The organism is Chryseobacterium sp. CP-77, from assembly GCF_036362765.1.
GTDB classification, from domain to species: Bacteria; Bacteroidota; Bacteroidia; order Flavobacteriales; family Weeksellaceae; genus Chryseobacterium; species Chryseobacterium cupriresistens.
The window spans coordinates 3,979,328-4,035,111 of sequence record NZ_CP143637.1; the positions used below are offsets into that span (position 1 = coordinate 3,979,328).

A 55,784-nucleotide genomic window follows, 5' to 3' on the forward strand; every position below is an offset into this window, starting at 1 on the left:
ACCGAGATTGTAGTTGAAATGGATTATATGCATAACAATACAACACCGGATAGGGGAACTGTAAACCTTGCCAAAGGAGATACAGAAGCAATATACAGAATGCCGGGAAGAAAATTCCTTGGATTTTCTACAGATAAGGCAAAAACTGAAACATTCAACTTTTCAACAACTGTTACACGAAAACTGACTGAAAAATTGAAGGTAAGAGCTGCATATATGAGTTCATCTTATCAGACTGAAATTGTAGGTGCTGCCCTGGCACCGTTAAAAAGAGATAATCCAACAGAATTCCGTAATAGAACACTGACAAGATCTGATAGAGAAGATTTAAATAAAGTATTTCAATTTGACTTTATCGGAGCTGATGTAATGACAGGGTTTATGAAACATACTTTTCAGGTAGGTTTTGACTGGAAGGAATCTAATGTTACAACGACTTCGTATAAAGCTAAAGATGTAGATCAGATCAATGTTCTGAATGAAATCAACAATATCCTGCCTGCTGGAGTTAATATAGACTTGTCAACAGCTAATGCTATTAATACGGTAGCACCTACTATGGGATTAATGGCACAGGATGTTATTACGTTCAATAAATACATTAAAGCTCATTTAGGAGTTCGTTATAGCAGGTTAATTGGTTCAGACAAAGAAAAAGATTATGCCTGGAATCCCTCTTTGGGAATTATGATCTCTCCTATTGAAAATATGAACATATTTGGTTCTTACACAAGCACTACCTCGCTGAGAAGTTCCAATAATGTATTGTTTAGCGGAGGGACTGTAGGAGCATCAACTACAAAACAATGGGAGGCAGGAATTAAGTCTGACTGGCTGAATGAAAGATTAAGATTTAATGTAACCCTTTTTGACATCAATACAGATAATTTATCATATGAACTCCTTGATGATGGAAATCCTACAGGAAAATATGCACTTGCCGGAAACTTAAAAAGACAAGGTGTTGAAGTTGAATTGATTGGTAAAATTCTTCCAAATCTGCAAGTGATGACAGGATGGGCGTATGTGGATGCACAGTATAAAGACAGCCCTTCATTTGTGAATGGTTCAGCACCGATTAATACACCTAAACATTCTGCTAATGCATGGTTGAATTATAAATTCGACACAGGAATACTGACAGGTCTTGACGTAGGGGCCGGAATTTATTTTGTGGGAGAAAGACCAGTGGACGACTATAAGCAAAAATATACTAATACGGAAAATGGACATGTAAACGGAACCCAACCGGGGGAAAAACCTTTCTTTATGCCCCAATATACTACAGTAGATGCCCAGATAGGATATTCTTTCAAAAATGGATTGGGATTAAGAGGTTTCTTCAATAACATCTTTGATTCAGTAGGATACAATTCCTACTTCAGAGGAGGATATATCGATCAGATCCAGCCAAGAAACTTTGCTGTACAGGTAAACTATAAATTCTAACACAAAAAAAAATTATTATGAAAATTGCCAGAACATTATTTTTAGTATGTATTGCCATTGCCGGTTTAAGTTCATGTTCCGAAGAACATCTGTCTGAAGAGGAACTGAAAACAGCAAGAGAAAATATAGAAAGACATTACACAAATCCCAGAAGTATATATTCATGGGGTAATATTTCTCCCTGGAAAGATCATTGGAATAATACCTCTTATCCAAAAACTTTTTCACCTGGACAGGTCGGAAGGAGCATCATAGCAGAAGAAAAGCTAAATGTTGAAAACCGTTTTTCAGGAAAAGTCAAGTAACATACTCTCAATCATTCATATCAATTTTAATTCAAAGAACATTAAGGCAGAACTTCTGTTTTAATGTTTTTTTTGTCAGTAATTGTAGTCATGATTCCTGTTAATTTTATACATTTAATTAATCATTTAAAATGACAGTCATGGGAAAAAAGAGCCATAGCTTTTTTGAAAAATTTTCAAACAGGGCTGTAAAATTTACAGGAAGTCCATATGCTTTTATAGGAGCTTTTATTATCGTAGTGCTATGGGCGGTAACAGGACCTTTTTTTGATTATTCCGAAACCTGGCAGCTGGTGATCAATACCGGAACTACAATCATAACCTTTCTGATGGTATTTTTGATTCAGAAAGCGCAGAATAAAGACTCCAAAGCGATACAGATTAAACTGAATGAACTTATAGCTGCTCATGAAAAAGCAAGCAATCGTATTGTGGATATTGAAGACCTTACAGAAGAAGAACTTGATCAGCTACATGTTTATTATGAAAGACTAGGACATCTGGCCAAAAAGGAGGCGGATATTCATACTTCTCATTCTATTGATGCTGCGGAAAGAAACCATGACTATAAATATGAATTCTTCAAAAGAAAACATGAAGAATGGATACAGAAACAAAAAAAGGATTAATTAAAAATTTTCAGAATATGTGAAATAATGTGATATATTCTTAATTTTTCTATTCATATTATGGTGTTTTTAATGGTTATTTTTAATTTTCCGCCATGCTTTTAGTGTTTTTTTTGATAAATATCTACTTTTATTAAAAAAAACGTATGAAAATAAAATTATTTTGTTTCTCGGTATTTCTGTTCGCAATATCAGCAAATGCCCAGTGGAGCAGAGGGCTGCCTCAACAAAAAATAACAAAAAAGAGTGATCATTCTGTTTACTACCAACTTGATATTGATCAGATAAGGACACAGCTGCTAAGAGCTTCTAAAATAGGCGAAGGTTCTCCCATCACCATTACTATTCCTACTCTTAATGGAAAAATAGAGAAATTTTCAGTCAGCAGTTTTCCGGTAATGGATGAAACTCTGGCTAACAAATACCAGTTGGGTTCCTATGTTGGAATTGGCGTTGATGATCCTACTAAATATATCAGGTTCAGTGTTGCTCCCCATGATTTTCAGTCTATGATTATTGGTGCCGACGGCCAATATGAATTTATAGAACCGGCAACATCTGATAAGTCTTATTATTCCGTACATGGAAAGACTAATAAAAGCGGACATGCATTTGCCTGCTCTACCAAAGAAGATAAAGAAGCTGTGGCTAATCTTGAAAAGCTTAAGAATTCTGGAGCAGCAGCAAAATCAAATAATAAAATCTTCCATACCTTGAGATTAGCCATGTCTGTTACAGGTGAGTATACTGCCTATTTTGGTGGTGTTGCTGGCGCACTGACACAGATCAATGCTACTTTATCAAGAGTAAACGGTGTATTTGAAAAAGAATTTAATGTACACGTTAATGCAATTAATGCTCCGGGGCTGATCTTTACCGATATAGCTAATGATCCTTACAGTGATTCCAGTCAGATGTGTAAATGGAATTATGAACTGATGAATACATTGCATGGAGGAGTTTATGGGGTTACAGATGACGATTTTGATATAGGACACTTGTTCGGCGCTACAGGTGGTGGTGGAAATGCAGGCTGTATTGGCTGTATAGGAAATAATGATACATCTACCACTATTGATCCTGATTGTGATAACTCACCTTCTCCAAATAACTACAAAGGAAGCGGTTTTACTTCTCCTGCAGACGGTATACCACTGGGAGATAACTTCGATATAGATTATGTAGCGCATGAAATAGGGCATCAGTTGGGAGATAATCACACCTTCAGTTTTAATGAAGGAACAGGTGTCTGTGTGGAACCTGGTTCCGGATCTACCATTATGGGCTACGCCGGAATTACAGGAACCAATACAGATGTTCAGCAACATTCTGACGCCTATTTTCATAGTGTAAGTATTGACCAGGTACAGGCTAATCTTGCTGCAGTAACTGCTGATGTGGAAACTCCTATTGTTAATAATCCACCGGTTGTAACCGCAATGAATACAATCTATACCATTCCTAAATCTACAGCATTTGTACTGACAGCATCAGCAACAGATCCTGATGGAGATGCTTTAACTTATTGCTGGGAACAGGTGAATTCAAGTAGTTTGAGTAATGGAATTTCCAAAACGAACATCGGAAATACAACCTCCGGTGCAAGCTTCAGATCCTGGGCGCCTACCACCAATCCTACCAGATATTTCCCTAAGCTGGTAACCGTATTGGGAGGAGCTGTAAAAAATACAACTGACTTTGAAGCAGCAAGTACAATGGCAAGAACTACGAACTTCCGCGTGACGGTAAGAGATAACAAACCAGGAGGGCAGGCCCAGACAGCTTATGCCACACAAACTATTGTAGTAGGTTCTGCAGCCGCATTTACTGTAAATACAACATCATTGACACCCAATGCCAATTCTGCAATTGCATGGACTGTTTCCGGAACAACTGCTGCTCCATATAATGTAGCTAACGTAAAAATTGATTATACAGCAGATGGCGGAGCAACCTGGAATGACCTTGCTGCATCAGTTCCCAATAACGGATCAGCGAATGTTTTTATCCCGGCATCTTTAGCTGGAAAAACGATTCACCTGAGAGTTTCTGCTATTGGAAATGTTTTCTACGCTGTGAAGCAGGCTACGGTGTCCAGTCTATTGGCAGTTTCTGAAGCTGGAAACGTGAAGTCTGTTAAGATCTATCCAAACCCTGCAGAAGATGTATTGAACATTACAAATGTTTCTTCAAACGCTTCTTATGAAATTTTCAGTGCTCCGGGGCAGATCATTGCCAGGGGAACTATAGGCGACGGCAAAATTAATGTAAAAGCTCTTGTGAAAGGAATCTACTTTATCACGATTAACAATAAAGAAGAAAAGAGTACAATTAAGTTTGTTAAAAAATAATCAGGTTAACAATCAAAATAAAAAACCTCTGAGTCATCAGAGGTTTTTTTATGGTTTTTATTATCGCATAAAATAGTTGAAATAACTACAGCTTCCCATTAAGTTCTTCGTTGTTTCAGTATCAGAATACTGAGCTTTTAACTGAGCAAAATAGGTTCTGTATTTCTGGTTTTTAAGATTGTCCATTTCTTTTTGTCGGGCATCTTCTTTTTCAGACCATTTCGGATCAGAATAATCAAAATCCTTGGGTGCCTTGGCTTCATATTGATAATATTTGCCTTGTTCAGCACTTGCCATCTGGAATAGGATTCTTGCTTTTTCTTCTTTATTATTGGAAAGCTTAAGTGCTTTTTGATAATAATTGATGGAAAGGTCAAAATTATCAGGTTCAATATAAGAAGTATCAAGGAAGTTTTTATAATAATACTTATAAGGATTCTTTCTGTCTGTATTCCAGAAATCATATTTACCTCCGTTGCTGTTGTCGATATCCATAACAAACAATTCGCGGTAATATCCTAAAATAGAAGTATTATACAATAAGTTTCCGATCAGCTGATTGGCTTTTGCCGCTTTTTCACCTGTACCGTTTCCGATCTTTTTCAACTGAATCAAAGCGTCTGCCAGCTCAAGTTTATTCATACTTGTTTTGATGAATGGGAAATCAGCGTAATTTTCCGCTTTCATACTTTCGGTATCAGGGCTTCCGAAACTTTCCCATACATTATGTCCGAATACAAGATTTGAAATATTTTTAAATCCGTCGTATTCTGCAGGAGCGTATTGTTTTGGAGTGATGGTTTGCCCATTCTTTTCTGTCCATTCATAATTTTGTCTGGGGATACCCGCAAAGCTTTTTGCTTTTTCATAATAAGCTTTTGCTTTTTCAAAATCGGCAAGTCTCATGGCTCTGTCTCCATAAATGGTATTGAAGAAGGCATCAATATTACCCACGCTGTCCATGTTTTTGGCGATGATCTGCTGTTCAAACTGTGTTTTATTTGGTTTCCTGTAAAACTCTTCCACACTTTTTACCAGACTTGAGTTCGGGTTGTACTGCAAATCCGAAAGCTTATTATTCATCAGGAATGATTTTCCATCCTCTCCCTGAAGGAAGTAACGGTTGGCAATAACATCCTTCAGGAAATCAGCCGTTGAAGGTACTTCACCATAATAATCGAAATTATCTGTAGTGGCTGTATCTTTTTCTACCTTTTTTTCTACGAAGTATTCTGCATACTCTTTCATCAGATGGTCTTCATAGTCTGCATCAATTTTCGGCTGGGAAACAATATCGTTCAGAACTTTCATTCTTTTGATCTCTTCCAGATATTCCGGATTGGTCGTTTTGATGTCATTCAGAATTTCAGAACTTTCTTTATAGTCTTTCTTTAAAAACTTAAGATAAGCATCTGCAATCTGCCAGTACTCATCCTTAGACTTTTCCTTTGTTTTATCAGTGAATTTTTCAAGACTGTCAAGGAAATCCTGTGTTTTTTCATCGTAATAATAAGCCGTTCTGTTATAAAAAGGGATTCTATCCGGATTACTGAACAGCTCATCGTCACTTTGATCAGCTTTAACATTATTACCTGTTTTATCAGATTTGGAACCTCCGAAAAGATTTTTGAAGAACCTTACAATTTTCTGCCAGAAAGAAAGCTTTTGTTCTTTCACCTCACTTTTGGTTGAATCTGCAGATGTATCTTTTGAGGTGTTATCCGTTGAATTTTCCTTCGTCGTTGCTTTTTGAGCATCTGAAGTGTAATAATAGGTAGGCAGATAGCTTCTTTCAAGCTCGTTGATACTTCTGGCAGCCATTACCTTCAGAATCTCGGAATCTGGATCAATTTCATACATCTTTTCCATCATGGGAATTGGATTGTTGAAATCTTCATAACCCAAAAGAAAGTAAGCCATATTCTTTTCTTCATTCGTATTGGCTCTTTTCATGATATTGCTGAAAGAGGCAGTGTCTGAAAGTTTCATGGAAACAAAAGCAGACTCCTTACGGTCTTTACTGTTCATGAATACCTGAAAAAAGTTCCAGTTGGCATCACTGTTCATTTCCAGTCCTCTTTGAGCTCCTGCCAATTGGTCCAGAGACATGAAGTAGACTGTTCCTTTCAGTTTGATGGGAGCAACATATGTTTTGAAAGCCTGCAAAGCAGAATCGTAGTTTCTGGTATAATGATTAAGACGTACCAGCTGATATCCGTACCGCTGCTTGATTTCAGGATTTCTCGCTGCGTTGTACAAAGAGGTTAAAGCAGAGATGGTTTTATGGTAATCAAGAGCCGTAGCATTTTTTCTGTTGGCATCCCTGTCGTAATAGAATGAGTTTTCACTTTCTATATAATTGATGCTCATATAAGGCTCAAGATACTTGGCTTCAATCAAATAATCAATACCTTCCTTATATTTCTGGTAAAATCCGGTGCCTAGCTTTTGTAAAAGAGGGTTGGTTGGATTTCCGTTCTTTAAAGCATTCAGGTCGTTCATACTGATCTTATACACCAGATTATGGGTTTCAGAATAACTGAGCTGATTGTTAAAAAACTTTTTCCATGTTTCAACATTATCATCAGGAATCAATGCAGAATTATATCCTCCATAAAATCTGCTTGAATAATTATGCAGGAAGGGAAGATAAGCCTTGTCTTTGATGATGGTTTGCGTAAAAAGGTTGAAGTAATCATAATCAGGATCCGACCACGCACAGGCGTCAGATTGGGTATAGAAAAGTGATACAACCGCAAGTGAAAGAATATACTTTTTCATAGGGTGTGCAGTGTTTTTTTAGTTTTAATATTGTATGATGGTAGTGTTCTGGCAAGTGTGCCTCTATCTCCAGGAGATTAAAATTTCCGGTCTGACACAAATTTACTATCTAATTGATAATAAATGATATTAAAATGCGGGATTTTTTTCTGTAAAAACCCAATAACATCATTAAGCTGTTCTTCAGATATTTCCTCTGCCTTTATTTTGAAACCTTTATTCAAATAACTTCCAAAGTAGAATCCGTCTTTCATGACTTCAACTTCGTGATCTGAAATCTTTTTGAAACTGGAGTTTTCCAGATCTCTTTTCGATAAGGCATTAATAAGTCTGTGTTTTCCTAAATGATTGGTAACAATTCCCCATGAATATATGGGAAGTGCCACTTCAACATTTTTGATAGGGTAATCTTCCATTTTTGAAAGATAGCTTTTCAGAATATTTACATCCAGGATAGAATTCTTGTCAGAGTTTTCAAGAGGCGATGAAGTAGAGTAGCACATCAGATATACTTTTCCTACGGGAGGAATTCCGGTCTGCTTTTTATCTTTCACCTGATGAAGGCGAAGGGTACAGGTAATTTCTTTTCCGGAAATTCTTTTGAGTTCTTTCAGAAATTTAAAATAATCATTCCGTGTTCCCGCAGTCCAGTCACAGTCAATTTGAATTTCATTGCTGGTTTTCAGTTGATATTCTATTGCTTTCTTCTGAATTAAAAGATGAATGCTTTCTGCCAGAAATCTGATCTCTTCTGCAGAAATGCCCAGCAAGGTCTGATTGGTAATGAAAACCGTAGGAACAATCTGTTTGTCTGTCTGAAAACTTGGGTCTTTGGTGATTACTGCAACAGGTTGAAATTTCCCATTCACCTTATCTACATCAAAAAATCTGGTGTACAAATAAGGAATCGTAGCTTTATCCAATGCTTTCTTTTCTGCATTATCAAGCTTCAGTTTGGTTTTCCAGTAATAAAACGTGTAAGGATGATTCTCTTTCCTGCTGCATGATGCAATAAGGAAAAGAAGAAATAGAAATAAAATTTTTAAATGTTTCATTGGTGTAAATCACCCTTCAAAATTAAAGATATTTTGGCAGAATATAAACCGTAAAATCCCGGTGATTGAATAAATGAAAGCCAATGATATGAAGGTGAGGCGTTACAAATGTATAAAGTTTTTGCTCACGGAAAACTACAGTGTTACCTTTTTACAATTACGGGGTGGTTTCCCAACAACAAGAAAACCACCCCTGATGGAGTGGCTTTCTCTCTATATTATTGTACTACTTAAAAAATTCGCTTTCGCAGGTACAGGTTTCTTTTTTGATGCTGTCAGAAGATGAGCAGCAGCCTTCAAGGTTTTTAACATTTCCCTTTTCATCGGTAAGGTAGATTTTATCTTTATCAAATTTCAGGAAAAACGTTTCCTCATATTTTTTAAAGACCACTTTCATGACCTTATTAGGAGCATATTTCCCTGCATTGATTTCTTCCGTGGTTTCTTCTCCGCTAGCCTGATTGATCTGGACATACCCAAAATATACATCACCATTATTTTTCACATCCAGATAATAATGAGGAGTACCGGTGCCGCTATATCCTTTCAGGATGTCAAAAGCTCTGTATCCGATAAAAGGAAGCTCTGTCTGCTGTGCCCACGTAAAAATACTGATACACAGAATCATTACACTGAAAAACTTTTTCATAGATATTTTTTTCAAATGTAAAAATTTTTATGCAAAAACATTCACCGTAAAAACACGGTTGTTTAAATGATACGTTGTGTAAAATCTCTTTCACTGAAAGCAGTATGAATTTTGATTTGATAGGTAGCTTTTTATAACAATAAAACCACTCCTGAAAAGAAGTGGCTTTCTATAATTGAATTAAAATCAGATTAAAAAACTGTTGCCGCAAGCTGAATCCTTGCAAACTTATTCGATGGATTCCACATCGCCATCATGGTTACAGGAAGACTGTAATGATCAGTAATCTTTACTACCTTTCCGGCCTTTAGGCCTACATTTACGATGTCAAAGCTGTTTTGGCCATTGCCATATAAAAAGGTTTTGTCGTTGAGAGCGAATCCTGCTCCTACGAATGCATCGAGATTGACTTTCTGTCCTTTGATGACAGGATAGCTTGCCTGTACATAGGTAGAATATCTGTTCTTTTTATAACTTCCATCAGCTTCCAGAATTACTTCTCCTGCATTGGCTCCTCCATACAGCATGATATCAGCCTCAATATTGATCGGGAATGATGGCCCGAAAGTATAGTTGGTTCTTAAATCAATAATATGGGCAGTTCTTCTCTGTGAATAACTGAAAATATCGTCCGCAGCCACTGCAGTATTGATGTTTCGGGAATTGTAAAGATCCCATAGCCCAATATAAAAACGTCCGTCAGAATATTGAATATAATAATTGATCTCTTTATAATGGGTGTTGTCTTTATCATCCGCCAGTGCAGATGCTCCCCAGATTCCTACCTTCCATTTTTTCTCTGCATCCAGGGCATACGACAGGTTTCCCATTACAACAGGCTTATCAGTAATAATAAGGCCTCTCCATAAATGATTGTTCTGAATGTTGGCCGTAAAATCAAGTCTTCCTTCTTTCGATTCCGTGGTTTCAGCACTTTCCTGTGAAAATAGCTTTCCTGTCCCTAAAGCAAGAAAGAAGATCCCTTTTAAGATTTTTTTCATCATGTGTCTTATTTTAAAAATCCATATAATACTGCTGCGATAATCGCTCCGGTAACCGGACCTACTACAGGAATCCACGCATAGCCCCAGTCACTGCTTCCTTTTACAGGTAAGATGGCATGCATAATTCTTGGTGCAAGATCTCGTGCCGGGTTAATGGCATAGCCTGTAGTTCCTCCCAGAGATAAGCCTATTGCCCACACTACAAACGTAACAGGAATGGCTCCAATAGAACCCAATCCTACTTTGGCTGTTGGATCTGCCTGTAAAGAAATACTTGGATCTGCAAAGTAGAAGACACAGAATACCAGTACAAACGTCCCGATAATCTCACTGATAAGATTGGAAGATGTTTTTCTGATAGCCGGGCCTGTACTGAAACATGCCAGTTTTGCTCCTTCATCTTCCGTAATCGCAAAATGGTCTTTATGAAACAGCCATACCAGAAATGCACCCAGCATTCCTCCAATCATTTGCGCTGCAATATAAGAGGGAACCAGGTCCCATGAAAACTTTCCTGCAGTCGCAAGACCAATGGTTACAGCCGGATTCAGATGGGCCCCACTTATTGGCCCTGCAACGGTTACTCCAACAAATACGGCCAGTGCCCATGCGGTAGTAATAACAATCCATCCGGAATTATTTCCTTTCGTATCTTTTAAGACAACATTGGCTACAACACCGTTGCCTAACAATATAAGAAGCATCGTTCCGATAACTTCTGCAATAAATGGGGTCATATAAGTTTTTTTTGATGAGTGAGTTAATCTTCTATCCAGCTTTGAGCGCTTTTTACTGCTTTCTTCCAGAAGTGGGTCATTTTATCCACTTGTTCTCTGTTTAATTGAGGGTGGAAGTCTTTGTCTACAATCCATTGTTCCTGGATTTCGTCAATACTTTTCCAGTATCCTACTGCAAGCCCTGCAAGGTAGGCTGCACCAAGGGCGGTAGTTTCCAATGTTTTTGGTCTTGTTATTTTAAATCCGAATAAGTCAGACTGGATCTGCATCAGAAGATCACTTGCAGAAGCACCGCCGTCTACTCTTAATTCAAGACTCGCCCTTCCGGAATCGGCTTCCATTGCTTTTACAATATCATACACCTGAAAGGCTATTCCTTCCAATGTTGCTCTTGCGATGTGTGCATCAGTAGTTCCACGGGTAATTCCTACAATCGTTCCGCGGGCATACTGATCCCAGTAAGGAGCGCCAAGACCTGTCAGTGCAGGTACGAAGTAAACACCACCATTATCGGGTACAGAAGCTGCCAGTTTATTGATTTCATCAGAAGAATGAATAAGCTTAAGACCATCTCTTAGCCATTGAATAGCCGCACCTCCTACGAATACACTTCCTTCCAGAGCGTAGTTGACTTCTCCATTGATTTTCCAGGCTACTGTTGTAAGAAGGTTGTTCTTAGAAGAAACGGCTTCCGTTCCTGTGTTCATTAATAAGAAACATCCTGTTCCGTAAGTGTTTTTTACCATTCCCGGAGTGGTGCACATCTGTCCGAATAAAGCTGCCTGCTGATCGCCGGCAATACCCGCGATTGGAATTTTGGTAGAGAATAGAGTAGTAGCGGTCTCTCCGTATATCTCACTGCTTTGCTTTACTTCAGGAAGAATGTTTCTAGGAATGTCAAACAATTCTAATAAATCATTATCCCATTCTAAAGTATGAATATTCAGAAGCATTGTTCTGCTGGCATTGGAAACATCTGTGATAAACATTTTTCCGCGGGTAAGTTTCCATACAAGCCAGGTATCAACGGTTCCGAAGCATAATTTTCCTTCTTCGGCTTTCTGTCTTGCTCCTTCTACATGATCAAGAATCCATTTCAGCTTGGTCGCTGAAAAGTACGCATCCAGAACCAGTCCTGTTTTTTCTTTGATGGTTTCTGCATGTCCCTGTTCTTTCAGCTCGTCGCAGTATTTTGAAGTTCTCCTGTCTTGCCATACAATGGCATTGTAGATGGGTTCACCGGTTTCCTTATCCCAAACGATTGTAGTTTCACGTTGGTTGGTTATTCCGATGGCTGCAACTTCCAGTCCTGAGATTCCTGCCTTTGCAATAACTTCAGCTGCTACAGAGATCTGTGAAGACCAGATTTCGTTTGGATCGTGTTCTACCCAACCCGGAGTAGGAAATATTTGTCTGAAATCTTTTTGAGATACATATTCTATTTCTCCACTGTGATTGAAGAGAATCGCTCTGGAGGAAGTTGTTCCCTGGTCTAGAGCGAGAATTAGTTTTTCATTCATGTATATAATGCTAATTTAGGTTGATTATTTTAGGTGAATAAGGAGTCAGTAAATATCCTCTTGCCAGTTCAATGAATTCATTTTCCTGCTGCTGCGCCCATTCTTCAGAATATCCTTTTTCTTCAGCAATGATTCTTGCTACATTGTGTGCGCTGTCTATAGCAGCTCTGGCATCCAGGAATAATAAACGTACTCTTCTTGCCAGAATATCTTCAATGGTTTCTGCCATTTCTGCTCTTACAGCCCATACCACTTCTGCTACAGTGAAAGGGTGATCCGGGTGGATCTTCTGTGCGTAACGCGGATTGCTTTGTTGTAAGGCTTTGATAGCCGGAATATCAGATCCGTAAACATATAGGTGATTGGTTCTGTCTACCTGTTCCGGTTTTACATTTCCATGGATGGAAAGATGTTCTGTTTTAGATGGGCTGTTTCCCAATCTGTGAACTTTCATGGCTTCGTTTACGGTATCTTCTGCCATTTTACGGTAGGTAGTCCATTTCCCTCCGATAATAGAAACTAATCCGGTCTCTGAAGTAATGACTTTATGGCTTCTTGATACTTCTTTTGTACTTTTGCTTCCGTCTTTAGGAGCGGCAAGCGGACGAAGACCTGCGAAAACAGATTTTACATCTTCACGTGTCGGTTTTTTAGCTAAATATTGTCTCGCTGTATTCAATACAAAACTGATTTCCTCTTCCAGTGCACGAGGCTCAAAGCTTTCATCCTTCAGAAGGGTGTCTGTAGTTCCTACCAAAGCTCTGTCATGCCATGGAACAACAAATAACACTCTGCCGTCCGATGTTTTTGGAATCATGATGGCATCATCACTTTTCAGGAATGATTTATCCAGTACGAGGTGAATTCCCTGGCTTGGTACCACAAGTTTACCATGTTTAGGGTTGTTCATGTTCAGAATGTCATTTGTAAACACACCTGTTGCATTGATCACTACTTTACCATGGATCTGATATTGTTGTTTAGAAAACTGGTCTTCTGCAACTACACCGATTATTTTATCCGAATCATCTTTCAAAAGGTTGATTACTTTAACATAGTTGACAGCACTTCCGCCTTTTTCAATAATAGTCTGGGTAAGGTTGATCGCAAGTCTGGCATCGTCAAACTGTCCGTCCTGGTAAACAACTCCACTCATTAAGTGATTTTGTTCAATAGTGGGAAGCTTTTCGATGGTTTTTGATTTGCTGATGTATTTCGTTTTACCTAAGCTCAATTTTCCGGCAAGAAAATCATAAACAGATAGTCCTATCTTATAATAGATTCCTCCCCACCAGGTATAGTTAGGAATAATAAAAGACTGATTTTTTACAATATGTGCTGCGTTCTTTGCTAAGAGTCCTCTTTCTTTTAATGCTTCTTTTACCAATCCGACATCTCCCTGAGCGAGATATCTAACTCCGCCGTGTACCAATTTGGTACTTCTGCTGGATGTTGCTTTTGCGAAGTCATGAGATTCAAGCAATAAAGTTTTGAATCCCCTGCTTACCGCATCTAATGCTGAACCTAAACCACTGGCTCCTCCTCCTATGACAATAAAGTCCCATTCTTTTACATTGGTTAACTTACTGAGTTCTTCGTTTCGTTTCATAAATGTTTCGTTTATGTTTCGTTTTCAAATATATAAATTAAAAATGAAAGCAAAAAGAAAATAAATGAAATTTTAAAATATCGGAAAAAATCGGTAATTTTGATGAAACGAATAAAATGGAAAAGCTATTACCAAGGCAGGATGAAATACTTAAAGAGCTGGATGAGAAAGGGCATGTACTTGTTCAGGATCTGTGCGAAAAGCTCAATGTTTCTTCAGTTACGATCCGAAAGGATCTTAACTATCTCGAAAGCCTGGGGCTTCTTTTCAGGAATCATGGAGGAGCAAGTAAGCAGGTAAGATATGCTTACGAGAAAAACGTCGGGGAGAAAGAAAACATCAATGTGGAAGCGAAGCAGATTATTGCCAAAGCGGCATTATCACTGATTCAGGAAAATGACTGTATTATATTGGCGTCCGGAACAACGATGCATTATCTTGCCAGAATGCTTGTGAATTTCAATTCGCTTACTGTTTTAACGTCCTCATTGAGGGTGGCTATTGAGCTTTGTAACAATCCTAATATTAATGTGATCCAACTGGGAGGGGAGGTGAGGAAAAGTTCAACTTCAATTGTAGGATCCATTTCGGAAGGAATTCTCAAACAGTTTTCCTGTAATAAACTTTTTCTGGGGGTAGACGGTATTGATCTTGAATTTGGAATCAGTACCTCCAATGCCGCAGAGGCTCATCTTAATCAGGTTATGATTGAGTGTGCGGATAAGACAGTTGTTTTGGCAGATTCGTCCAAACTGAATAAGAAGGGGTTTGGTAAAATCGCCTCATTGGACGAAGTAGATTATCTGATCACAGATAATGGTATCGGTAAAGAAGACCGGTCCGCGTTGGAAGAGAGAGGGGTTACGGTTATTGTAAAATAGGCTGTATTCGGCTTAATCAAATAGTTAAAAATAGAGACCGTCTGACTTCAGGCAGTCTCTATTTTAAAATAGAAATCATTTGACTTATACTTTCCAGAAAAATCTCTTTTTGTTTTTTCTTTCCGCTCCAAGCACAGTGTAGAATTTAATGGCTCTTGTATTAAAATCCGGGGTTTGCCATTGAATTATGGAGCAGCCTTCTTCTTGTGAGTGGCTTTTTATTAATTCCATTATTTGTTTTCCTGTTCCGTTTCCCCTTACATTCTCTTTTAGGAATAAGCAGTCAACATACATATAGTAACCTGCGTCCCAGGTGGAGAACTGTTTGAAAAATGTTGCATATCCTGATATTTCAGTATCAGATTCTGCAACCAGACATTTTATGTGGGAATCCGGATCCAGGAGGTATTTAGCGAGCTGTACCTTTTTGTTTTCTTCGTTAAAAAAGTTTCTTTCGTAGTGCGCATGGTCTTTACACAATTCAATAATGGAACTTATGTCTTTTTCTTCGGCGAATCTTATCTTCATATCTTTTTGTTGATGGATTAGCAGGCGCATACAAAAGTGGAACCATTGGTAGGGTCTGTTCCTTCTGTGGCATAGCCATCAAATTTCCACCATTCAATTCCTCCTATTAATTCCATAACCTTAAATCCTAATTGGGTCATTTTTAAAGCCCCTTTTGTGGAAGCATTACAGCCTATCCCGTCGCAGTAGCAGACATATATTTTTGACTTGTCAAGGTGCCGGGTGCTTTCTTCTGTCATTTCGCGATGCGGCAGATTAATTGCAGATGGGATGTGCTCTTTGCTGTAGCCATCTGGTTTTCTTGTATCTACTGCTATATACTCTGTACTGTTTTGAAATACATCATATAAATCTGAAGGATCCATTTCATACATTAATTTTTTCTGGTAGAATTCAATTTGTTCTTGCATACTGTTAAATTGTTTGTAGTGCAAAGCTATGATTGGGTTTATTCTTTTCCTAAGATTGAAATTGAATGTTCTGCAGTGTTAAATGAAATATTTTCAGATAGTGTTTTTTGTTATATGATTAACTTTGCGCTATGGAAATCAAGTTTTTAAAACTTATTAAAACAATTGCGGAGGAAGGGAGTATTGCAGGTTCTTCTGAAAAACTTTTTTTGACACAGTCAGCATTAAGCCATCAGCTTAAAGATCTGGAAATCCAGCTCGGGTTTAAAGTGTTTTACAGGGCAAGGAACAAATGGGAGCTTACTGAGGAGGGAAGTGTGCTTTACAAAACTGCATGTACGGTAATAGATAGTATCGGGAATGGTCTGAATGAGATTCAGCAGATAAGAGCCGGAGCGGCGGGTACCATAAAAATCAGTACAGAATGCTACTCATTCTATCAGGGACTGCCGTTATTTATTCAGAAAATGAAAGTATTATATCCGGAGATTGAAGTGGATCTGGTATTGGAAGCGACTCATAAGCCTGTGGAAAAAATCATATCCAATGAAATTGATATTGCAGTGGTCACTTCAAAACCTGCCGGTAATAATGAATTGATCTGCATTGAGATTTTTGAGGATGAAGTTTTTGCAGTAATTCATCAGGAAAACCTTTTAAATGATACTGAATATCTTAGTGCTGAGGATTTTCGGGATGCTCATTTAATCATTCATTCTTTTCCTTTAGAAACCGTTTCTGTTTACGATCGGTTCCTTAATCCTAGCGGAATGATGCCTGTGAAGATTTCAGCAGTTCCGTTAACAGAAGTTACTTTGGAAATGGTGCAGGCCAATATGGGGATTACCTGTATGCCGAAATGGGCATTGCATTCATTCAGGCTGTCTGATGAGCTGAAATTTAAAAAAATCGGAAGTAAGGGTTTAAAAAGAAAACATTATCTGGTAATAAGAAAATCGGATGCCGGAAAAAAATATATTAATGACTTTCTTTTGAACTTCAAAGAATATTTTCAAAATTTTGGATAGTTTTTTTTCTGAAACTGCTAAATGATTAAAAATCAAAATATTTTAGTCGAAATATTTGTCAGTTACAAAATTATTCATAAATTTGCACACTCATTTTAGGGGCGTAGTATGCCTATATCAAAAGTAGAAATTACTTCAGACTTCCGAAAAATGGGGATAAATAAAGGATAAATTTTATTATAATATAAACAATGTCAGGTATTATTGGTAAAAAAATCGGTATGACATCTTTGTTTAACGAAGAAGGAAAAAACATTCCTTGTACAGTTATCCAAGCTGGTCCATGCTCGGTTTTACAGGTCAGAACCTTAGAAAAAGACGGTTATAAAGCTGTTCAGTTAGGTTTCGATGACAAGAGTGAGAAGAACGTTGGTAAAGCGTTAGCTGGTCATTTTAAAAAGGCTGGTTCTGCTCCTAAAGCTAAATTAGTTGAATTCTACAGAGAATTCGTTGATGAAGTAAAAGTAGGAGAAGAAGTAAAAGTTGATTTATTCGCTGAAGGTGAATATGTTGACGTAACAGGAACTTCAAAAGGTAAAGGCTTCCAGGGTGTTGTTAAGAGACACGGATTTGGAGGTGTAATGCAGGCAACTCATGGTCAGCACAACAGACTTAGAGCTCCAGGTTCTATCGGTGCTGGTTCAGACCCTTCAAGAGTATTCAAAGGGATGAGAATGGCTGGAAGAATGGGAGGTAAGCAGGTAACTGTTCAAAACCTTCAAGTGTTAAAAGTTGATCAAGAACAAAATCTTTTAGTAGTAAAAGGTGCTGTTCCGGGAGCTAAAAATTCTTATGTAATTATCAGAAAATGGAACTAGTAGTATTAAATACATCAGGAAAAGAGACCGGAAGAAAAGTAACTCTAGACGAAACAGTATTCGGAATTGAGCCAAATCAGCACGCGGTTTACTTAGAAGTTAAACAGTATCTTGCTGCTCAAAGACAAGGTACTCATAAAGCAAAAGAAAGAAGCGAAATTACTGCTTCTACTAAAAAGCTTAAGAAGCAAAAAGGATCAGGATCTGCTAGATACGGTGATATCAAATCTCCAGTATTCAGAGGTGGAGGTAGAGTATTCGGACCAAAACCAAGAGACTACAGATTCAAATTGAACAAAGCTCTTAAGAGATTGGCTAAGAAATCTGTTTTATCTCAAAAAATGAGAGACAACAGCATTAAAGTTTTAGAAGATGTGAGCTTTGACGCTCCTAAGACTAAAGATTTCATCAATGTATTAAATGCATTGGAACTTAACGGTAAAAAATCTTTATTCGTTCTTCCTGAAGCTAACAAGAATGTGTATTTATCTTCAAGAAACTTACCTAAAACTAAAGTAATGAACTTCAACGAGATCAGTTCTTACGATTTAGTAAACGCTGGTGAGATCATTTTCTTCGAAGGTGCAGTTGAAAAATTCCAGGAAAATTTAAAGAAATAAATCATGTCAGTTATTATTAAACCAGTTATTTCAGAAAAGGCTAATTACCTTACAGATTTAAGAGGTTCTTATTCTTTCTTAGTGAATCCTAAGGCGAATAAAATCGAGATCAAAAAAGCTGTTGAAGCAGCTTACGGTGTAAAAGTAGCAGACGTTAACACAATGATTTATGCTCCGAAGGTTTCTTCAAAATACACTAAAAAAGGTCTTCAAGTAGGAAAGACAAATAAATTGAAAAAAGCGGTAATCAAACTTGCTGAAGGTGAGGTTATCGATATTTTTGCTGTAAATTAATTATTAATTATAAATAATAGTAATGTCTGTTAGAAAATTAAAACCTATCACCCCGGGACAGAGATTCAGAATTGTAAACAATTTTGAGGAAATTACTACCAACAAACCAGAGAAATCTCTAACAGTTGGTATTAAAAAGTCAGGTGGACGTAACCAAACAGGTAAAATGACCATGCGTTACACCGGAGGTGGACACAAAAAGAAATACAGAATTATTGACTTCAAAAGAAACAAAGCAAACGTTGAAGCCACTGTAAAATCTGTAGAATACGATCCAAACAGAACTGCATTTATCGCTTTATTAGAGTACGCAGACGGAGAGAAGAGATATATCATCGCTCCAAACGGTATCAAAGTTGATCAGAAAGTAGTATCAGGAGAAAGCGTTGAACCAAATGTAGGTAACGCAATGAAATTGAAAAACATTCCATTGGGTACTGTAATCTCTTGTGTTGAAATGAAGCCTGGACAAGGTGCAATTTTAGCAAGAAGTGCTGGTTCTTCAGCTCAATTAACTTCAAGAGATGGTAAATATGCAATCATCAAGTTACCTTCAGGAGAATCAAGAATGATCCTTACTGAATGTATGGCAATGATTGGTTCTGTTTCCAACTCAGATCACCAATTAACTGTATCAGGTAAGGCTGGTAGAAGCAGATGGTTAGGTAGAAGACCAAGAACAAGAGCGGTTGTAATGAACCCAGTAGATCACCCAATGGGTGGTGGTGAAGGACGTTCTTCAGGAGGTCACCCAAGATCTAGAAACGGTAAACCGGCTAAAGGTTACAAAACTAGAAAGAAAAACAAAGTGTCTAACCGTTACATCGTATCTAAAAGAAAATAATTATGGCAAGATCACTTAAAAAAGGACCGTTCATTCATCATACTTTAGATAAGAAGGTTCAGGCAAATATAGAGTCTGGTAAGAAGACAGTTATCAAAACTTGGTCTAGAGCATCTATGATCTCTCCGGACTTCGTAGGACAAACTATTGCTGTACACAACGGGAAATCTTTTATCCCGGTTTACGTTACAGAAAACATGGTTGGTCACAAGTTAGGCGAATTTTCTCCAACAAGATCTTTCAGAGGTCATGGTGGTAACAAAAACAAAGGAAGCAGATAATCATGGGATCAAGAAAACAAGATAGTTCAATCGCAAGAAAAGAAGCTAACAAAGACGTTGTAAAAGCTTCATTAAATAATTGCCCGTCTTCTCCAAGAAAAATGAGATTAGTTGCTGATATCATTAGAGGAGAGCAGGTAGACAAAGCACTTTATATCCTAAAATATTCTAAGAAGGATGCTTCTAACAAGTTAGAGAAATTACTTCTTTCTGCTATGGCTAACTGGCAAGTGAAAAACGAAGGTGCTGACATCGAGGAAGCAAACCTTATCGTTAAAGAAATATTTGTGGATAGTGCAAGACAATTGAAGAGACTAAGACCAGCTCCACAAGGTAGAGGGTATAGAATCAGAAAAAGATCTAACCACGTTACATTAATCTTAGGTAACAAAGAAAATTAATCAAGGTATGGGACAGAAGACAAATCCAATTGGTAACAGATTAGGTATCATCAGAGGATGGGATTCTAACTGGTTTGGTGGAAACGATTATGGAGACAGAATCGCTGAAGACTACAAAATCAGAAGATACCTTGAAGCTAGATTATCTAAAGGTGGTATTTCAAAAATTTATATTGAAAGAACTTTAAAATTAGTTACAGTAACTATTACTACTGCTAGACCGGGACTTATCATCGGTAAAGGAGGTCAGGAAGTTGATAAATTGAAAGAAGAGTTGAAGAAATTGACTGGTAAGGATATTCAAATCAACATTTTCGAAATCAAAAGACCTGAATTAGATGCTGTACTAGTTGCTGATAGTATTTCTAAGCAAATTGAAAACAGAATTTCTTACAGAAGAGCTGTTAAAATGGCAATGGCAAGTACTATGAGAATGGGTGCTGAAGGTATCAAAGTTCAAATCTCTGGTAGATTAAACGGAGCTGAAATGGCAAGATCAGAATCTTTCAAAGAAGGAAGAATTCCATTGTCAACTTTCAGAGCTGATATCGATTACCACTGGGCAGAAGCTCACACTACTTACGGTAGACTAGGGGTAAAAGTTTGGATCATGAAAGGTGAAGTTTACGGTAAAAGAGAACTTTCTCCACTAGTGGGACAACAGAAAAAAGGAGGTCAGTCAGACAGAGGAAACAGAGGAGGAGACAGAGACAACAGAAGACCTAGAAAAAACAACAACAATAACAATAATAATTAAAATTTTAGATTAGAAATTTTGAATTTTAAATTACCGTTACTTTTTTAAAATTAAAAAAAATCTAAAATCTAAAATCTAAAATCTAAAATTTAGAAATTATGTTACAACCAAAAAGAACCAAATTCCGTAGAGTTCATAAGATGAAGATGAAGGGGAATGCCCAAAGAGGTAGTCAACTTGCTTACGGAACTTTTGGGATCAAAGCAACGGAAGGAGCTTGGATCACTGCAAGACAGATTGAAGCAGCTCGTATCGCTGCGACAAGATATATGAAGAGAGAAGGTCAACTATGGATCAAAATCTTCCCGGATAAGCCAATTACTAAAAAACCAGCGGAAGTACGTATGGGTAAAGGTAAAGGTGCTGTTGAATACTGGGTAGCTGTAGTAAAACCAGGTAAAATTATGTTCGAAGTTGGAGGAGTTCCTTACGAAATTGCGAAAGAAGCTCTTAGACTTGCTGCACAAAAATTACCAGTAGTTACTAAATTCATCGTTGCTAACGATTTTGTTAAACCTCTATAATCTTTGAATACAATGAAAAATGCTGATATTAAAAATTTAAGCGCGGGTGATATTCAAGCTCAATTAACTGAAGCAAAAGCTCAATATTCTAAATTGAAATTGGCTCATGCAATCAGCCCAATTGAAAACCCGATTCAAATCAGAGATTTGAGAAAAACAATCGCAAGACTAAACACTGAGTTAACTAACAAACAATAATTTCATTTTACAATGGATAGAAATTTAAGAAAAGAAAGAATCGGAGTGGTTTCCAGCAATAAAATGGAAAAAACTATTGTTGTTAGTGAAACTACAAGAGTAAAGCACCCGATGTACGGTAAATTCGTTTTGAAAACGAAAAAATATACTGCACACGACGAGAACAACGAATGCACAGAAGGTGATACAGTTTTGATCCAGGAAACTAGACCTTTGAGCAAGAGCAAGAGATGGAGATTAGTAAGAATCATTGAAAAAGCTAAGTAATAATGTTACAAACAGAATCAAGATTAAAAGTTGCTGATAACACAGGTGCTAAAGAAGTACTAGTGATCAGAGTTCTGGGAGGAACCAGAAGAAGATATGCTTCAGTTGGTGATAAAATCGTTGTTACGATCAAGGATTCTACGCCATCTGGAAACGCTAAAAAAGGTCAGGTATCTAAAGCTGTAGTAGTAAGAACTAAGAAAGCAGTAAGAAGAAAAGATGGTTCATACATCAAATTCGACGACAATGCTTGTGTATTACTAAACGCAGCGGGAGAAATGAGAGGAACGCGTGTTTTCGGACCAGTTGCTCGTGAGTTGAGAGACAAAGAATATATGAAAATCATTTCATTAGCTCCTGAAGTACTTTAATTTTAAAAATTTTTAAAAGAAATGTCAAAGTTAAAAATAAAAAGAGGAGATAACGTAATCATTACTACTGGTAAGAAAGATATCAAAGGTAAGACTGGTGAAGTTATTGAAGTGATCAAGAAAGAAGGTAGAGACCCAAGAGTAATCGTTGCAGGACTTAACATCGTTAAAAAACACGTTAAGCCTTCAGCTTCTAATCCTCAAGGAGGAATTACTGAGAAGGAAGCTTCTATTCATATCTCAAACGTAGCTTTAGTTGGTAAAGACGGAAAAGCTATCAAAATCGGTTACAAAATCGAAGGAGATAAGAAAGTAAGAATTAACAAAAAAACGGGTGAAACTTTATAATTTGAATTAACATGGAATATATAGCAAGACCCAAAAAAGCATATAAAGAGACAATTGTTCCTGCAATGATGGAAGAATTCGGGTATAAGTCAGTAATGCAAGTACCTAAATTAGAGAAAATCGTTGTATCACAAGGTTTAGGTGATGCTACTGCAGACAAAAAAATCATTGATTATGCTGTAGAAGAGCTTACAAATATCACAGGTCAAAAGGCTGTTGGTACAATCTCTAAGAAAGACGAAGCTGCTTTCAAATTGAGAAAAGGTATGCCTGTAGGTGCAAAAGTTACTTTAAGAGGAAACCAGATGTATGAATTCTTAGACAGACTTACTGCTTCTGCTTTACCACGTATCAGAGATTTCTCTGGTATCAAAGCTGATGGTTTCGATGGTAGAGGTAACTACAACTTAGGTATTACTGAGCAGATTATCTTCCCTGAAATCGTAATTGACAAAGTGAAAAAAATCCAAGGGATGGACATCACTTTCGTTACTACTGCGAAAACAGATAAAGAAGCTAAAGCATTATTAACTCACTTCGGTTTACCATTTAAAAAGAACTAAGAAATGGCTAAAGAATCAATGAAAGCGCGTGAGCGCAAAAGAGAAGCACTAGTTGCTAAATACGCTGCTAAAAGACAAGCTCTTAAAGAAGCTGGTGATTACGAAGGACTTCAAAAATTGCCTAAAAATGCTTCTCCTGTAAGATTACACAACAGATGTAAACTAACAGGTAGACCAAGAGGATACATGAGAACGTTCGGTATTTCCAGAGTAACTTTCAGAGAAATGGCAAACAACGGTCTTATCCCAGGTGTAAGAAAAGCTAGTTGGTAATTATTACTAATTAAAAATCGGGACAATTAAGTTGTTCAGATACTAAAGATAAAAATATCAGACCGAAGATTTCTGAAGTCTGATATTTTACTCTTCAAGTCTTTGCAAAACTGATTGTTCTTTAACCAATAATTTATAAAAGAAAAATGGTAACAGATCCAATTTCAGATTTCCTAACAAGAGTAAGGAACGCACAAAGCGCAGGCCACAAAGTGGTGGAAATTCCTGCATCGAAAATCAAAAAGGAGATTACTAAGATCTTATTTGATCAAGGGTATATCTTAAACTACAAGTTTGAAGATAACGCTGTTCAAGGAGTGATCAAAATCGCTTTAAAGTATGATAAGCAAACTAACAAACCGGCTATCAAGTCTATTCAAAGAGCTTCTAGACCAGGTTTGAGACAGTACAAAGGTTCAGCTGAGCTTCCAAGAGTACTAAACGGTTTGGGTATTTCTATCATCTCTACTTCTAAAGGAGTAATGACTGACAAGAAAGCTAGAGAAGAGAAAGTAGGCGGTGAAGTAATCTGCTATGTTTATTAATTTTTAATCAGAGGAAAATGTCAAGAATTGGTAAAGCAATTATAACAATTCCAGCAGGAGTTACAATCACTGAAAACAACGGTGTAGTAACTGTAAAAGGAGCTAAAGGAGAGCTTTCTCAGGAGCTTACTGCAGGAATTACTATAGAACAAAAAGATGGTGAACTTAACGTAAACAGACCATCTGATTCTAAACAACACAAAGCGCTTCACGGTTTATACAGAGCGTTAATCAACAACATGATTGTTGGTGTAAGTGCAGGTTTCGAAAAGAAACTTGAACTAGTAGGGGTAGGATATAGAGCTTCACACGCAGGTCAAAAACTTGAGTTGGCTTTAGGATTCTCTCACGGTATCGTATTAGAACTTCCAAGTGAAGTAAAAGTGGATACATTGACTGAAAAAGGTAAAAACCCAATTATTACTTTAACGTCTCACGACAACCAACTTCTAGGAATGGTAGCTGCAAAGATCCGTTCTTTCAGAAAGCCTGAGCCATACAAAGGAAAAGGTGTAAGATTCGTAGGAGAAATTGTTAGACGTAAAGCTGGTAAATCTGCTTAATAAATTATAAGTATTATGGCATTAAGTAAATTAGAAAAAAGAATAAGAATCAAAAGAAGAGTAAGAGGGAAAATCTCTGGATCTTCTGAATTGCCAAGATTATCTGTATACAAAAGTAATAAGGAAATTTACGCTCAGTTAATCGACGATAAAAATGGTAAAACTTTAGTTTCAGCTTCTTCAAGAGAGAAAGGTGTAGACGCTAAAGGGACTAAGACTGAAGTTTCTGCTGCTGTTGGTAAAGCTATCGCTGCTAAAGCTATCGCTGCAGGAATCGAAAGTATTGTATTTGACAGAAACGGATTCGTATACCACGGTAGAGTAAAAGCTCTTGCTGATGGTGCAAGAGAAGGAGGACTTAAATTCTAATCATTAAATTTCGGAAAATATGTTAGGACTAGATAATATAGAAAGAGTAAAACCGGGAGGATTAGAATTAAAAGATCGTCTCGTAGCTGTTAACAGAGTAACAAAAGTAACAAAAGGAGGTAGAGCTTTCGGATTTTCTGCTATTGTTGTAGTAGGTAACGAAGAAGGTGTTATCGGTTTCGGTTTAGGAAAATCTAAAGAGGTTGCTTCTGCAATTGCTAAAGCAGTTGAAGACGCTAAGAAAAACCTTGTGAAAGTTCCTGTAATGAACCATACTATCCCTCACCAAACTACTGCTAGATACGGTGGTGCAGATATCTTCCTAAGACCTGCTTCTCACGGTACAGGATTGATCGCCGGAGGTGCGGTAAGAGCGGTATTGGAATCTGCTGGTATTCACGATATCCTTTCAAAATCTAAAGGATCTTCTAACCCTCACAACGTAGTGAAAGCTACTTTCAAAGCGTTATTAGACATCAGAAGACCTGAAGAGATCGCTAGAATGAGAGGAATTTCTCTAAGTAAAGTGTTTAACGGTTAATAATTAAAACAATGGCAACAATTAAAGTAAAGCAAGTAAGAAGCGCTATTGGTAGAACAAAAACCCAAAAGAGAACGCTTGAAGCATTAGGATTAAAAAAACTTCACCAAGTTGTAGAACACGAAGCTACTCCTTCTATCTTAGGAATGATCGCTGCAGTAAGCCACTTACTTGAAGTTCAAAAATAATTTTATAAAAGAGAAATTAAAATGAATTTAAATAACATAAAACCTGCTGCAGGATCTACTTTCAACTCAAAGAGAATTGGTAGAGGTCAAGGTAGTGGAAAAGGAGGTACTTCAACAAAAGGACACAAAGGTCAGAAAGCTAGAGCTGGTTATTCTCAAAAAATCGGTTTCGAAGGTGGACAGATGCCTTTACAAAGAAGATTACCTAAATTCGGATTCAAAAACGTAAACAGAAAAGAGTTTAGAGGAGTTAACCTTGATACTATCCAGACTTTAATCGAGAACAAATCCATCACCGGAGATATCACGAAAGAAGTTTTAGTAGCAAACGGGATAATTTCTAAAAACGAATTAGTGAAAATTATGGGTAGAGGAGAATTGAAATCTGCGGTTTCAATCTCTGCTGACAAATTCACTAAATCTGCTGAAGAGCTTATTGCTAAAGCAGGTGGAAAAGCAATTACCTTATAATACTTACTAATGAAAGAATTTATACAAACACTTAAAAATATTTGGAGTCTTAAAGAACTTAGAGATAAAATTCTCTTTACTTTAGGGATTATCCTTGTGTATAGATTCGCATCTTATATCTCGCTTCCTGCAATTAACCTTGCAGAGGTGGGAGATCTCTTAGAGCATTATAAAAATCAAGGCGGTAACAAGCAAGGAGCAGGTCTCCTTGGCTTGCTTTCGTCGTTTACGGGGGGAGCTTTCAGCCACGCTTCCGTAATGGCGTTGGGAATCATGCCTTATATTTCTGCTTCTATTATTGTTCAGTTGATGGGGATGGCTATTCCTTATCTTCAGAAGCTTCAGAAAGATGGAGAGTCAGGTAGAAATACATTGAACCAAATTACAAGATGGTTAACAATTGGAGTTTGTCTGGTACAGGCACCTTCTTACTTAACTTCTATTACTCAATTATTCTTACCATATGCTCAGTTCCAGTCTGCATACTATGTAGAGCCAAATTCAATCATGTTCTGGTTGCCAAGTATTGTTATTTTGGTTGCCGGTTCAGTATTCGCAATGTGGCTGGGTGAAAAGATTACCGATAAAGGAATCGGAAATGGTATCTCTATCCTTATTATGGTGGGGATCCTTTCAAGATTACCTGAGGCATTCGTACAGGAGATGGCCGTGCAGAACGGAAAAGGAGGAATGGGATCTATCATGATCCTTATTGAAGTATTATTCTGGATGTTGGTAGTTCTTTTAGCAGTAATCTTATCAGTAGCTGTTAGAAAAATTCCAATTCAGTATGTAAGCAGAGCTCAAGCAAGAGGAGGTGTAAACAGAAATCTTATGCAGGGAGCAAGACAATGGATTCCATTGAAAGTAAATGCTGCTGGTGTAATGCCGATTATCTTTGCCCAGGCATTGATGTTCGTACCAGGATTATTAACAAAATTCGATGAGTCTAACACTTTTCTTGCAGGTTTCAAGAATGTTTTTAGCTGGCAGTACAACGTATTGTTTGCGCTATTAATTATTATCTTCTCATTTTTCTATACTGCGATTACAATTCCGGTAAACCAGATGGCTGATGACTTGAAGAGAAATGGAGGTTTAGTACCGAAAGTAAGACCCGGTAAAGAGACCGCTGATTATTTAGATGATATTTTATCAAAAATTACCTTGCCAGGTGCAATTTTTTTATCTATCTTTGCAGTCCTTCCAGCAATTGTGCATGGAAGCTTTGTTCAGACAGATGCGTTTGCCCTATTTTTCGGGGGAACATCATTATTAATTATGGTGGGTGTAATTTTAGATACAGTTCAACAGATTAATACTTATCTGCTGAACCATCATTATGATGGCTTAATGCAGTCTAAATTATCAAGAACGACTGGATATTAATTTATGGCAAAACAAAAACATATTGAACAAGATGGCGTGATCGTGGAAGCACTTTCTAACGCCATGTTCCGTGTAGAGCTGGAAAATGGGCATATCCTTATTGCTCATATCTCCGGCAAAATGAGAATGCATTATATTAAACTTTTACCTGGAGATAAGGTAAAACTAGAAATGTCTCCCTATGATTTAACAAAAGGGAGGATCACATTTAGATATTAAAACAATTAGCCAAATGGAATACCCATTCCATTTGGCATTTGTAAAAAATAAATACTATCAAAATGAAAGTAAGAGCATCAATTAAAAAAAGAAGCGCTGATTGCAAAATCGTACGCAGAAAAGGTGTACTATTCGTAATCAACAAGAAGAACCCAAAATTTAAACAAAGACAAGGTTAACATTAAATTATGGCGAGAATTGCAGGTATTGATTTACCAAAAAACAAAAGAGGTGTTATCGGTTTAACTTACATCTATGGAGTAGGAAGAAGTACTTCTTCTGAAATCCTTAAAGCTGCCGGTATCAGCGAAGACAAGAAAGTCAACGAATGGAATGACGATGAATTGGCTGCAATCAGAACATATATCTCTGAAAACGTAAAAGTAGAAGGAGAATTGAGATCTGAAGTGCAATTGAACATCAAGAGATTGATGGACATAGGATGCCAACGAGGAATACGTCACAGACTTGGATTACCTTTAAGAGGCCAGAGAACGAAAAACAACTCTAGAACACGTAAAGGGAAGAGAAAAACTGTTGCTAACAAGAAAAAAGCTAGTAAATAATCGTTAGGAATTATGGCAAAACAAACTAAAGTAGTTAAGAAAAGAAAAGTAAAAGTTGAAGCTATTGGTGAAGCTCATATTCAGGCTTCTTTCAATAACATCATCATTTCTTTAACAAATAAAAACGGAGAGGTTATCTCTTGGGCTTCTGCCGGTAAAATGGGTTTCAGAGGTTCTAAAAAGAATACTCCATTTGCTGCTCAGATGGCAGCTGAAAATTGCTCTGCTGTAGCTCACGAAGCTGGTTTAAGAAGAGTAAAGGTGTTTGTGAAAGGTCCAGGTGCAGGTAGAGAATCTGCTATCAGATCTATCCACAATTCAGGAATTGAAGTTAGCGAAATCATTGATGTGACTCCTATGCCACACAATGGATGTAGACCACCAAAAAGAAGAAGAGTTTAATTTTTAGAATTTACCCATTATGGCAAGATATATTGGACCTAAAACTAAGATTGCTAGAAAGTTTGGTGCTGCAATCTACGGAGATGATAAAAACTTCGAAAAAAGAAAGAACCAACCGCCAGGACAACACGGTCCTAACAAAAGAAGAGGTGCTAAAAAATCAGAATATGCAATTCAGTTAGCTGAAAAACAAAAAGCTAAATATACTTACGGTATTTTAGAAAGACAGTTTGCTAACCTATTTGACAAAGCACACAGAAGTAAAGGTGTAACAGGGGAAGTTCTATTACAACTTTGTGAATCAAGATTGGATAACGTAGTATACAGATTAGGTTTTGCTAAAACAAGATCTGGAGCTAGACAATTGGTTTCTCACAGACACATCACTGTGAACGGGGAAATTCTTAATATCCCTTCTTACTTGGTAAAAGCTGGTGATGTAATCGCTGTAAGAGAAAAGTCTAAGTCTCTTGAAGTTGTTACCAATGCATTGGCTTCTAAGTCAAACTATGAGTGGTTACAATTCAACGATGAGAAGAAAGAAGGAACTTTCGTTTCTGCTCCTGAAAGAATCCAGATTCCGGAGGACATTAAGGAGAACCTTATCGTCGAACTTTACTCTAAATAATTTTTTAATCAAATTTTTGCTCAACCCAATAATATGGCAATTTTACAATTCATAAAACCCGATAAAGTAATTTTACTTAACTCTGATGAATTTAAAGGTCAATTTGAATTCAGACCTTTAGAACCAGGTTTCGGGCTTACAATCGGTAATGCTTTGAGAAGAGTGTTGCTTTCTTCTCTGGAAGGATACGCTATTTCATCTATCAAAATAGAAGGTGTAGAGCACGAATTTTCAACTATTCCAGGAGTAATCGAAGACGTTACCGAAATTATTCTTAACCTTAAGCAGGTAAGATTAAAAGCTGCAGCAGAAGGCCAGGCTAACGAGCAGGTTGTTGCTAAAGTTTCAGGTCAAACGGTTATTACTGCTGGTGATTTAGGAAAGTCTATCAATGGATTTGAGGTTCTGAACCCAGATCTAGTGATCTGCAACCTAAACAGTGATGTAACTTTCGAAATTACTTTCAATATTGAAAAAGGTAGAGGGTATGTTCCTTCTGAACAAAATAAATCAAACAATGCTCCTGTAGGAACTATTGCTATTGACTCTATTTTCACGCCGATCAAGAAAGTACAATACAGCATTGAAAATTATCGTGTAGAGCAAAAAACAGACTACGAAAAACTTGTATTAGATATAGAAACTGACGGGTCTATCAGCCCTCAGAATGCTTTAACTGAAGCTTCTAAGATATTAATTTATCACTTCATGCTATTCTCTGATGAGAGAATCACGCTTGAAACTGAAGCTGTAAAAGCATCTATCCAGTACGATGAAGAAACTCTTCACACAAGACAACTTCTTAAGTCTAAATTAGCAGATATGGATCTTTCTGTAAGAGCCCTTAACTGTCTGAAAGCGGCTGAAGTAGAAACTCTTGGAGAACTGGTTTCTTACAGTAAGTCTGATTTGATGAAATTCAGAAATTTTGGTAAAAAATCTTTGACAGAACTAGAAGAATTAGTGCATTCAAAAGGTCTTAACTTCGGTTTCGACGTTGCAAAATATAAGTTAGACGCTGATAAATAATTAATAATGAGACACGGTAAAAAATTCAATCACTTAGGAAGAACAGCTTCTCACAGAAGTGCTTTACTTTCTAATATGGCTTGTTCTCTAATTGAGCATAAAAGAATCAACACTACTGTAGCTAAAGCTAAAGCTTTAAGAGTATATGTTGAGCCTCTATTAACAAAAGCAAAAGAAGATACTACACACAACAGAAGAGTAGTATTCTCTTACCTTCAAAATAAATTTGCGGTTGCTGAATTATTCAGAACTGTAGCTCCTAAAATCGCTGAAAGAAACGGTGGTTATACAAGAATCATCAAGACAGGATTCAGACCAGGTGATGCTGCTGATACTGCTCTTATCGAATTAGTAGATTTCAACGAGCTTTACAATCCTAATGCTGAAGAGAAAAAAGCTACAAGAAGAAGCAGAAGATCAACAACTGCTAAAAAAGCTGAAGCAGTAGTTGCTGATGCTCCTGCAGTTGAAGAGAAAGTAGAAGAAGCTAAAGCTGATACTACTGAGGAAAAAACTGAAGAATAATATTCATTCAGATATATAAAAAAACCATCCGGAATCCGGATGGTTTTTTATTTAATACTTTTCAAATAAAATGTCCCTCAATATGGAAGGACAATTTTTTATTTTAAATCTTTGTTCTTTTCAGCTCAATAATATTGTTACCCTGTTCAAGGTGAAGGCTGTCTCCTTTTACCCTTGCAGTCATATCATCTTTTTTGTAAATCGTTTCATCTCCTTTGGTTTCCGATTTAGGCAAGGTAAACGTTTTCTTGTTGCTGGTAATAGCTACCGTACTTTCTTTCGGATCGTTTTTAAATACTACTTTCACCAGTGTTCCGTCAGTAGCTTTATACACAAAATCTGTTTTCTCAGTTTTCTGACCGTTGATATCTACTGTCGAAGAACTTTGTGTTACCGAATCTATCTTTCCGTTGTTGTCTGTAACTACAGTTTCTGAACTGTCTGTTTTGATAACGCTTTTGTTTCCGCTTTCACTTTTTTTACAGCTGACTACTGCCAGTGCTAATACAGCACCTAGTGCTAAAAGACTTTTTTTCATGATTATATTATTTGATATTCAATTGATTTTTATATTTTAAATTTTACAAAAATCATGCCTTACAATATGAGAAATTTTAACCGTTATTTATGCATAATTCTTTTATTTTTCTCCTTGAATACTGTGTTTTCGCAGAAAGGAAATTTTGAAATTAAAGATGGACATTTCTTCCTGAACGGAAAACCATTTACCGTGTATTCAGGAGAGATGCATTATCCCAGAGTTCCGTCGGAGTATTGGAAGCATCGTCTGGAGATGATGAAAGCAATGGGGTTGAATACTGTTACGACTTACGTTTTTTGGAATTATCATGAAGAAACTCCGGGAAAATGGAATTTTTCAGGTGAAAAAGATTTGCAGAAGTTTATCAAAACGGCACAGGAAGTTGGCTTATATGTTATCATTCGTCCGGGGCCTTATGTTTGTGCAGAGTGGGAATTCGGAGGATATCCATGGTGGCTGCAGAAAAATAAAGACCTTGAAATAAGAAGAGACAACAAAGCCTTCTTAGAGGAATGCCGTAAATATATCAGTCAACTGGCAAAGCAGATCGTACCTCTGCAGATTAATAATGGCGGCCCGGTTATTATGGTACAGGCAGAGAATGAATTTGGATCTTACGTCGCGCAAAGAAAAGATATTCCGTTGGAAGAACACAGAAAATACAGTCATAAGGTTAAAGATATGCTGTTGAAAAGCGGGATCTCTGTACCTTTATTTACTTCAGACGGCAGTTCACTGTTTAAAGGAGGATCTATAGAAGGTGCTTTACCTACCGCAAACGGAGAAAGCGATATTGCTGTTTTAAAGAAAAGCATCAATGAGTATAACGGTGGAAAAGGTCCTTATATGGTTGCAGAATATTATCCCGGATGGCTTGATCATTGGGCAGAGCCATTCGTTAAAGTTTCCACGGAAGAAGTGGTGAAACAAACAAAGCTTTATATAGAAAATGATATTTCTTTTAATTATTATATGATTCATGGCGGAACCAACTTTGGATTTACCAGCGGAGCCAATTACGATAAGGATCATGATATCCAGCCGGATCTTACAAGCTATGATTATGATGCTCCCATCAGTGAAGCAGGATGGGCAACCCCTAAATATAATGCGTTGAGAGAAATTTTTCAATCCATCAATAAAAGTAAGCTTCCGGATGTTCCAAAACCAGTAAAAGTCATCACCATTCCCCGGATAAAATTTTCAAAAGTAAATTCTCTGTTTGATCTTACCGATCATCAGAAACCTGTTATTAATGACCAGCCACTGACGTTTGAAGATTTGAATATCGGAAACGGATATGTTCTTTACAGAAGAAAGTTTGACAAAGACCACAAAGGGAGATTGGAAATAAAAGGACTCCGTGATTATGCGAATATTTACATCAATGGCCAATGGAAAGGCGAATTGAACAGAGTATATAAAAAGTATGATCTTGCTATTGAAATAAAATCCGGAGACCGGCCGGAAATTCTTGTTGAAAATATGGGACGAATCAATTACGGAGCAGAGATTGTTCATAATTTAAAAGGAATTATCAGCCCCGTAAAAATTAATGGCGCTGAAGTTTCCGGGAACTGGGAAATGCTTCCTCTTCCTTTTGATACTTTTCCAAAACATCATTTTAAAAATAAAGAAATTGCAGACCATTTACCTGTTATTCAGGAGGCAGAATTTGTGCTTGAAGAAACCGGGGATACTTTTCTTGATATGAGAAATTTTGGAAAAGGTATTGTTTTTATTAACGGGAAAAATGCAGGAAGATACTGGAGTACTGCAGGTCCTCAGCAAACACTTTACATTCCCGGAGTATGGCTGAAAAAAGGTAAAAACAGGATTCAGATCTTTGAGCAGATTAAATTTCAACATACAATAAGCAGCATTGACCATCCTATTCTTGATGAGATTGTGAATAATAATTGATTTTAAAAACGAATTTATATTTTTTTATTTTAATCTATTATGAAATATTTATAATAATATTGTTTTTAAAGTGAAAAATTGATTAAATTTAATACAACTAAAACACTAAGCCACAACTTCAAACTCAAATAGTAATATTACACAAAGGTGTAATTGATTTCAAATTGTTTTCTGTTGAAATTTGCTTCAAACAAACAAAGTCATGAGCATTTCCGTAGCCATAGTAGAAGACGAAAAAAACTACAACAATGCGTTGAAGAAGGTCATCAATTATCAGAAGGATATGAAAGTGGTTGCCCAGTTCTTTGACGGCAATGATGCCATAACGAACCTGCCATACATCTCTCCTGATGTTGTGATGATGGATATCCAGTTACAGGATATGCTCGGAATCGAGATCATAGAAAAGCTGCGTAAAGAAATTCCCGGTACCCAATTTATTATGTGTACCAGCTTTGATGATGATGAAAAGATCTTTAATTCTTTAAAGGCTGGCGCCATGGGATATCTTGTAAAAGGTGAAAGTATGGATAAGATTCTTGCTTCGATACGGGACGTATATCAGGGAGGTGCTCCTATGAGTTTTTCCATTGCAAGAAGAGTATTGAATCATTTCGAAAAAAAGCTTCCGGAAATAAAAGGCTTTGATGAACTTACAGAACGCGAAAAAGAAATTCTTGAACTTCTCTCACAGGGGCTTCTTTACAAAGAGATTGCAGATAAAAAATTCATCAGTATTGACACCGTCAAGAAGCACGTAGGAAATATTTACAGAAAACTCCACGTCAACAACAAAGTGGAGGCAGTCAATAAATTTAACCAATCAAAAAACTAAGAAATTATGGAAAATTCAAATGCAACAAGTCAGGTAGTCCTTGATGACAATTTAGCTTACAGAGAAGGCCCTATCGGTAATAAACTTGAACAGCTGGTTGAAGATGTGTCGGAAATGAGGCCCATTAGCCACATTCTGGCAGAAAGTTTTATTGACAGTGCTAAAAAGGGCATTTTGCCTTTTATGCAAAATCGGGAGGTGAATTTTAATCTTGGAGGTATTTATGCTGTAAAACATTCTCTCCTGAAAGATATTTGCGAGATTATGAAAGATATTAAGGCGACCTATTTAACATTTACTTTCGTACAGATAGATCCCCGGGATTCCAGATTACGACTCACACCTTATTCTGAAAACAAAATGATGTATATGGTGGCCTCTTTGCAAACAGAAGGGAAAAATACCATTGATGAGCATAATTATCTTATCATCAATGCCAATCAGGATCTTTCACTTAAGGATTTGAAAATCTCCGATGAGAATGTAAAAACACTTAATGATTTTTATCTTAAGAACGGACATCAGGTATTGACTAATTACTTAGGACGAAATAATACATTTTATATCAGTTATCATATCGTTGATCTTATAGATACCTTGTCAAAAGACGGTAGTGATACATTTACCATCAACCTTTGTGAGATCAGTGATGTGAAGAAAGTGGTTTTTGAAAATAATCTTGGCGATAAATTTCGCGAAGACCAATATAAAAGACATTTTGAAACCCACGAAAAACAAATGACACTGGTTTTTAGTACAGATGAGGGTTATTACGATATGGGTTCATTATATCCGTAAAATGATCATCCAGATAATATACCTCGCAGTACTCCTGGCGGCTACTGTAAAATCCATAGTTTTAGCTGGGAAGAAAGGTCTTTCCAGCCAAAACTATTTTGCAATATTTTTATTTCTGTCGCTTTGTCTGGAATTGTATGGGCATTATAAAATATGGAATAGAGAATTTGATTTTGCTTATCTGTTTAATTACTATAGCATTTTTTTAATTATATTTTTTAACATTTACTATGCTAAAATCTTCCCTCGGAAACTCAGGGTATTTTTCCGCTGCGTTCTGATTGCCATACTTGCCTATATTATTCTGTTTATAAAGTTTTATAGTGAAAACTATGAAAATACATTGGGAATATTAGTGTGCTTTTATTTCATCATCAATGTGCTGGTTTGGTTTTTTATAAGGCTGAAAAATTTTGACGAAATAAAAATTCTGGACGATCCGCATTTCTGGGTTTCCTGTGGTTTGCTTTTTTGGAGTATTTTCTTTATTTTCAGATCTATACCCATGTTTTTTCTTCGGGATAATGATCCGGGGCTTCTGCAAATTCTGAAAGTGATGCAGTATTGTGTGAATATCATTATGTATGGATTGTTCTATATTGCTTTAAGGAAATTTTAAAATAAAAACACAATATGAAGCAACTGCCGGATACCATACGATTGGCTTATATTATTGCGGTTATTTTATTAATAACTTTTGTCATCTTTATTGTTTTAATAGTTGTTCTGTATAACAAAAGGCAGCTTTTTTTTATTCAGCAGCAGCAGCTCAAAGAAGCAGAACACCAAAACCAGCTCCTTCAGAAAGAACTGGAAAAACAAAAGGTGCTGGAACAGGAGCGGGAACGTATCTCCCATGATATGCACGATGATCTTGGAGCCGGAATTTCTGCATTGAAGCTTCAGGCAGAATTTCTGAAACAGAAAGCGGAAGATGATGATCTGTTAAACGACATCGATGAGCTCCTGAAAACCTCCGAAGAAATGAATATTTCCATGAGAGAAATGCTGTGGAGCCTGAACTCAGGAAATGACACATTGGGGAGCTTTATCGATTATGCTGTCCTTTATACCGGAAACTTTTTGAAGAAAACAAAAATAATCGTGTATTCAGAATATGAAAATATCATAGCAGAAACACCGATTTCCACCGAAATGAGGCGTAATCTCTTTCTTTGTCTCAAAGAAGCCGTTAATAACATTTATAAACACAGCCGTGCCAACAGCCTGAAGCTTTCATTTTCGCAGGAAGAAAATAACTTTTCTATGAAAATCTCTGATAACGGAAAGGGAATTTCCGACGTCCATAAAGAAGGGAACGGTCTTAGAAATATGAAACGAAGAATGAGCGAATTATCCGGCGATTGTACAATCATTTCCGGAAATCCCGGAACCCGTCTGGTCTTCAAAACAAAATTATAAATTACCCTTTTGTGTAATTGACTGGTCCGTTTTTTAGAGGGAAATTTGATACATAAAATCAAAGGCCATGAAAACTCTTATTAACGACAGTATCGAAGATCTGGAAGCTGCTTTAAAAAACAGCAGTGATCTTCAGGAAAAGTTCAGAATAAATCCTGTAGAGGCTATAAAAAATGTAGAAATAAGAAATCCTAAGGATACAGACTACTGGATTTACAGGATTATTGTCCTGATGCTCGGGCTGGCAGTTATCGCAATTATTGCAGGGCTTATACTCATTGCTTACTGGAATGACGGCTCCTCCAAAGATAATCAGCTGGTTACTATATTTGCAACGATTTCATCAGGAGCAATAGGTGCCCTGGCCGGCCTTTTATCTCCCACGCCCAGAAAATAATAATAACTCCTATACCGTATCATAAAGCTCACTTTTCAAGGTGAGTTTTGTTATGATCTTCCATTTTTTAATTCCTGATCCATTCCCGCAAAAATGGGGAATTATCATAATATAAATTAACTAAAATTTAACTTGGATTTATTTCAAAAAAATGCTGTGAAATACCCTTGAAAGTTAAATTTTGATTAAATTTGTCTAAACTAAAAAAAATAAAAAATGAGTGCAATTTCTTACATAGAAGCAAGACAGATTTTAGATTCCAGAGGAAATCCTACCATTGAAGTAGATGTATTTACAGAAAGCGGGGCAATGGGCCGTGCAGCTGTACCTTCAGGAGCATCTACAGGAGAACACGAGGCGGTAGAATTACGTGACGGTGGTTCAGAATATCTGGGAAAAGGAGTTCTGAAAGCTGTTGAAAATGTAAAAGAAGTAATTGCAGAGAATTTAGTAGGACAGCCGGTTTTTGAACAAAACTATATCGATCAGATTATGATTGATCTTGATGGAACGCCTAACAAAGGAAATCTTGGTGCCAATGCTATTCTTGGTGTTTCTCTGGCCGTAGCAAGAGCTGCTGCTGCAGAATTGGGAATGCCTCTTTATAAATATGTAGGTGGAGTGAACGCCAACACACTTCCTGTTCCAATGATGAATGTAATCAACGGTGGATCTCACTCAGATGCTCCTATCGCATTCCAGGAATTCATGATTATGCCGGTAAAAGCTGATTCTTTCTCTCATGCATTGAGAAAAGGAACTGAAATTTTCCACAACCTAAAATCTATTCTTCATTCAAGAGGTTTATCTACTGCGGTAGGTGATGAAGGTGGTTTTGCACCAACTTTCAAAGGAACTGAAGATGCTTTGGATACTTTACTTCAAGCTATTGAAAAAGCAGGTTATAAGCCTGGTGACGATATTATGTTGGCACTTGACTGTGCGGCTTCGGAATTCTACAAAGATGGAATCTATGATTACAGAAAATTCCAGACTCCGGATGCAGCCCAGTTTTCAAGCAGCGAACAGGTTTCTTATTTAGCGGAACTGGCTGCAAAATATCCAATCATTTCTATTGAAGATGGTATGCAGGAAAACGACTGGGAAGGTTGGAAAATGTTAACAGATAAAATTGGTGACAGAGTACAGCTGGTAGGAGATGATTTATTTGTAACCAACGTAGAAAGATTATCCAGAGGAGTAAAAGAAAATATTGCGAACTCTATCCTTGTAAAAGTAAACCAGATCGGTTCTCTTTCTGAAACAATGGCTGCTGTACAAATGGCTCAGAATAACAAATTCACTTCAGTGATGTCTCACAGATCAGGAGAAACTGAAGACTCTACAATTGCTGATTTAGCAGTAGCAATGAACTGTGGACAGATCAAAACCGGTTCAGCTTCAAGATCAGACAGAATGGCAAAATACAACCAGTTATTAAGAATTGAAGAAGCTTTAGGCGAAACTGCGATTTTCCCGGGATTAGAAGCTTTTAAAATCAAAAGATAATTAATCGAATTTATAAATAACGGCAAGCGAAATTTTTAGTTTGCCGTATTTTATGGAAAGTGGTATATTTAAAAAAAATAAATAAATAATGTCAGACAACAAAGTAATATTGAATTACGACGGTAATTCATATGAATATCCAATCGTGGATAGTACTATCGGAGACAGAGGGATTGATATTTCAAAATTAAGAGACCAGACAGGTTTAATCACTCTGGATTTAGGTTACAAAAATACAGGAGCTACTATTAGCGACATCACTTACTTAGACGGAGATAAAGGAGAATTATTCTACAGAGGTTATCCAATCGAGCAGATTGCTGAAAAATCTAACTTCACTGAAGTAATGTATCTTTTATTACATGGAGAATTACCTACTCAGGATCAGTTTACTTCATTCGACAACAATATTAAAAAATATAACTTCATCGCAGACGAAATGAAAAAAATCATTGATGTTTTTCCTCGTTCTGCTCACCCTATGGGAGTTTTATCTTCTTTAACGTCTGCTTTAACAGCTTTCAACCCGAAAGCCGTTAACGTAAACTCTAAAGAAGAAATGGATCACGCTGCTGAGCTTATGATCGCTAAGTTCTCTCACCTTTGTGCATGGACTTACAGAAAAACTCAGGGCTTACCATTAAACCACGGTGATAACAACCTGAACTATGTAGAGAACTTCTACAAAATGGCATTCAGATTACCAAACGCTGATTTCGAAATCGATCCGGTAGTTGTAAATGCTTTAGATAAATTATTAATCCTTCACGCAGACCACGAACAAAACTGTTCTACTTCTACAGTAAGAATGGTAGGGTCTGCCCACACAGGTCTTTTCGCTTCTATCTCTGCCGGAGTATCTGCTCTTTGGGGGCCGCTTCACGGTGGTGCTAACCAGGCTGTAATCGAAATGCTTGAACTTATCGAGAAAGATGGTGGTGACGTATCTAAATATGTTGCTAAAGCTAAAGATAAGAATGATAACTTCCGTTTAATGGGATTCGGACACAGAGTGTACAAAAACTTCGACCCAAGAGCGAAAATCATCAAGAAAGCTGCTGACGATATCCTTAAAGCATTAGGTATCCAGGATAAAGCTCTTGACATTGCAATGCAGCTGGAAAGAGTAGCGCTGGAAGACGAATACTTCGTAGAAAGAAAACTATATCCAAACGTAGACTTCTACTCAGGTATCATCTACAGAGCTTTAGGAATTCCTACAGAAATGTTCACCGTAATGTTTGCATTAGGAAGACTTCCGGGATGGATTTCTCAGTGGAAAGAAATGAGACTGAAAGGAGACCCGATCGGAAGACCAAGACAGGTTTACCAAGGTGCTCAGCAAAGAAACTACATCGATATTGCAAGCAGATAATATTTGCTTATACTATAAAGAAATCCCAAAGCATGCTTTGGGATTTTTTATTTAATATCAATTAGCTCAAATAAGAAAGCCTGCTTTTTTTAAGCAGGCTTTCTTTGTTTTATTAAGGACATTGGCATCTGTCACATGTCCAGATATAGCAGTTTCCTGCATCATCCCATTCACAGCATCTTCTGCCTGTTGAGATTGGAGCGCCTCCCATTACGGATTTTTGTTGATCTCTTCCTAATTTTTGTGCGTTTTTCAGCACCGGATTGTTCTTGTTCATAACTTTGATTTTTGGTGTTAATAGTTCAATTTTACGGTTTATAATTTCACGAAAATTATATCACTAATATAGGAAATTAAATAATATGATTATCTATTTTTTTGTTCTTATGTAGATGGAAAATAGTAAGTTGTAGATGTTTTTGGAACTATTCACTACAGTTGGCTCTGCATACAAGCAAATTTTGCCGAAGGGTGTTGATTTTGGAAACCAAATTTAATACATAAAATAATCCAAAAGTTTTACAGGTAGAGACCTTTACTTATATTTGTAGTATTGCATAAATCTTTATGAGACTAAACATTAAAAACGAAACGGGCAGGCTGAAGTCAGTAGTTCTAGGCCAGCCTAATTCATTGGGGCCGGTTCCCACATTAGAGGAAAGTTATGACGCAAAGTCATATTACTCAATCGAACACAACATTTATCCTAAAGAAGAGGATATTATTAATGAAATGAACGCTTTTGAAGCGGTTTTAAAAAAGTATGGCGTTGAAGTACTGCGTCCCAGCATCATCAAAGATTACAATCAGGTTTTTTCAAGAGATGTAGCCTTTGTAATTGATGATAAAATGATCATTTCCAATGTGATTGCAGACAGAGCAGACGAGCAGGAAGCCTATAAAAGCGTTTTTGAAAAAGTAGCATGGAGAAAGATCATCAATCTTCCCGAAACTGCACATATCGAAGGAGGGGATGTGATCGTATGGAATGACTTCCTTTTCATCGGAACCTGCTTCAGCGAAGATTACAGAAACTATAAGACGGCAAGAACCAATGAATATGCCATTGAAATCTTAAAAGAATATTTTCCGAAGAAAAGAATCATTGACCTGGAACTGAAGAAAAATGACAAGGTTCCTTTTGAAGGCATTCTGCATTTGGATTGTACATTTAATCCGGTAGGTGAAGACAAATGTATTATTTATAAAAACGGATTTGTAGATGAAAGCGACTACCGTTTAATCATTGATATTTTCGGAGAAGAAAACTGTTTCCATATCAATGATGAAGAAATGTTTGAAATGTTCCCGAATATTTTCTCCATTTCTCCTGATGTTGTCGTTTCGGACAAAGCATTCACAAGAATGAATAACCACCTGAGAAACGAGTGGGGAATGACTGTTGAAGAAATTCCTTACAGAGAAATCTCTAAAATGGGAGGCTTGCTGAGATGCTCTACAATGCCGCTTGTGAGAGAATAATTGATAAACCGTTGCAAGACTCTCAAACTCTCATACACCAAAAACACCCTCAAACTTTAAAAAAATGCAAACAACAGATACAGTATTAATGATAGAACCGATCGCATTCGGTTACAACGCGGAAACGGCGAAAAACAATTACTTTCAGGTAGAACAGACAGGCTCTGATATCCAGTCAAAAGCATTGGCAGAATTCAATACCTTTGTCGGAAAGCTGAGAGAAAAAGGAATTAATGTGATCACTATAAAAGATACATTGGATCCCCACACTCCGGATTCAATTTTCCCGAATAACTGGGTAAGTTTCCATAAGGATGGAAAAGTGGTTTTATATCCGATGTTTGCTTCCAACCGAAGAGTAGAAAGACGAGAAGATATTATTCAAAGCATCAAAGATCAGGGATTTGAAGTTGCTGAAATTGATGACTGGTCTTTCTCTGAAACTCAGGGACACTTTCTGGAAGGAACAGGAAGTATGATTTTTGATCACGATAACAAAATTGCTTACGGTTCTGTTTCTTTGAGGCTGGATGAAAAACTGTTCAGAGAATTCTGTACAAAATACGGATTTACTCCTGTTGTTTTTCATTCTTTCCAGACTGTAGGAGCAGAAAGGCTTCCAATCTATCACACCAATGTAATGATGTGTGTGGCAGACAAGTTTGTCGTAATCTGCCTTGACTGTATTGATGATGAGCTGGAAAGAGAAAAAGTAGTGGAAACTATTAAAGGCTCAGGAAAAGAAATCATCGAAATTTCAGAAGAACAGATGCAGCAGTTTGCAGGAAACATGCTTCAGGTTCAGAATAAAGAAGGTAAAAAATTCCTGGTAATGAGCCAGACTGCTTACCAGTCTTTAACTCCGGAACAGGTAGCTGCTATTGAAAAATACTGCGAAATTATCTATTCAGACCTGAATACCATTGAAGTAAATGGTGGAGGAAGTGCAAGATGTATGCTTGCTGAGGTATTTCTTCCAAAAAAATAATATATTTACAAAAAAATTAATTGAAACCATTATCAAGTAAAGGTTTACATATTCTTCTGACTTTGGAAACAGAGTCAGAAGATTTGTTATTAGACAGCAAAGGTTTTCTGGCGTTTACAGAAGAAATTCTGAAAACCAAAGAGGTGGAAATTGTAGGCGTTACCAATCATATTTTTGAGAATGACAGCTTTACTTCCGCAGTGATCCTTAAAGAGTCTCACCTTTGTATCCACACGTGGCCGGAATTTAAACAGCTTACTTTCGATGTTTTCCTCTGTAATTATACGCAGGATAATACCACAAAAGTAGAGCAGATTGCAGATGAAGTGGTTCAGTATTTTAAAGCTAATACCATTCAAAAACACAAAATTTACAGATAAAAATGCACTATGTCTGCCCAGCATGCGAATCCGAAAATACATTAGATCTCACTTTTCCTGTTGAAGAATACGTTTGTATGACCTGCTCCCATCTCATTGATGTAGCCGGGAATAAAAAAATTAAACATCTGAAAGTCCCAACGGAAAATGTTGTATTGGATGTCGGACAAAAAGGAAAAATTGACGGTACAGAATATACGGTCGTTGCGATTACTGTTAGAAAATACGGAAACAGTATTTTCTGGCGGGAATATTCTTTAAAAGACAGCAAAGGAAATGATGCTTTCCTGAGTGAGAATGATGGGCATTGGGTATTCCTGATCTCTATGCATCCTGATGATTTTAAAGGCAAAGATTCGAAATTACCTACCTATGCCGGACGAACCTACCGCTGGTACGAAAATACTCCATGCACTATTGATGCTGCAGCCGGATTTTTTGATGAACATCTGGATTTCACGATTGCTACTTACAAAGAATATGTTAACGGAACCCGTATGATCTCTCAGGAGAAGACCAGCAGAAAAAGCCAGTATTTCTATGGGGTTCACATTTCAAAATATGAAGTTAAGAAAGCTTTTAAAATAGCTAATCTGCCCTATTATACGGGAATAGGGATTGTTCAGCCCTATTATTTCGATATCAGACAAGCCGTGAACATCTTTTGTGTGGCTGCATTAATGATTTGCCTGCTCCAGATGTATGTCTACACTTCAAGAACCAACGAAACCGTTTTTGCGGAGACCATCAATTTTGCAGATGTAAAAGACAAAGAGCTGGTCAGCAAAAGCTTTACCTTGTCAGGCGGTTCAGCTCCATTAAAGGTGAATGCATTTTCAGGTGTTGATAATTCCTGGGCGAATGTTCAGCTAAGTCTTGTGAACGAGAATACCAACGAAATTATCTATACCTCCAAAGATATCGAACAGTATCATGGGTACGAAGGCGGAGAGAGCTGGACAGAAGGAAGCCAATCCGAAGATTTTAACCTGTGTGGAGTGGGCTCCGGGAAATATCATTTCATTATTTCCGCCGAAAAAGAAGGAGGCTTACCTTCATTTTCAGGTCTTACATCTCCTGATTCGAAGGTCGTGATTTCACGGGATAAATCGGGAACAATTGAGGTTACTGACTTATTCAAGGTGCAGACCAAAACTTTTACAGACGGACAGACGCTGGAAAAAGATACATCAGAAGTAATCAGACTTGCCAAAGCATCGTTCGGAACTCAGAAACTGGACTCCCTGATTAATACTGAAGCCCTTAGACTTACTACAGACCTTATTTCAAACAATACCTATGTACAGCTCAAAGCAACATGGCTTCCTGTCTCATTCTGGAACTTCGGAATTATTTTATTTATAATGATTGCTCTGTTTGTGGCAATGTGGATAGGAAAACATTACTTTAATGTAAATAAATGGAAGAATAGTTCAAACTCACCTTATCCTGCCAATGATAACTAATATAACCAATTACATAAGACAAAACTGGATACTCTGCCTCATCGGAGGATTTTTCATGACCTGGTTTGTATACCTTACGTACCGGGGAAATCAGGTCTGCGACTGTGCCAAAACCGAAACATACCGCGACGGAACCACAAGAAGCCATTCCAGAGTAGGATTTTACAGATACTATCACAAATAAAAATATAAAACTATGGACAACATCAATTTCTTACCCATATTAAACTCGGTTCTTTATTCATTTTTAGGAATCGCCATTTTACTTGTATGTTATTTCATCATTGAAAAACTGACTCCTGAAAAAACATGGCATGAGATCGCTCAGAACAAAAATATAGCCATTGCTATTGTTTTCGGGGCATTTATTATCGGAATTTCAATGATCATAAGCGCAGCGATTCATGGATAAGAAGAGGATTCCTCTTGAGCTGCTTTTATTGTTTTCAGTATTCGTCATTGCTACATGTGGATTGATTTATGAGCTCGTGGCCGGAGCCCTGGCAAGCTATCTTTTAGGAGACTCTGTAAAGCAGTTTTCTTTCATTATCGGAGTATACCTGTTCTCAATGGGAGTAGGTTCCTATCTTGCAAAATTCATCAAAGGAAATCTTATTGATAAATTCATTGAGATCGAAATCCTTGTAGGAATCGTGGGGGGGATCAGTTCTGTTGTACTTTTTATTCTGTTTAATACACTGGCCCATTTTGAAAGCGTTCTCTATCTCTTTGTCTTCTTCACCGGATGTCTTGTAGGGGTGGAAATCCCACTTCTGATGAATATTTTAAAAGACAGGGTTCAGTTTAAAGATTTAGTTTCAAATGTCTTTGCATTCGATTATATCGGGGCTTTGCTGGCATCGATTCTTTTCCCGTTGGTTTTGATTCCAAAATTAGGGATTGTCAAAACCCCTTTATTTTTTGGATTAATCAATATTTCCATTGCGATATTCCTTTGCTATTATCTTACAAAGGAATTATCAAAACCTCTATCACTCAAAGTAAAATCTATTGCAGCGTTTGCATTTCTTCTGGGACTTTTCATTTTTTCAGATACTATTTTATCCTATTCTGAAGAAAAGTTATATGGTGAAAATGTAGTCTATACCAAAAGCTCACCCTATCAAAGAATCGTATTAACGAGGAATACACACGAGTTTCGTTTATATCTAAACAACAATCTGCAGTTTTCATCCACCGACGAATACCGTTATCATGAAGCGTTAGTACATCCGGCGATGTCTATGGCAAAAAACATTGATAATGTTCTGATTCTTGGCGGTGGTGATGGTTTTGCAGCAAGAGAAGTTTTGAAATACAAAGACGTTAAAAAAGTAACCCTTGTGGATCTTGATGGGGAAATGACCCAGTTTTTCAAAACCAATGAAACCATGCGCAGGCTCAATCAAAGCTCTTTCTCTAATCCTAAAGTGGAAGTGATCAATAAAGATGCTTACATTTGGGTAAAAGAGAACAAAAAGAAGTTTGATGTCATTATCATAGACTTTCCGGATCCATCCAATTACAGCCTGGGGAAACTCTATTCCCTGCAGTTTTATAAAGAATTGGAAAGACTTACAACTCTTGATACCAGGATTGTGGTACAAACCACTTCTCCTTATTTTGCTCCGAAATCTTTCTGGTGCATTGAGAAAACAATCAATCAGATTTTTCCTTTCACTGCAGCGTATCATACCTATGTTCCCTCTTTTGGAGAATGGGGATTCACTATGGCTTCATTTGAACCCATCAATAACAGAATCTACAGAAAGCTGCCTGGATTAAAATATTATGATTACAATTTTTCACAGATGTCTTATTTCAATAAAGATATGAAGGTGAAAGACGTAGAAGTTAACCGTCTGGACAACCAGATACTAGTCCGTTATTTCGATGAAGAGTGGGGGAAAGTACAGTAGAAAAGATTTTCTTACAACTATATTTTTAGGTAGCCTTATGCTTCCTTTTTTGCAGTATTGCGGAAAGAAAGTAAAAACTTTGCTGTTAAAGATCACAGGGACCAATCATGTTCTCGGCCATAGATTATGGGCAAAAGATTTTCCACAGTTTTCAGAAGTTATCCACACTAAGTATCTAATTGTCGGGGGAGGAATTTCCGGACTGTCAGCGTGTAGATTTTTCAGCAAGCATCATGAAAATGATTACCTTCTTCTCGAAATGGAAAATCATCTTGGCGGCAATTCTTCCAGCGGACAGAATTCATTTTCAAAATTTCCTTTAGGCGCTCATTATTTACCATTACCGAACAAAGAGAACACAGAAATCATCGACTTCCTGAAAGAATGTGAAATCTGCTTGGGAACTGAGGATGGCGGAGAACCCATCCTTGATGAATACCAAATGACTTTTCCACAACAGGAAAGACTATTTTATAAAAATGCCTGGCAGAACGATATTGTTCCGCAAAGAGGAATTTCCGCACAGATCCAGCAAGAGCTTGCCCGCTTTTTTAAGCTGATGGATGAATTTCGTACAAAGAAAGACACGGAGGGAAAATATTGGTTTGCCATTCCGGTACATGATTCCAGCAGAGAAGATGAGGTTGTAAAGCTTGAAAAAATCATTTTTAAAGACTGGCTCAAAGAAAATAACTTCCACTCGGAAGAACTTCTCTGGTTGCTGGATTATTCCTGCAGGGATGATTTCGGATTAGGAATAGACTACGTTTCAGCATGGGCAGGTATTCATTATTTTGCAGGAAGAAAAAATAACTGGAGCACAAAATATAAAGATCAGGTTTTCACCTGGCCGGAAGGAAATGCAAGACTGGCCAAACATTTTTCAAAATATACGGAGGGAAAACATATGCCCGAAAATCTGGTTTTTGATATTAAAATCAATGATAAAGTTGAGGTCTTAAGTTTTGATAATACCCAAAAGAAAACGAAGAAAATCATTGCGGATAAAGTACTGTTTGCAACCCCACAATTTGTGAATGAAAGAATTTTTAATCAAAAAAGAGCATCATCATTTCATTATGTTCCGTGGCTTTTAACAACGATTACGTTAAAGAATGAATTTGGAGGAGATGAAGAGCTCGCCTGGGATAATGTGATCTACGGTTCTTCGGGATTAGGCTATATCTATGACCAGCACCAGAATCTGAACCAGGTTATAGGTGAAAAAGTGATTACTCACTATAAGAGTTTTTCAACCGGAGACTGCAAGAAAGCAAGAAAAAAGCTCTACGCCATGAAAGATGCGGAACTGAAAGATTTAGTTTTAAACGATCTGAAGAAAGCACATCCGTTGATAGAAGATTTCATTCTGGAAATGCAGTTCCATAAAATAGGACATGCGATGATCGCTCCGGTTCCCAACCAGATTTTTGGAGAAGAAACCCAAAAAGCAAAAAAAACGATAGAAGATAAAATTTTCTTTGCCCATTCCGATCTTTCGGGAATATCTATTTTTGAAGAAGCTTTCTATCAGGGAATCCGGACTGCAGAACAAATGATGTAAAAATACTACAATGAAACAACCGTGGGTACATAACGCAAAAACAGACTGGTGGTTTATTTTATCACCACCTTTTGTTGTATTGTTGATTATATTTCTTTTTCAGAAACAAATTCAGGGGCTGGAAAATTACTATTCCTTTTATACCTGGCTTTTTCTGATTGTTTTTGTGGATGTAGCTCATGTATATTCCACGCTGTTCAAAACATACTTTGTAAAAGGAGAGGTACAGAAAAATAAGCTGCTTTATCTCGGAATTCCTGCAATAAGCTGGATTTTAGGGATTATCCTTTTTCAGTTCGGGAGCCTGACATTCTGGTCGGTGCTTGCATTGATTGCCGTTTTTCATTTTATACGGCAGCAATACGGTTTTATGAGAATCTATGCACGCTTTGAACCGGATAACTGGAGCAAAAGAATAGATGAGGTGGCTGTGTATTCCGCAACAATTTATCCAATGCTGTACTGGTTTAAAACGCCCCGTGCCTTCATCTGGTTTGTCAACAACGAGTTTGACTGGCTTCAGAATCTTCCGGATTATATTCCTTTAATTACCGTTATCTATTTTGCCATTCTGATTATTTGGATTATTAAAACTGTTGTTGAAGCCTTTAAAACAAGAAAAATTAACATTCCGAAAACAGCACTGATCACCGGAACTTTTCTTTCCTGGTATTTCGGGATTATCTACTTTAACAATGATCTCCTTTTTACGTTTCTGAATGTAGTTTCTCATGGGATTCCTTATATCGCATTGATCTATATCCGGGAAATAAAACAAAAAGAAAATCATCAGCTAAACCGGATGCAGATTTTTAAATCCTTTTCAGGAATATTCCTATTTGTCGGAGTCATTTTATCGTTTGCCTTTCTCGAAGAATTTTTGTGGGAAACGCTTGTCTGGAATGAGCATTTTTCCCTGAATATGGTTATCTCAGAAAATCTTTTTCAGTTTCTGGTTCCTTTATTGGTTGTTCCGCAGCTCACTCATTATCTTCTGGACGGCTTTATTTGGAGAAAACCAAAAAAAGTTAGTTAACTTTGTCCGGAACGTTTAAAATCTGAAAATGAGACAATATTTTTTATCATTAACAATTTTTATTGGAATTATTGTTGGAGCCCAGCAGAAAACTTTCTGTAATCCTATCAATATCGACTACGGATATACCCCTTTTGAAGCCTTTTCCAAGCAGGGAAAGCACCGCGCTACAGCAGATCCGGTAATTGTCAATTTTAAAAATAAACTTTTCCTTTTTTCTACCAATCAGGAAGGATACTGGTACAGTGATGATATGCTGGATTGGAAGTTTGTAAAAAGGAAATTCCTCAGAGATAACAAATACATCCATGATCTTAATGCCCCGGCAGTCTGGGCAATGAAAGATACTTTGTATGTGTATGGCTCTACCTGGGAACAGGATTTCCCGATCTGGAAAAGTACTAATCCTACCAAAGACGACTGGAAAATTGCAGTGGATACTTTAAAAGTAGGAGCGTGGGATCCTGCATTCCATTATGATGAGGATAAGAATAAATTATATCTGTACTGGGGTTCAAGCAATGAATGGCCATTGCTGGGAACAGAAGTGAAAGTAAAAAACCTTCAGTCCGAAGGTTTCGTAAAACCAATTATTAAGCTAAAACCTGAAGACCACGGTTGGGAAAGATTTGGGGAATATAATGATAATGTTTTTCTGCAGCCTTTTGTAGAAGGAGCGTGGATGACGAAGCATAACGGGAAGTATTATATGCAGTATGGTGCTCCGGCAACAGAATTCAGCGGCTATTCCGATGGAGTGTATGTAAGCAAAAATCCTCTGGAAGGCTTCGAATATCAGCAGCATAATCCGTTCTCTTATAAACCGGGCGGTTTTGCAAGAGGTGCAGGGCACGGAGCGACATTTGAAGACAATTACAAAAACTGGTGGCATGTTTCGACCATCTTTATTTCAACTAAAAATAATTTTGAAAGAAGACTGGGAATCTGGCCGGCAGGATTTGATAAAGATGATGTGATGTACTGTAACACGGCTTATGGCGATTATCCGACTTATCTTCCCCAATATGCACAAGGAAGAGATTTTACAAAAGGTCTTTTTGCCGGATGGATGCTGTTGAACTATAATAAACCGGTGCAGGTTTCATCTACTTTGGGTGGATATCAGCCCAACTATGCGGTAGATGAAGACATCAAAACGTATTGGAGTGCTAAAACAGGAAATTCCGGGGAATGGTTCCAGACGGATCTGGGTGAAGTTTCTACGATTAATGCCATTCAGATCAATTATGCGGATCAGGATGCAGAATTTATGGGAAAAACGTTGGGGAAAATGCATCAATATAAAATCTATGGCTCCAATGACGGGAAAAAATGGAATGTGATTGTGGATAAAAGCAAAAACATGAAAGATGTTCCGCACGACTATGTAGAACTTGAACAGCCTGCAAAAGCCCGTTTCCTTAAAATGGAAAACCTTAAAATGCCAACAGGAAAATTTGCATTAAGCGGCTTCAGAGTATTTGGAAAAGGAGCAGGAAAACAGCCAGCTAAAGTGGAAGGGTTTGTTCCTCTGAGAGCTGATCCAAAGAAGTATGGTGAAAGAAGAAGTATCTGGATGAAATGGCAGCAGAACCCTGATGCCGACGGCTATGTAATCTATTTTGGAAAGTCTCCCGATAAATTATACGGAAGCATCATGGTGTACGGAAAGAATGAGTATTTCTTTACCGGAGCAGACAGAACGGATGCTTACTATTTCCAGATTGAAGCTTTCAACGCGAATGGTGTTTCTGAAAGAACAGCCGTTGCAAAATCTGAATAAATCAATTTAAAAATAAAAAATAACACGTTTTGAGGATTCAGGACGTGTTATTTTTTTCAAAATTTATATAAAAAATCCGCTGAAAAGAATCAGCGGATACCGTAAGAATAATTAAATATGAAGAAAGATAATTCTCTATCTTGTTCTGCTTTTGATGGCATCTGATGCCCCTTCGATGTCTCTCACCTTTTTCACTTTCTGGTTTCCGAAATTGTAGGTAAGGCTTACGATTAAACTTCTGTTATAGCGGTTTTGGTGGATATAATTATAATTTCCGTTCTCCTGAAAGTCTTCAATTTTAACAATATTGGTATTCAGTACATCATTTACATTCACTGCAAAAGTCCAGTCGTTCCACATTTTTTTAAGACTGAGATCCAGACTCATTAAGTTTTTCAATGAACCAAGCTCAATCTGCTGTTTGTCAACAAAGAAATAATTAAGTCCGAAGAACCATGTTTTCTTTTTATCAAGACGGATGGTATTATTGGTCTGGATCAGAAGACTGGTAGAATTGGTTTTATTGGTGTAGGTAATAAAGTTTCCATTAGGCCCTTTTTGATCTTTGAAGCGGTCTCCGGTTGTAGGATCAGTAGCAAGACTTCCATTGTTAATATTATGCTGCACTCCGATATTGAAGTTGGTTGTCCAGTACTGTTTGAAAAACGACTTCTGGATACCTACCATGGCCGACATTTCCTGCTTATTTCCAAAGTTGGTTCTGATATATCGTAATGCAGGATTATCACCAATTTTACCATCAGGCGATACCGGATATCCCTGAAGCGGAACCTGTGTAATGACGTCCTGAATGTAAGAATGGTTTAAAATCAGGAAATACGAATTTCTGTACATATAGGTCAGTTCCTGATTGTAGTTGGAAGAGGCCTTTACAAACGGATCATTCTGAGTGTAATTATCATCGGTCAGAATATTTTTTACCGGATTAAGTTCCCAGAAACTTGGTCTTCTCATTCTGCTTGAGAAGGAATAGGAAATATTGTTTTTATCATTAATCGCATAATTCAGGCTGAGGTAGGGAAGAAGGTTTTTGTAATTTCTCTCAATTCTTCTAAGGGCTTCTGTGGGAGCGTTGTCAGACGTACCAAGACTGTTGGTGATCTCGTATCTGGCACCTACTTTTCCTGAAAGTTTGTCGGAAATTTTTTTCTCAACGGTAAGATACATTCCGTAGATGTTTTCATCATAGATAAAATGGTTGGGTCTTGAATCCGGAGCTGTTACGGGATTAAATGAATAAGTAATGTTTTTAGAATCATTATCTGTTTTAGTCTTGTTATAATTTCCACCGACGGAAACGGTAAGATCATTTTTAAACTTTTGATTATAATCCACCATTCCGGAGAAATTATTAATGATCTGAGGAAGGTCCTGAATAACTTGTTTTGTTCTTGCTCCTACATTTCGGTTGATATCTGAGGTAAAGGTTTGGTTATCCGTAAACTGGAACCTTCTGTAGTTCAGGTAGGCTGCATTTACATTCAGTTTGCTACCCAGAGAATCCGTTTTTAATTCATAGTTTAAATTTACAGAATTGTTATAAGATCGTGTATTCTCTCTGTTTTTAGACCACGTATATTCCGTATTCGTTTTTTTTATGGTATTGAATAAGTCTACCGTTGAATTATAACTTTTATTGGCCCATGTATTCCATGATAAGGCAAGGTTGCTTTTGTCGTTCAGCTGGTAATCAATATTCAGATAACCTCCTATGTTTTTATTCGGATCGTCAATATCTCCGGTAGATTCGTTGGAAGTTGTTGAGGTTCCGTTTCTCAGGGTATAGGTTTGTGCTTCGATATTTTCACCACCGCTAAGACTGGCACTTACTCCCAGTTTATCTTTTCTGTAATTGGCTGAGAAACTTGCCTGACTTCCGTTATACTTATTGGTTGTGTTAGACATTCTCATGTTTCCATTGAGACCGTCACTCATTTTTTTCTTTAAAACGATATTGATGATTCCATCAGAAGATTCTACCTGGTACTCGCTGCCGGGAACAGTAATCACTTCTATTTTCTGGATATTTTCAGCCGGAGTATTTTTCAGAAACTGAGCCAGTGATTCAGAATCCATATTGCTTTTTCTTCCGTTGATATAGACCAGTGCATTGTTTTTTCCTGCTATTTTTAATGTTTTATCATCTGTAGAAGATAACAAAGGAGTTTGTTTTAAAAGGTCAAAAGTGGTGTTTCCTTTGGCAACTGGTGATGCTGCCACATCGTATACAAAACGGTCACTTTGCTTTTTGAAAACCTGCTTTGTGATGGTAACACCTTCTATGTTTTTTGTTTTTGCCGTATCAGATTTCTTCTCTTGTGCAAATGCACAGGTACCGAATACAATAGCCATTGACAAAATTATACGTTTCATGTTGTTTTTATTTAAGAGTGGATTTAGTGAAATAAGTGATTATAGATTAGGTTCTTGATTTTACAGCATCATTAGCCGATTTCATTTCCCTTGCTTTTTTCAGTTTCTGATTTCCGAAATTATAAGTAACCCCGATGCTCATAAGCCTTGGATAATTGAAGTTGGTGATATTGTTAAATTTCCCATCGGGCTGTACCCCTCTAATGCTGTAGAAACTTTGATTAAATAAGTCACTCACTTCCGCTACAATAGTCCAGTCTCCTGCAATTTTTTTCAGACTGAAATCGAAGCTTTGTCTTGCCCGGATCATCCCTCCTTCCATGGCAGTCTGGCTGGCAAAGAAGTAATTCACTCCCAGGAACCAGTCTTTTTTAGAAGACAGTCTGATCACATTATTGATGGTTGCAGACATATTATAGTTTTTAACATCAATGATATAAGGATCCACTACTTCAGTTTCTCCCGGAACCGGCATGGAAGTAGGATCTTCAAATACTCCGCCTTTGTAGGTAACATATCCCAGATTGACAGAATAATTGGTTGTCCAGATGTCTTTGAACCAGGATTTGTTCATTCCAAGAGTAAGAGCAATCTCTCTGTTTTTACCATAATTGGTTCTGATGTATCTCAGGAATCTGGTAGTTTCCATAATTGGATTTCCTTTGATATCCTTGATGATTTTCCCCTCAGCATCTTTTTTAGGAGCTGTTACCGTTCCCTGCAATGGAATCAGGTCTGAAGCTGCTGCATCTTCCACCATATTAAAACTAAGATTGGCATAGAATGCATTTTTGTACATATAATTTAACTCCTGATTATAATATTTGGAAGCCAGTATAAATGGATTGTTCTGTGTATAATTGGTTGGAGTAAAATAAGTTCTTGAAGGATTCAGTTCCCAGAATCTCGGTCTTCTGATTCTGCTGGAGAAAGTATAGCTCAGATTATGATCGGAATTGATGGCGTAATTTAAATTCAGATAAGGCAGAAGGTTGTTGTAATTTCTTTCAAAACCTGTTTTATCCACAATATCTCCGGTACTTCTGGTCATTTCGTAGCGGGCACCAATCTTTCCGGAAATTTTTTCAGTAAGTTTTCTTTCATAGTTCAGGTAAATTCCAAGAATATTTTCTTTATAAATGAAGTGATTGGTTTGGTTGGGATCGATGATAAATTCTCCTTTTATTAGTTTATCCTGTTTGGTATCGTTATCTGTATTGGTGTGATTGTAGCTGATTCCCATTAACCATGTTGCACCCTTTGCTGTCTTTTTCAGATAATCAATATTGGCTGCATAGTTGTTGATAATTTGGGGTACCGCCTGATGCAATGCAGAATATTTATTGATTGTATCATTCGTTAAAGGAAAACTCTCATTGAAACTTACTTTATCTCTGTTGAACCACAGGTAAGAAACGTTTGATGTAAGTTTACTTCCAAGAGAATCTGTTTTCATCTCATAATTTAAATTGAAAGAATGATTTCTGGTCTGTGCATCCTCGTTATTTACTGTTCTGTTGTTTAAGACTCCGTTTTGCCAGTTGGTAATATCCAGTACAGAGTTGAAACTTTTATTGTATCTCATGTTGTAGGAGAATCCCAGACTGTGTTTTTTATTAATCTCATAATCAACATTGAAACCGCCTCCAAAATTTTTGTTAGGATCATCATTGAAGCCAAAGGATTCATTTTTGAAAGTAGGATCTCCGTTGGACAGCGTATATCTTTGTCTGTCTGTCCAGCTTCCCGTTCTGAAATTGGAATTACCAGACCATTTACCTTGTCTGAAATTAAAAGAAGCTCCTGCATTAGGATTATTGTAATAAGCCTGCTCGTTCTGCATTTTCAGCGTTCCGTTGTAGCCGTTGTTTTTGCTTTTTTTCATCACAATATTGATCACCCCTTCTTTGGATTCAACCTGGAATTCACTGCCGGGAACTGTAATCACTTCAATTTTCTGGATATCCTCTGAAGGAGTAGACTTCAGCATTTCAATCAACGCCTCGGAATCCATATTGGTTTTTTTGTTGTTGATGTAAATGATTGCATCATTTTTTCCCAAAATCTTCAGCGTCTTTCCGTCAATGCTGGAAATCATCGGTGTTTGTTTCAAAAGAGTAAAGGTGTTGGTTCCTTTAGCAATAGATGAAGAAGCTACATCGTATACCAAACGGTCACCTTGTTTTTTGAAAACCTGCTTCTTGAGAGTCACTGCATCAATAGCATTTACTTTCAAACTGTCTTTTTTCTGCTGGGCAGTGATAAGTCCACCGAAAAATAGTGCTGCAATAAGAATTTGAGTCTTCATGATTATTCTTTTTTAATTAATAGCTTGTATGGTTTGTTATTTAACATTACAAAGATATATAATAAATTTAGTATTATGCAATACAAAGTACTTAAAAATATTTTTAAATCATCGCAATTAATTGATTGTCAGTTGATAAAAATTTAGTTTAAAATATTGATTGCTTAACCTTTCTGTATAATAAGACAAATAAATGATGCTAAATGTTACATCGATGAAAGAAATTATGAAGGATTTTTAAAAAAAAATGGATAATTAATACCTGGAATTTATCCCCGTGGTCCAGGAATTATGCTTCACACAAAGGTATCTGTGAAGCGGGGCTGTAATATCCGTAAAATAAAAAAGGACCGAAAAGGTCCTTTTATAATATTGTTTATTCTCTGTCGAATCGGGCCAGCTTTTTATCTACCCAAACCGTTGCAAAGGGGAAGAATGCAGATAATAAGGCAAAAACAAAATCTTCATCATCCCAATTATAAATTTTTCTGGCAGGAAGGCAGAGTAAAAGGTAAAGGGTAAAAAATAAACCATGTAAACTACCAATAACACTGATGAAGATGATAGAATATAAATTTTCATCGTATCGTATCCAGATCATCGCAACACCATACAACAAAAGACATGAAATGGCCTCCGCAAGACAAATCTGCTTAAACCATCTGATGATTTTTTCCTGAGAATATTTTGAGAATATTTTTTCGATGAAGTCCATGAATAATTATTTATAATAG

General features: G+C 37.0%; 67 protein-coding genes (2 of these 67 running past the window's edge). 52 read left to right on the forward strand and 15 right to left on the reverse strand.

Annotated features, from left to right (window positions below; all coding sequences use genetic code 11):
• The 4 genes from V0410_RS17720 to V0410_RS17735 form a co-directional block, all read left to right on the forward strand.
• Positions 1-1,449, forward strand: partial view of a TonB-dependent siderophore receptor gene (locus tag V0410_RS17720; protein WP_330745100.1) — the 3' portion only. The gene continues 723 nt to the left of window position 1, outside the view; 1,449 of the gene's 2,172 nt are visible here — the last part of the coding sequence; its start codon lies beyond the left edge, outside the window; it ends in the stop codon at positions 1,447-1,449.
• A 17-nt stretch (positions 1,450-1,466) separates the two neighbouring features.
• A complete protein-coding gene (locus V0410_RS17725) occupies positions 1,467-1,754 on the forward strand; it encodes a hypothetical protein (protein WP_330745101.1) in 288 nt (95 codons plus the stop codon).
• 131 nt (positions 1,755-1,885) lie between these two features.
• Positions 1,886-2,383 carry a low affinity iron permease family protein gene (locus tag V0410_RS17730; RefSeq protein WP_442879151.1) on the forward strand — a complete coding sequence of 166 codons (498 nt, stop codon included), beginning with the start codon at positions 1,886-1,888 and terminating at the stop codon, positions 2,381-2,383.
• 146 nt (positions 2,384-2,529) lie between these two features.
• The gene (locus tag V0410_RS17735; RefSeq protein ID WP_330745103.1) at positions 2,530-4,734 is read left to right on the forward strand and encodes a zinc-dependent metalloprotease; all 2,205 of its coding nucleotides are present in this window, start codon (positions 2,530-2,532) and stop codon (positions 4,732-4,734) included.
• Positions 4,735-4,794: 60 nt separating this feature from the next.
• Here V0410_RS17735 and V0410_RS17740 read toward each other — a convergent pair whose 3' ends face one another.
• The 7 genes from V0410_RS17740 to V0410_RS17770 all read right to left on the reverse strand — a co-directional run bounded on the left by V0410_RS17740 (position 4,795) and on the right by V0410_RS17770 (position 14,089).
• Positions 4,795-7,515, reverse strand: coding sequence for a hypothetical protein (locus V0410_RS17740; RefSeq protein WP_330745104.1), 2,721 nt, complete (start codon positions 7,513-7,515; stop codon positions 4,795-4,797).
• A 77-nt stretch (positions 7,516-7,592) separates the two neighbouring features.
• The gene (locus V0410_RS17745) at positions 7,593-8,570 is read right to left on the reverse strand and encodes a hypothetical protein (RefSeq protein ID WP_330745105.1); all 978 of its coding nucleotides are present in this window, start codon (positions 8,568-8,570) and stop codon (positions 7,593-7,595) included.
• Positions 8,571-8,796: 226 nt separating this feature from the next.
• On the reverse strand, positions 8,797-9,219 hold the full coding sequence (locus V0410_RS17750) for a hypothetical protein (protein ID WP_110008544.1): 423 nt from the start codon (positions 9,217-9,219) through the stop codon (positions 8,797-8,799).
• 191 nt (positions 9,220-9,410) lie between these two features.
• Positions 9,411-10,223 (reverse strand): hypothetical protein, encoded by an 813-nt coding sequence (locus V0410_RS17755; RefSeq protein ID WP_442879152.1) that lies wholly within the window; start codon positions 10,221-10,223, stop codon positions 9,411-9,413.
• Between the two features lie 5 nt (positions 10,224-10,228).
• On the reverse strand, positions 10,229-10,960 hold the full coding sequence (locus tag V0410_RS17760; protein ID WP_330745106.1) for an MIP/aquaporin family protein: 732 nt from the start codon (positions 10,958-10,960) through the stop codon (positions 10,229-10,231).
• A 23-nt stretch (positions 10,961-10,983) separates the two neighbouring features.
• The gene (gene glpK, locus V0410_RS17765) at positions 10,984-12,480 is read right to left on the reverse strand and encodes a glycerol kinase GlpK (RefSeq protein ID WP_330745107.1); all 1,497 of its coding nucleotides are present in this window, start codon (positions 12,478-12,480) and stop codon (positions 10,984-10,986) included.
• Positions 12,481-12,490: 10 nt separating this feature from the next.
• Positions 12,491-14,089, reverse strand: a complete 1,599-nt coding sequence (locus V0410_RS17770; protein WP_330745108.1) for a glycerol-3-phosphate dehydrogenase/oxidase — start codon at positions 14,087-14,089, stop codon at positions 12,491-12,493.
• 116 nt (positions 14,090-14,205) lie between these two features.
• Between V0410_RS17770 and V0410_RS17775 the strand changes: the two genes are divergently transcribed.
• Positions 14,206-14,970 (forward strand): DeoR/GlpR family DNA-binding transcription regulator, encoded by a 765-nt coding sequence (locus V0410_RS17775; protein ID WP_330745109.1) that lies wholly within the window; start codon positions 14,206-14,208, stop codon positions 14,968-14,970.
• 84 nt (positions 14,971-15,054) lie between these two features.
• On the opposite strand, the gene V0410_RS17780 is transcribed toward V0410_RS17775, so the two are convergent.
• Both V0410_RS17780 and V0410_RS17785 read right to left on the reverse strand, forming a co-directional pair.
• Positions 15,055-15,498 (reverse strand): GNAT family N-acetyltransferase, encoded by a 444-nt coding sequence (locus V0410_RS17780; RefSeq protein ID WP_330745110.1) that lies wholly within the window; start codon positions 15,496-15,498, stop codon positions 15,055-15,057.
• A gap of 17 nt (positions 15,499-15,515) precedes the next feature.
• Positions 15,516-15,908, reverse strand: a complete 393-nt coding sequence (locus V0410_RS17785; protein ID WP_330745111.1) for a rhodanese-like domain-containing protein — start codon at positions 15,906-15,908, stop codon at positions 15,516-15,518.
• Between the two features lie 131 nt (positions 15,909-16,039).
• Between V0410_RS17785 and V0410_RS17790 the strand changes: the two genes are divergently transcribed.
• The 29 genes from V0410_RS17790 to rplQ all read left to right on the forward strand — a co-directional run bounded on the left by V0410_RS17790 (position 16,040) and on the right by rplQ (position 30,930).
• Positions 16,040-16,936, forward strand: a complete 897-nt coding sequence (locus V0410_RS17790) for a LysR family transcriptional regulator (protein ID WP_330745112.1) — start codon at positions 16,040-16,042, stop codon at positions 16,934-16,936.
• A gap of 191 nt (positions 16,937-17,127) precedes the next feature.
• The gene (rplC, locus tag V0410_RS17795; protein WP_002983195.1) at positions 17,128-17,754 is read left to right on the forward strand and encodes a 50S ribosomal protein L3; all 627 of its coding nucleotides are present in this window, start codon (positions 17,128-17,130) and stop codon (positions 17,752-17,754) included.
• On the forward strand, positions 17,745-18,374 hold the full coding sequence (gene rplD, locus V0410_RS17800; RefSeq protein ID WP_034694672.1) for a 50S ribosomal protein L4: 630 nt from the start codon (positions 17,745-17,747) through the stop codon (positions 18,372-18,374). Before rplC ends, rplD begins: the two co-directional genes overlap by 10 nt.
• 3 nt (positions 18,375-18,377) lie before the next feature.
• Positions 18,378-18,668 carry a 50S ribosomal protein L23 gene (gene rplW / locus V0410_RS17805; protein ID WP_002983204.1) on the forward strand — a complete coding sequence of 97 codons (291 nt, stop codon included), beginning with the start codon at positions 18,378-18,380 and terminating at the stop codon, positions 18,666-18,668.
• Positions 18,669-18,690: 22 nt separating this feature from the next.
• Positions 18,691-19,512, forward strand: a complete 822-nt coding sequence (rplB, locus tag V0410_RS17810) for a 50S ribosomal protein L2 (RefSeq protein ID WP_027381305.1) — start codon at positions 18,691-18,693, stop codon at positions 19,510-19,512.
• 2 nt (positions 19,513-19,514) lie between these two features.
• Complete coding sequence (gene rpsS, locus V0410_RS17815) at positions 19,515-19,793, forward strand: 30S ribosomal protein S19 (protein WP_002983209.1); 279 nt, start codon at positions 19,515-19,517, stop codon at positions 19,791-19,793.
• 2 nt (positions 19,794-19,795) lie between these two features.
• Entirely contained in the window at positions 19,796-20,194 is a 399-nt protein-coding gene (rplV, locus tag V0410_RS17820; RefSeq protein WP_002983214.1) for a 50S ribosomal protein L22, read from the forward strand.
• Positions 20,195-20,201: 7 nt separating this feature from the next.
• Complete coding sequence (rpsC, locus tag V0410_RS17825; RefSeq protein WP_034694675.1) at positions 20,202-20,951, forward strand: 30S ribosomal protein S3; 750 nt, start codon at positions 20,202-20,204, stop codon at positions 20,949-20,951.
• A gap of 98 nt (positions 20,952-21,049) precedes the next feature.
• Entirely contained in the window at positions 21,050-21,475 is a 426-nt protein-coding gene (gene rplP, locus V0410_RS17830) for a 50S ribosomal protein L16 (protein WP_034694677.1), read from the forward strand.
• Between the two features lie 12 nt (positions 21,476-21,487).
• Positions 21,488-21,673, forward strand: a complete 186-nt coding sequence (gene rpmC / locus V0410_RS17835; protein ID WP_034694678.1) for a 50S ribosomal protein L29 — start codon at positions 21,488-21,490, stop codon at positions 21,671-21,673.
• Positions 21,674-21,685: 12 nt separating this feature from the next.
• Positions 21,686-21,940, forward strand: coding sequence for a 30S ribosomal protein S17 (rpsQ, locus tag V0410_RS17840; RefSeq protein ID WP_027371715.1), 255 nt, complete (start codon positions 21,686-21,688; stop codon positions 21,938-21,940).
• Positions 21,941-21,942: 2 nt separating this feature from the next.
• Positions 21,943-22,311 carry a 50S ribosomal protein L14 gene (rplN, locus tag V0410_RS17845; protein ID WP_002983226.1) on the forward strand — a complete coding sequence of 123 codons (369 nt, stop codon included), beginning with the start codon at positions 21,943-21,945 and terminating at the stop codon, positions 22,309-22,311.
• A 21-nt stretch (positions 22,312-22,332) separates the two neighbouring features.
• The gene (gene rplX / locus V0410_RS17850) at positions 22,333-22,659 is read left to right on the forward strand and encodes a 50S ribosomal protein L24 (RefSeq protein ID WP_047427597.1); all 327 of its coding nucleotides are present in this window, start codon (positions 22,333-22,335) and stop codon (positions 22,657-22,659) included.
• Between the two features lie 11 nt (positions 22,660-22,670).
• Positions 22,671-23,222, forward strand: a complete 552-nt coding sequence (gene rplE, locus V0410_RS17855) for a 50S ribosomal protein L5 (protein ID WP_034694682.1) — start codon at positions 22,671-22,673, stop codon at positions 23,220-23,222.
• 3 nt (positions 23,223-23,225) lie between these two features.
• Positions 23,226-23,495 (forward strand): 30S ribosomal protein S14, encoded by a 270-nt coding sequence (gene rpsN, locus V0410_RS17860; protein WP_002983233.1) that lies wholly within the window; start codon positions 23,226-23,228, stop codon positions 23,493-23,495.
• Positions 23,496-23,641: 146 nt separating this feature from the next.
• Complete coding sequence (gene rpsH / locus V0410_RS17865; RefSeq protein WP_002983236.1) at positions 23,642-24,040, forward strand: 30S ribosomal protein S8; 399 nt, start codon at positions 23,642-23,644, stop codon at positions 24,038-24,040.
• Between the two features lie 17 nt (positions 24,041-24,057).
• Positions 24,058-24,603 carry a 50S ribosomal protein L6 gene (gene rplF, locus V0410_RS17870; protein ID WP_110008552.1) on the forward strand — a complete coding sequence of 182 codons (546 nt, stop codon included), beginning with the start codon at positions 24,058-24,060 and terminating at the stop codon, positions 24,601-24,603.
• A gap of 15 nt (positions 24,604-24,618) precedes the next feature.
• On the forward strand, positions 24,619-24,972 hold the full coding sequence (gene rplR, locus V0410_RS17875) for a 50S ribosomal protein L18 (RefSeq protein ID WP_002983242.1): 354 nt from the start codon (positions 24,619-24,621) through the stop codon (positions 24,970-24,972).
• Positions 24,973-24,991: 19 nt separating this feature from the next.
• Complete coding sequence (gene rpsE, locus V0410_RS17880) at positions 24,992-25,513, forward strand: 30S ribosomal protein S5 (RefSeq protein ID WP_002983245.1); 522 nt, start codon at positions 24,992-24,994, stop codon at positions 25,511-25,513.
• Positions 25,514-25,524: 11 nt separating this feature from the next.
• The gene (gene rpmD, locus V0410_RS17885; RefSeq protein WP_029297759.1) at positions 25,525-25,701 is read left to right on the forward strand and encodes a 50S ribosomal protein L30; all 177 of its coding nucleotides are present in this window, start codon (positions 25,525-25,527) and stop codon (positions 25,699-25,701) included.
• A gap of 21 nt (positions 25,702-25,722) precedes the next feature.
• Positions 25,723-26,172: a 50S ribosomal protein L15 gene (rplO, locus tag V0410_RS17890; protein WP_110008553.1), complete on the forward strand. Its 450-nt coding sequence runs from the start codon at positions 25,723-25,725 to the stop codon at positions 26,170-26,172.
• Between the two features lie 9 nt (positions 26,173-26,181).
• A complete protein-coding gene (gene secY, locus V0410_RS17895) occupies positions 26,182-27,561 on the forward strand; it encodes a preprotein translocase subunit SecY (RefSeq protein ID WP_002983253.1) in 1,380 nt (459 codons plus the stop codon).
• 3 nt (positions 27,562-27,564) lie between these two features.
• Positions 27,565-27,780 carry a translation initiation factor IF-1 gene (gene infA, locus V0410_RS17900; RefSeq protein ID WP_002983257.1) on the forward strand — a complete coding sequence of 72 codons (216 nt, stop codon included), beginning with the start codon at positions 27,565-27,567 and terminating at the stop codon, positions 27,778-27,780.
• Positions 27,781-27,842: 62 nt separating this feature from the next.
• Positions 27,843-27,959 carry a 50S ribosomal protein L36 gene (gene rpmJ / locus V0410_RS17905; RefSeq protein ID WP_007839480.1) on the forward strand — a complete coding sequence of 39 codons (117 nt, stop codon included), beginning with the start codon at positions 27,843-27,845 and terminating at the stop codon, positions 27,957-27,959.
• A gap of 9 nt (positions 27,960-27,968) precedes the next feature.
• Positions 27,969-28,346, forward strand: a complete 378-nt coding sequence (gene rpsM, locus V0410_RS17910) for a 30S ribosomal protein S13 (protein ID WP_002983260.1) — start codon at positions 27,969-27,971, stop codon at positions 28,344-28,346.
• Positions 28,347-28,358: 12 nt separating this feature from the next.
• Positions 28,359-28,748, forward strand: coding sequence for a 30S ribosomal protein S11 (gene rpsK / locus V0410_RS17915; RefSeq protein WP_002983263.1), 390 nt, complete (start codon positions 28,359-28,361; stop codon positions 28,746-28,748).
• A gap of 19 nt (positions 28,749-28,767) precedes the next feature.
• Positions 28,768-29,376, forward strand: a complete 609-nt coding sequence (gene rpsD, locus V0410_RS17920; RefSeq protein ID WP_110008554.1) for a 30S ribosomal protein S4 — start codon at positions 28,768-28,770, stop codon at positions 29,374-29,376.
• Between the two features lie 33 nt (positions 29,377-29,409).
• Positions 29,410-30,405, forward strand: a complete 996-nt coding sequence (locus tag V0410_RS17925; protein ID WP_047376582.1) for a DNA-directed RNA polymerase subunit alpha — start codon at positions 29,410-29,412, stop codon at positions 30,403-30,405.
• 6 nt (positions 30,406-30,411) lie between these two features.
• Entirely contained in the window at positions 30,412-30,930 is a 519-nt protein-coding gene (gene rplQ, locus V0410_RS17930; RefSeq protein WP_110008555.1) for a 50S ribosomal protein L17, read from the forward strand.
• A gap of 103 nt (positions 30,931-31,033) precedes the next feature.
• On the opposite strand, the gene V0410_RS17935 is transcribed toward rplQ, so the two are convergent.
• The gene (locus V0410_RS17935) at positions 31,034-31,468 is read right to left on the reverse strand and encodes a hypothetical protein (protein ID WP_137905027.1); all 435 of its coding nucleotides are present in this window, start codon (positions 31,466-31,468) and stop codon (positions 31,034-31,036) included.
• 66 nt (positions 31,469-31,534) lie between these two features.
• On the opposite strand from V0410_RS17935, the gene V0410_RS17940 reads away from it, so the two are divergent.
• The 8 genes from V0410_RS17940 (at position 31,535) to V0410_RS17975 (ending at position 39,730) form a co-directional block, all read left to right on the forward strand.
• The gene (locus V0410_RS17940) at positions 31,535-33,394 is read left to right on the forward strand and encodes a glycoside hydrolase family 35 protein (protein ID WP_330745113.1); all 1,860 of its coding nucleotides are present in this window, start codon (positions 31,535-31,537) and stop codon (positions 33,392-33,394) included.
• 202 nt (positions 33,395-33,596) lie between these two features.
• Positions 33,597-34,229 carry a response regulator gene (locus V0410_RS17945; protein ID WP_330745114.1) on the forward strand — a complete coding sequence of 211 codons (633 nt, stop codon included), beginning with the start codon at positions 33,597-33,599 and terminating at the stop codon, positions 34,227-34,229.
• A gap of 6 nt (positions 34,230-34,235) precedes the next feature.
• Positions 34,236-35,027 (forward strand): hypothetical protein, encoded by a 792-nt coding sequence (locus V0410_RS17950; protein ID WP_330745115.1) that lies wholly within the window; start codon positions 34,236-34,238, stop codon positions 35,025-35,027.
• Between the two features lies 1 nt (position 35,028).
• Positions 35,029-35,646 (forward strand): hypothetical protein, encoded by a 618-nt coding sequence (locus tag V0410_RS17955; RefSeq protein WP_330745116.1) that lies wholly within the window; start codon positions 35,029-35,031, stop codon positions 35,644-35,646.
• Between the two features lie 14 nt (positions 35,647-35,660).
• A complete protein-coding gene (locus tag V0410_RS17960; RefSeq protein ID WP_330745117.1) occupies positions 35,661-36,449 on the forward strand; it encodes a sensor histidine kinase in 789 nt (262 codons plus the stop codon).
• 67 nt (positions 36,450-36,516) lie between these two features.
• Positions 36,517-36,846 (forward strand): hypothetical protein, encoded by a 330-nt coding sequence (locus V0410_RS17965; RefSeq protein WP_330745118.1) that lies wholly within the window; start codon positions 36,517-36,519, stop codon positions 36,844-36,846.
• Between the two features lie 216 nt (positions 36,847-37,062).
• The gene (eno, locus tag V0410_RS17970; protein WP_047427629.1) at positions 37,063-38,355 is read left to right on the forward strand and encodes a phosphopyruvate hydratase; all 1,293 of its coding nucleotides are present in this window, start codon (positions 37,063-37,065) and stop codon (positions 38,353-38,355) included.
• Positions 38,356-38,443: 88 nt separating this feature from the next.
• Positions 38,444-39,730 carry a citrate synthase gene (locus V0410_RS17975; RefSeq protein ID WP_110008563.1) on the forward strand — a complete coding sequence of 429 codons (1,287 nt, stop codon included), beginning with the start codon at positions 38,444-38,446 and terminating at the stop codon, positions 39,728-39,730.
• 112 nt (positions 39,731-39,842) lie between these two features.
• Here the strand turns inward: V0410_RS17975 and V0410_RS17980 are convergent, their stop codons facing one another.
• On the reverse strand, positions 39,843-40,007 hold the full coding sequence (locus tag V0410_RS17980) for a hypothetical protein (RefSeq protein WP_156121335.1): 165 nt from the start codon (positions 40,005-40,007) through the stop codon (positions 39,843-39,845).
• Between the two features lie 290 nt (positions 40,008-40,297).
• Here V0410_RS17980 and V0410_RS17985 point away from each other — a divergent pair, with 290 nt between their 5' ends.
• The 10 genes from V0410_RS17985 to V0410_RS18030 all read left to right on the forward strand — a co-directional run bounded on the left by V0410_RS17985 (position 40,298) and on the right by V0410_RS18030 (position 50,348).
• Positions 40,298-41,212, forward strand: a complete 915-nt coding sequence (locus V0410_RS17985; protein WP_076596983.1) for a dimethylarginine dimethylaminohydrolase family protein — start codon at positions 40,298-40,300, stop codon at positions 41,210-41,212.
• Between the two features lie 64 nt (positions 41,213-41,276).
• Positions 41,277-42,200, forward strand: coding sequence for a citrulline utilization hydrolase CtlX (ctlX, locus tag V0410_RS17990; RefSeq protein WP_330745119.1), 924 nt, complete (start codon positions 41,277-41,279; stop codon positions 42,198-42,200).
• Between the two features lie 20 nt (positions 42,201-42,220).
• Complete coding sequence (locus tag V0410_RS17995; protein ID WP_110366415.1) at positions 42,221-42,580, forward strand: S-adenosylmethionine decarboxylase family protein; 360 nt, start codon at positions 42,221-42,223, stop codon at positions 42,578-42,580.
• A 2-nt stretch (positions 42,581-42,582) separates the two neighbouring features.
• The gene (locus V0410_RS18000) at positions 42,583-44,046 is read left to right on the forward strand and encodes a DUF4178 domain-containing protein (RefSeq protein ID WP_330745120.1); all 1,464 of its coding nucleotides are present in this window, start codon (positions 42,583-42,585) and stop codon (positions 44,044-44,046) included.
• Positions 44,036-44,230, forward strand: a complete 195-nt coding sequence (locus V0410_RS18005) for a hypothetical protein (RefSeq protein ID WP_167456636.1) — start codon at positions 44,036-44,038, stop codon at positions 44,228-44,230. Before V0410_RS18000 ends, V0410_RS18005 begins: the two co-directional genes overlap by 11 nt.
• Before the next feature lie 12 nt (positions 44,231-44,242).
• Positions 44,243-44,458 carry a DUF350 domain-containing protein gene (locus tag V0410_RS18010; RefSeq protein WP_110008568.1) on the forward strand — a complete coding sequence of 72 codons (216 nt, stop codon included), beginning with the start codon at positions 44,243-44,245 and terminating at the stop codon, positions 44,456-44,458.
• Positions 44,451-45,965: a polyamine aminopropyltransferase gene (locus tag V0410_RS18015; RefSeq protein WP_330745121.1), complete on the forward strand. Its 1,515-nt coding sequence runs from the start codon at positions 44,451-44,453 to the stop codon at positions 45,963-45,965. The genes V0410_RS18010 and V0410_RS18015 overlap by 8 nt, the downstream gene beginning before the upstream one ends.
• 37 nt (positions 45,966-46,002) lie before the next feature.
• The gene (locus V0410_RS18020) at positions 46,003-47,529 is read left to right on the forward strand and encodes an NAD(P)/FAD-dependent oxidoreductase (RefSeq protein ID WP_330745122.1); all 1,527 of its coding nucleotides are present in this window, start codon (positions 46,003-46,005) and stop codon (positions 47,527-47,529) included.
• A gap of 10 nt (positions 47,530-47,539) precedes the next feature.
• Positions 47,540-48,565, forward strand: a complete 1,026-nt coding sequence (locus tag V0410_RS18025) for a hypothetical protein (RefSeq protein WP_330745123.1) — start codon at positions 47,540-47,542, stop codon at positions 48,563-48,565.
• A gap of 28 nt (positions 48,566-48,593) precedes the next feature.
• Entirely contained in the window at positions 48,594-50,348 is a 1,755-nt protein-coding gene (locus tag V0410_RS18030; RefSeq protein WP_330745124.1) for a discoidin domain-containing protein, read from the forward strand.
• Positions 50,349-50,483: 135 nt separating this feature from the next.
• Here the strand turns inward: V0410_RS18030 and V0410_RS18035 are convergent, their stop codons facing one another.
• From V0410_RS18035 to V0410_RS18050, 4 genes are all read right to left on the reverse strand, one after another.
• A complete protein-coding gene (locus tag V0410_RS18035) occupies positions 50,484-52,742 on the reverse strand; it encodes a TonB-dependent receptor domain-containing protein (RefSeq protein WP_330745125.1) in 2,259 nt (752 codons plus the stop codon).
• A 46-nt stretch (positions 52,743-52,788) separates the two neighbouring features.
• Positions 52,789-55,050 carry an outer membrane beta-barrel family protein gene (locus V0410_RS18040; protein ID WP_330745126.1) on the reverse strand — a complete coding sequence of 754 codons (2,262 nt, stop codon included), beginning with the start codon at positions 55,048-55,050 and terminating at the stop codon, positions 52,789-52,791.
• A 376-nt stretch (positions 55,051-55,426) separates the two neighbouring features.
• Complete coding sequence (locus tag V0410_RS18045; protein WP_062673669.1) at positions 55,427-55,765, reverse strand: DUF3817 domain-containing protein; 339 nt, start codon at positions 55,763-55,765, stop codon at positions 55,427-55,429.
• Between the two features lie 6 nt (positions 55,766-55,771).
• Positions 55,772-55,784, reverse strand: the 3' portion of a protein-coding gene (locus V0410_RS18050; RefSeq protein WP_330745127.1) for a hypothetical protein. 791 nt of this gene lie beyond the right edge of the window; 13 of the gene's 804 nt are visible here — the last part of the coding sequence; its start codon lies off the right edge, out of view; the stop codon is at positions 55,772-55,774.

What these genes read in the sequence shown, in the direction of transcription:
- V0410_RS17755 (WP_442879152.1), bottom strand. Translation starts at nt 10,223, where the DNA reads ATGATGAAAAAAATCTTAAAAGGGATCTTCTTTCTTGCTTTAGGGACA.
- rpsQ (WP_027371715.1), top strand. Translation starts at nt 21,686, where the DNA reads ATGGATAGAAATTTAAGAAAAGAAAGAATCGGAGTGGTTTCCAGCAAT.
- rpsD (WP_110008554.1), top strand. Translation starts at nt 28,768, where the DNA reads ATGGCAAGATATATTGGACCTAAAACTAAGATTGCTAGAAAGTTTGGT.
- V0410_RS17965 (WP_330745118.1), top strand. Translation starts at nt 36,517, where the DNA reads ATGAAAACTCTTATTAACGACAGTATCGAAGATCTGGAAGCTGCTTTA.
- rpmC (WP_034694678.1), top strand. Translation starts at nt 21,488, where the DNA reads ATGAAAAATGCTGATATTAAAAATTTAAGCGCGGGTGATATTCAAGCT.
- rplN (WP_002983226.1), top strand. Translation starts at nt 21,943, where the DNA reads ATGTTACAAACAGAATCAAGATTAAAAGTTGCTGATAACACAGGTGCT.
- rpmD (WP_029297759.1), top strand. Translation starts at nt 25,525, where the DNA reads ATGGCAACAATTAAAGTAAAGCAAGTAAGAAGCGCTATTGGTAGAACA.
- rpsK (WP_002983263.1), top strand. Translation starts at nt 28,359, where the DNA reads ATGGCAAAACAAACTAAAGTAGTTAAGAAAAGAAAAGTAAAAGTTGAA.
- rplQ (WP_110008555.1), top strand. Translation starts at nt 30,412, where the DNA reads ATGAGACACGGTAAAAAATTCAATCACTTAGGAAGAACAGCTTCTCAC.
- rpsE (WP_002983245.1), top strand. Translation starts at nt 24,992, where the DNA reads ATGTTAGGACTAGATAATATAGAAAGAGTAAAACCGGGAGGATTAGAA.
- V0410_RS18000 (WP_330745120.1), top strand. Translation starts at nt 42,583, where the DNA reads ATGCACTATGTCTGCCCAGCATGCGAATCCGAAAATACATTAGATCTC.
- V0410_RS17760 (WP_330745106.1), bottom strand. Translation starts at nt 10,960, where the DNA reads ATGACCCCATTTATTGCAGAAGTTATCGGAACGATGCTTCTTATATTG.
- rplR (WP_002983242.1), top strand. Translation starts at nt 24,619, where the DNA reads ATGGCATTAAGTAAATTAGAAAAAAGAATAAGAATCAAAAGAAGAGTA.
- V0410_RS18015 (WP_330745121.1), top strand. Translation starts at nt 44,451, where the DNA reads ATGGATAAGAAGAGGATTCCTCTTGAGCTGCTTTTATTGTTTTCAGTA.
- V0410_RS17775 (WP_330745109.1), top strand. Translation starts at nt 14,206, where the DNA reads ATGGAAAAGCTATTACCAAGGCAGGATGAAATACTTAAAGAGCTGGAT.
- V0410_RS18020 (WP_330745122.1), top strand. Translation starts at nt 46,003, where the DNA reads ATGCTTCCTTTTTTGCAGTATTGCGGAAAGAAAGTAAAAACTTTGCTG.
- rpsH (WP_002983236.1), top strand. Translation starts at nt 23,642, where the DNA reads ATGGTAACAGATCCAATTTCAGATTTCCTAACAAGAGTAAGGAACGCA.
- V0410_RS17725 (WP_330745101.1), top strand. Translation starts at nt 1,467, where the DNA reads ATGAAAATTGCCAGAACATTATTTTTAGTATGTATTGCCATTGCCGGT.
- V0410_RS17985 (WP_076596983.1), top strand. Translation starts at nt 40,298, where the DNA reads ATGAGACTAAACATTAAAAACGAAACGGGCAGGCTGAAGTCAGTAGTT.
- rplE (WP_034694682.1), top strand. Translation starts at nt 22,671, where the DNA reads ATGGAATATATAGCAAGACCCAAAAAAGCATATAAAGAGACAATTGTT.
- rplB (WP_027381305.1), top strand. Translation starts at nt 18,691, where the DNA reads ATGTCTGTTAGAAAATTAAAACCTATCACCCCGGGACAGAGATTCAGA.
- rplO (WP_110008553.1), top strand. Translation starts at nt 25,723, where the DNA reads ATGAATTTAAATAACATAAAACCTGCTGCAGGATCTACTTTCAACTCA.
- V0410_RS17975 (WP_110008563.1), top strand. Translation starts at nt 38,444, where the DNA reads ATGTCAGACAACAAAGTAATATTGAATTACGACGGTAATTCATATGAA.
- V0410_RS17785 (WP_330745111.1), bottom strand. Translation starts at nt 15,908, where the DNA reads ATGCAAGAACAAATTGAATTCTACCAGAAAAAATTAATGTATGAAATG.
- V0410_RS18025 (WP_330745123.1), top strand. Translation starts at nt 47,540, where the DNA reads ATGAAACAACCGTGGGTACATAACGCAAAAACAGACTGGTGGTTTATT.
- V0410_RS17940 (WP_330745113.1), top strand. Translation starts at nt 31,535, where the DNA reads ATGAGAAATTTTAACCGTTATTTATGCATAATTCTTTTATTTTTCTCC.
- V0410_RS17745 (WP_330745105.1), bottom strand. Translation starts at nt 8,570, where the DNA reads ATGAAACATTTAAAAATTTTATTTCTATTTCTTCTTTTCCTTATTGCA.
- rplV (WP_002983214.1), top strand. Translation starts at nt 19,796, where the DNA reads ATGGGATCAAGAAAACAAGATAGTTCAATCGCAAGAAAAGAAGCTAAC.
- V0410_RS18010 (WP_110008568.1), top strand. Translation starts at nt 44,243, where the DNA reads ATGGACAACATCAATTTCTTACCCATATTAAACTCGGTTCTTTATTCA.
- V0410_RS17945 (WP_330745114.1), top strand. Translation starts at nt 33,597, where the DNA reads ATGAGCATTTCCGTAGCCATAGTAGAAGACGAAAAAAACTACAACAAT.
- V0410_RS18035 (WP_330745125.1), bottom strand. Translation starts at nt 52,742, where the DNA reads ATGAAACGTATAATTTTGTCAATGGCTATTGTATTCGGTACCTGTGCA.
- V0410_RS17730 (WP_442879151.1), top strand. Translation starts at nt 1,886, where the DNA reads ATGACAGTCATGGGAAAAAAGAGCCATAGCTTTTTTGAAAAATTTTCA.
- V0410_RS17770 (WP_330745108.1), bottom strand. Translation starts at nt 14,089, where the DNA reads ATGAAACGAAACGAAGAACTCAGTAAGTTAACCAATGTAAAAGAATGG.
- V0410_RS17960 (WP_330745117.1), top strand. Translation starts at nt 35,661, where the DNA reads ATGAAGCAACTGCCGGATACCATACGATTGGCTTATATTATTGCGGTT.
- rplP (WP_034694677.1), top strand. Translation starts at nt 21,050, where the DNA reads ATGTTACAACCAAAAAGAACCAAATTCCGTAGAGTTCATAAGATGAAG.
- V0410_RS17950 (WP_330745115.1), top strand. Translation starts at nt 34,236, where the DNA reads ATGGAAAATTCAAATGCAACAAGTCAGGTAGTCCTTGATGACAATTTA.
- rplC (WP_002983195.1), top strand. Translation starts at nt 17,128, where the DNA reads ATGTCAGGTATTATTGGTAAAAAAATCGGTATGACATCTTTGTTTAAC.
- secY (WP_002983253.1), top strand. Translation starts at nt 26,182, where the DNA reads ATGAAAGAATTTATACAAACACTTAAAAATATTTGGAGTCTTAAAGAA.
- ctlX (WP_330745119.1), top strand. Translation starts at nt 41,277, where the DNA reads ATGCAAACAACAGATACAGTATTAATGATAGAACCGATCGCATTCGGT.
- V0410_RS18005 (WP_167456636.1), top strand. Translation starts at nt 44,036, where the DNA reads ATGATAACTAATATAACCAATTACATAAGACAAAACTGGATACTCTGC.
- V0410_RS17790 (WP_330745112.1), top strand. Translation starts at nt 16,040, where the DNA reads ATGGAAATCAAGTTTTTAAAACTTATTAAAACAATTGCGGAGGAAGGG.
- V0410_RS17750 (WP_110008544.1), bottom strand. Translation starts at nt 9,219, where the DNA reads ATGAAAAAGTTTTTCAGTGTAATGATTCTGTGTATCAGTATTTTTACG.
- V0410_RS17980 (WP_156121335.1), bottom strand. Translation starts at nt 40,007, where the DNA reads ATGAACAAGAACAATCCGGTGCTGAAAAACGCACAAAAATTAGGAAGA.
- rpsS (WP_002983209.1), top strand. Translation starts at nt 19,515, where the DNA reads ATGGCAAGATCACTTAAAAAAGGACCGTTCATTCATCATACTTTAGAT.
- V0410_RS17925 (WP_047376582.1), top strand. Translation starts at nt 29,410, where the DNA reads ATGGCAATTTTACAATTCATAAAACCCGATAAAGTAATTTTACTTAAC.
- rpmJ (WP_007839480.1), top strand. Translation starts at nt 27,843, where the DNA reads ATGAAAGTAAGAGCATCAATTAAAAAAAGAAGCGCTGATTGCAAAATC.
- V0410_RS17935 (WP_137905027.1), bottom strand. Translation starts at nt 31,468, where the DNA reads ATGAAAAAAAGTCTTTTAGCACTAGGTGCTGTATTAGCACTGGCAGTA.
- V0410_RS18030 (WP_330745124.1), top strand. Translation starts at nt 48,594, where the DNA reads ATGAGACAATATTTTTTATCATTAACAATTTTTATTGGAATTATTGTT.
- rpsC (WP_034694675.1), top strand. Translation starts at nt 20,202, where the DNA reads ATGGGACAGAAGACAAATCCAATTGGTAACAGATTAGGTATCATCAGA.
- infA (WP_002983257.1), top strand. Translation starts at nt 27,565, where the DNA reads ATGGCAAAACAAAAACATATTGAACAAGATGGCGTGATCGTGGAAGCA.
- V0410_RS17955 (WP_330745116.1), top strand. Translation starts at nt 35,029, where the DNA reads ATGATCATCCAGATAATATACCTCGCAGTACTCCTGGCGGCTACTGTA.
- V0410_RS17735 (WP_330745103.1), top strand. Translation starts at nt 2,530, where the DNA reads ATGAAAATAAAATTATTTTGTTTCTCGGTATTTCTGTTCGCAATATCA.
- glpK (WP_330745107.1), bottom strand. Translation starts at nt 12,480, where the DNA reads ATGAATGAAAAACTAATTCTCGCTCTAGACCAGGGAACAACTTCCTCC.
- V0410_RS18040 (WP_330745126.1), bottom strand. Translation starts at nt 55,050, where the DNA reads ATGAAGACTCAAATTCTTATTGCAGCACTATTTTTCGGTGGACTTATC.
- rplD (WP_034694672.1), top strand. Translation starts at nt 17,745, where the DNA reads ATGGAACTAGTAGTATTAAATACATCAGGAAAAGAGACCGGAAGAAAA.
- rplF (WP_110008552.1), top strand. Translation starts at nt 24,058, where the DNA reads ATGTCAAGAATTGGTAAAGCAATTATAACAATTCCAGCAGGAGTTACA.
- eno (WP_047427629.1), top strand. Translation starts at nt 37,063, where the DNA reads ATGAGTGCAATTTCTTACATAGAAGCAAGACAGATTTTAGATTCCAGA.
- rpsM (WP_002983260.1), top strand. Translation starts at nt 27,969, where the DNA reads ATGGCGAGAATTGCAGGTATTGATTTACCAAAAAACAAAAGAGGTGTT.
- rpsN (WP_002983233.1), top strand. Translation starts at nt 23,226, where the DNA reads ATGGCTAAAGAATCAATGAAAGCGCGTGAGCGCAAAAGAGAAGCACTA.
- rplX (WP_047427597.1), top strand. Translation starts at nt 22,333, where the DNA reads ATGTCAAAGTTAAAAATAAAAAGAGGAGATAACGTAATCATTACTACT.
- V0410_RS18045 (WP_062673669.1), bottom strand. Translation starts at nt 55,765, where the DNA reads ATGGACTTCATCGAAAAAATATTCTCAAAATATTCTCAGGAAAAAATC.
- V0410_RS17780 (WP_330745110.1), bottom strand. Translation starts at nt 15,498, where the DNA reads ATGAAGATAAGATTCGCCGAAGAAAAAGACATAAGTTCCATTATTGAA.
- V0410_RS17740 (WP_330745104.1), bottom strand. Translation starts at nt 7,515, where the DNA reads ATGAAAAAGTATATTCTTTCACTTGCGGTTGTATCACTTTTCTATACC.
- rplW (WP_002983204.1), top strand. Translation starts at nt 18,378, where the DNA reads ATGTCAGTTATTATTAAACCAGTTATTTCAGAAAAGGCTAATTACCTT.